Annotated in this window: 54 protein-coding genes and 1 pseudogene (1 of these 55 only partly in view); 44 read left to right on the top strand and 11 right to left on the bottom strand. The window is 58.9% G+C overall.

Features of this window, described 5'->3' with window-relative positions:
* The 3 genes from VGL01_RS07910 to VGL01_RS07900 all read left to right on the top strand — a co-directional run.
* Positions 1-154 carry the end of a LysR family transcriptional regulator gene (locus tag VGL01_RS07910; protein ID WP_331568376.1) on the top strand. The gene continues 761 nt to the left of window position 1, outside the view, so 154 of the gene's 915 nt are visible here — the last part of the coding sequence; its start codon lies off the left edge, out of view; it ends in the stop codon at positions 152-154.
* A 261-nt stretch (positions 155-415) separates the two neighbouring features.
* Entirely contained in the window at positions 416-2,068 is a 1,653-nt protein-coding gene (locus VGL01_RS07905; protein ID WP_331568302.1) for an FAD-dependent oxidoreductase, read from the top strand.
* A gap of 121 nt (positions 2,069-2,189) precedes the next feature.
* The gene (locus VGL01_RS07900) at positions 2,190-2,642 is read left to right on the top strand and encodes a MarR family winged helix-turn-helix transcriptional regulator (RefSeq protein WP_331568301.1); all 453 of its coding nucleotides are present in this window, start codon (positions 2,190-2,192) and stop codon (positions 2,640-2,642) included.
* Positions 2,643-2,734: 92 nt separating this feature from the next.
* Here the strand turns inward: VGL01_RS07900 and VGL01_RS07895 are convergent, their stop codons facing one another.
* From VGL01_RS07895 to VGL01_RS07880, 4 genes are all read right to left on the bottom strand, one after another.
* On the bottom strand, positions 2,735-3,820 hold the full coding sequence (locus tag VGL01_RS07895; protein WP_331568375.1) for a porin: 1,086 nt from the start codon (positions 3,818-3,820) through the stop codon (positions 2,735-2,737).
* A 188-nt stretch (positions 3,821-4,008) separates the two neighbouring features.
* A complete protein-coding gene (locus VGL01_RS07890; protein WP_331568300.1) occupies positions 4,009-5,370 on the bottom strand; it encodes an MFS transporter in 1,362 nt (453 codons plus the stop codon).
* A 165-nt stretch (positions 5,371-5,535) separates the two neighbouring features.
* Positions 5,536-6,534: a cupin domain-containing protein gene (locus tag VGL01_RS07885; protein WP_331568299.1), complete on the bottom strand. Its 999-nt coding sequence runs from the start codon at positions 6,532-6,534 to the stop codon at positions 5,536-5,538.
* Positions 6,527-7,390 carry a fumarylacetoacetate hydrolase family protein gene (locus VGL01_RS07880; RefSeq protein WP_331568298.1) on the bottom strand — a complete coding sequence of 288 codons (864 nt, stop codon included), beginning with the start codon at positions 7,388-7,390 and terminating at the stop codon, positions 6,527-6,529. The genes VGL01_RS07885 and VGL01_RS07880 overlap by 8 nt, the downstream gene beginning before the upstream one ends.
* Before the next feature lie 191 nt (positions 7,391-7,581).
* Between VGL01_RS07880 and VGL01_RS07875 the strand changes: the two genes are divergently transcribed.
* Positions 7,582-8,823 carry a citrate synthase gene (locus VGL01_RS07875; protein WP_331568297.1) on the top strand — a complete coding sequence of 414 codons (1,242 nt, stop codon included), beginning with the start codon at positions 7,582-7,584 and terminating at the stop codon, positions 8,821-8,823.
* 92 nt (positions 8,824-8,915) lie between these two features.
* On the opposite strand, the gene VGL01_RS07870 is transcribed toward VGL01_RS07875, so the two are convergent.
* Positions 8,916-9,878, bottom strand: coding sequence for a PDR/VanB family oxidoreductase (locus tag VGL01_RS07870; protein ID WP_331568296.1), 963 nt, complete (start codon positions 9,876-9,878; stop codon positions 8,916-8,918).
* A 245-nt stretch (positions 9,879-10,123) separates the two neighbouring features.
* Here VGL01_RS07870 and VGL01_RS07865 point away from each other — a divergent pair, with 245 nt between their 5' ends.
* From VGL01_RS07865 to nadC, 4 genes are all read left to right on the top strand, one after another.
* Positions 10,124-11,458 carry an MFS transporter gene (locus tag VGL01_RS07865; protein WP_331568295.1) on the top strand — a complete coding sequence of 445 codons (1,335 nt, stop codon included), beginning with the start codon at positions 10,124-10,126 and terminating at the stop codon, positions 11,456-11,458.
* Positions 11,459-11,511: 53 nt separating this feature from the next.
* Entirely contained in the window at positions 11,512-12,504 is a 993-nt protein-coding gene (locus VGL01_RS07860; protein WP_331568294.1) for an ABC transporter substrate-binding protein, read from the top strand.
* 100 nt (positions 12,505-12,604) lie between these two features.
* Entirely contained in the window at positions 12,605-13,195 is a 591-nt protein-coding gene (locus VGL01_RS07855) for a MarR family winged helix-turn-helix transcriptional regulator (protein WP_331568293.1), read from the top strand.
* A 155-nt stretch (positions 13,196-13,350) separates the two neighbouring features.
* Positions 13,351-14,220 carry a carboxylating nicotinate-nucleotide diphosphorylase gene (gene nadC / locus VGL01_RS07850; protein ID WP_331568292.1) on the top strand — a complete coding sequence of 290 codons (870 nt, stop codon included), beginning with the start codon at positions 13,351-13,353 and terminating at the stop codon, positions 14,218-14,220.
* Between the two features lie 58 nt (positions 14,221-14,278).
* On the opposite strand, the gene VGL01_RS07845 is transcribed toward nadC, so the two are convergent.
* The 3 genes from VGL01_RS07845 to VGL01_RS07835 all read right to left on the bottom strand — a co-directional run bounded on the left by VGL01_RS07845 (position 14,279) and on the right by VGL01_RS07835 (position 17,998).
* A complete protein-coding gene (locus VGL01_RS07845; RefSeq protein WP_331568374.1) occupies positions 14,279-15,451 on the bottom strand; it encodes a Gfo/Idh/MocA family oxidoreductase in 1,173 nt (390 codons plus the stop codon).
* 17 nt (positions 15,452-15,468) lie between these two features.
* A complete protein-coding gene (locus tag VGL01_RS07840) occupies positions 15,469-16,788 on the bottom strand; it encodes a Rieske 2Fe-2S domain-containing protein (RefSeq protein WP_331568291.1) in 1,320 nt (439 codons plus the stop codon).
* A gap of 229 nt (positions 16,789-17,017) precedes the next feature.
* Entirely contained in the window at positions 17,018-17,998 is a 981-nt protein-coding gene (locus tag VGL01_RS07835; RefSeq protein WP_331568290.1) for a LysR family transcriptional regulator, read from the bottom strand.
* Between the two features lie 142 nt (positions 17,999-18,140).
* On the opposite strand from VGL01_RS07835, the gene VGL01_RS07830 reads away from it, so the two are divergent.
* From VGL01_RS07830 to VGL01_RS07775, 12 genes are all read left to right on the top strand, one after another.
* On the top strand, positions 18,141-18,890 hold the full coding sequence (locus VGL01_RS07830; RefSeq protein WP_331568289.1) for an RraA family protein: 750 nt from the start codon (positions 18,141-18,143) through the stop codon (positions 18,888-18,890).
* Between the two features lie 5 nt (positions 18,891-18,895).
* Complete coding sequence (locus VGL01_RS07825) at positions 18,896-19,900, top strand: D-2-hydroxyacid dehydrogenase family protein (protein ID WP_331568288.1); 1,005 nt, start codon at positions 18,896-18,898, stop codon at positions 19,898-19,900.
* Positions 19,897-20,685 carry an SDR family NAD(P)-dependent oxidoreductase gene (locus tag VGL01_RS07820; protein ID WP_331568287.1) on the top strand — a complete coding sequence of 263 codons (789 nt, stop codon included), beginning with the start codon at positions 19,897-19,899 and terminating at the stop codon, positions 20,683-20,685. Before VGL01_RS07825 ends, VGL01_RS07820 begins: the two co-directional genes overlap by 4 nt.
* A 119-nt stretch (positions 20,686-20,804) precedes the next feature.
* Positions 20,805-22,031 (top strand): MFS transporter, encoded by a 1,227-nt coding sequence (locus VGL01_RS07815; RefSeq protein WP_331568286.1) that lies wholly within the window; start codon positions 20,805-20,807, stop codon positions 22,029-22,031.
* A gap of 69 nt (positions 22,032-22,100) precedes the next feature.
* On the top strand, positions 22,101-22,568 hold the full coding sequence (locus VGL01_RS07810; protein WP_331568285.1) for a RidA family protein: 468 nt from the start codon (positions 22,101-22,103) through the stop codon (positions 22,566-22,568).
* Positions 22,569-22,620: 52 nt separating this feature from the next.
* Positions 22,621-23,589: an MBL fold metallo-hydrolase gene (locus VGL01_RS07805; RefSeq protein ID WP_331568284.1), complete on the top strand. Its 969-nt coding sequence runs from the start codon at positions 22,621-22,623 to the stop codon at positions 23,587-23,589.
* Positions 23,590-23,729: 140 nt separating this feature from the next.
* Entirely contained in the window at positions 23,730-24,884 is a 1,155-nt protein-coding gene (locus VGL01_RS07800) for a Re/Si-specific NAD(P)(+) transhydrogenase subunit alpha (RefSeq protein ID WP_331568283.1), read from the top strand.
* A gap of 17 nt (positions 24,885-24,901) precedes the next feature.
* Positions 24,902-25,219, top strand: a complete 318-nt coding sequence (locus VGL01_RS07795) for a proton-translocating transhydrogenase family protein (protein WP_331568282.1) — start codon at positions 24,902-24,904, stop codon at positions 25,217-25,219.
* A complete protein-coding gene (locus VGL01_RS07790; RefSeq protein ID WP_331568281.1) occupies positions 25,220-26,671 on the top strand; it encodes an NAD(P)(+) transhydrogenase (Re/Si-specific) subunit beta in 1,452 nt (483 codons plus the stop codon).
* Between the two features lie 75 nt (positions 26,672-26,746).
* Entirely contained in the window at positions 26,747-27,250 is a 504-nt protein-coding gene (locus VGL01_RS07785) for a cupin domain-containing protein (RefSeq protein ID WP_331568280.1), read from the top strand.
* A 72-nt stretch (positions 27,251-27,322) separates the two neighbouring features.
* Complete coding sequence (locus VGL01_RS07780) at positions 27,323-27,754, top strand: DoxX family protein (RefSeq protein WP_331568279.1); 432 nt, start codon at positions 27,323-27,325, stop codon at positions 27,752-27,754.
* Positions 27,755-27,942: 188 nt separating this feature from the next.
* A complete protein-coding gene (locus VGL01_RS07775) occupies positions 27,943-29,112 on the top strand; it encodes a porin (protein ID WP_331568278.1) in 1,170 nt (389 codons plus the stop codon).
* Positions 29,113-29,658: 546 nt separating this feature from the next.
* On the opposite strand, the gene VGL01_RS07770 is transcribed toward VGL01_RS07775, so the two are convergent.
* Complete coding sequence (locus VGL01_RS07770) at positions 29,659-30,468, bottom strand: transporter substrate-binding domain-containing protein (protein WP_331568277.1); 810 nt, start codon at positions 30,466-30,468, stop codon at positions 29,659-29,661.
* A gap of 255 nt (positions 30,469-30,723) precedes the next feature.
* Between VGL01_RS07770 and VGL01_RS07765 the strand changes: the two genes are divergently transcribed.
* From VGL01_RS07765 to VGL01_RS07740, 6 genes are all read left to right on the top strand, one after another.
* Complete coding sequence (locus VGL01_RS07765; RefSeq protein WP_331568276.1) at positions 30,724-31,686, top strand: LysR family transcriptional regulator; 963 nt, start codon at positions 30,724-30,726, stop codon at positions 31,684-31,686.
* Entirely contained in the window at positions 31,676-33,082 is a 1,407-nt protein-coding gene (locus VGL01_RS07760; RefSeq protein WP_331568275.1) for an aspartate ammonia-lyase, read from the top strand. The genes VGL01_RS07765 and VGL01_RS07760 overlap by 11 nt, the downstream gene beginning before the upstream one ends.
* A gap of 94 nt (positions 33,083-33,176) precedes the next feature.
* Entirely contained in the window at positions 33,177-33,917 is a 741-nt protein-coding gene (locus VGL01_RS07755; protein ID WP_331568274.1) for an amino acid ABC transporter permease, read from the top strand.
* The gene (locus VGL01_RS07750; protein ID WP_331568273.1) at positions 33,914-34,693 is read left to right on the top strand and encodes an amino acid ABC transporter permease; all 780 of its coding nucleotides are present in this window, start codon (positions 33,914-33,916) and stop codon (positions 34,691-34,693) included. Before VGL01_RS07755 ends, VGL01_RS07750 begins: the two co-directional genes overlap by 4 nt.
* Positions 34,694-34,736: 43 nt before the next feature.
* Positions 34,737-35,537 (top strand): amino acid ABC transporter ATP-binding protein, encoded by an 801-nt coding sequence (locus VGL01_RS07745; protein ID WP_331568272.1) that lies wholly within the window; start codon positions 34,737-34,739, stop codon positions 35,535-35,537.
* A 31-nt stretch (positions 35,538-35,568) separates the two neighbouring features.
* Positions 35,569-36,048 carry a prolyl-tRNA synthetase associated domain-containing protein gene (locus VGL01_RS07740; protein WP_331568271.1) on the top strand — a complete coding sequence of 160 codons (480 nt, stop codon included), beginning with the start codon at positions 35,569-35,571 and terminating at the stop codon, positions 36,046-36,048.
* 325 nt (positions 36,049-36,373) lie between these two features.
* Here VGL01_RS07740 and VGL01_RS07735 read toward each other — a convergent pair whose 3' ends face one another.
* Positions 36,374-37,411, bottom strand: a complete 1,038-nt coding sequence (locus tag VGL01_RS07735; RefSeq protein ID WP_331568270.1) for a GlxA family transcriptional regulator — start codon at positions 37,409-37,411, stop codon at positions 36,374-36,376.
* 516 nt (positions 37,412-37,927) lie between these two features.
* On the opposite strand from VGL01_RS07735, the gene VGL01_RS07730 reads away from it, so the two are divergent.
* From VGL01_RS07730 to VGL01_RS07670, 13 genes and pseudogenes are all read left to right on the top strand, one after another.
* Positions 37,928-39,064, top strand: coding sequence for a mandelate racemase/muconate lactonizing enzyme family protein (locus VGL01_RS07730; RefSeq protein ID WP_331568269.1), 1,137 nt, complete (start codon positions 37,928-37,930; stop codon positions 39,062-39,064).
* A gap of 16 nt (positions 39,065-39,080) precedes the next feature.
* A complete protein-coding gene (locus tag VGL01_RS07725; protein WP_331568268.1) occupies positions 39,081-39,437 on the top strand; it encodes a hypothetical protein in 357 nt (118 codons plus the stop codon).
* A 168-nt stretch (positions 39,438-39,605) separates the two neighbouring features.
* The gene (locus VGL01_RS07720; RefSeq protein ID WP_331568267.1) at positions 39,606-40,862 is read left to right on the top strand and encodes a sarcosine oxidase subunit beta family protein; all 1,257 of its coding nucleotides are present in this window, start codon (positions 39,606-39,608) and stop codon (positions 40,860-40,862) included.
* Between the two features lie 11 nt (positions 40,863-40,873).
* Positions 40,874-41,164 (top strand): sarcosine oxidase subunit delta, encoded by a 291-nt coding sequence (locus VGL01_RS07715; protein ID WP_331568266.1) that lies wholly within the window; start codon positions 40,874-40,876, stop codon positions 41,162-41,164.
* Complete coding sequence (locus VGL01_RS07710) at positions 41,161-44,109, top strand: 2Fe-2S iron-sulfur cluster-binding protein (protein WP_331568265.1); 2,949 nt, start codon at positions 41,161-41,163, stop codon at positions 44,107-44,109. Before VGL01_RS07715 ends, VGL01_RS07710 begins: the two co-directional genes overlap by 4 nt.
* Positions 44,106-44,717, top strand: a complete 612-nt coding sequence (locus tag VGL01_RS07705; protein ID WP_331568264.1) for a sarcosine oxidase subunit gamma — start codon at positions 44,106-44,108, stop codon at positions 44,715-44,717. Before VGL01_RS07710 ends, VGL01_RS07705 begins: the two co-directional genes overlap by 4 nt.
* Before the next feature lie 174 nt (positions 44,718-44,891).
* Entirely contained in the window at positions 44,892-46,187 is a 1,296-nt protein-coding gene (gene glyA, locus VGL01_RS07700) for a serine hydroxymethyltransferase (RefSeq protein WP_331568263.1), read from the top strand.
* Positions 46,188-46,255: 68 nt separating this feature from the next.
* Positions 46,256-47,182: a formyltetrahydrofolate deformylase gene (gene purU, locus VGL01_RS07695; protein WP_331568262.1), complete on the top strand. Its 927-nt coding sequence runs from the start codon at positions 46,256-46,258 to the stop codon at positions 47,180-47,182.
* Positions 47,183-47,202: 20 nt separating this feature from the next.
* A complete protein-coding gene (locus tag VGL01_RS07690) occupies positions 47,203-47,640 on the top strand; it encodes a dihydroneopterin aldolase (protein ID WP_331568261.1) in 438 nt (145 codons plus the stop codon).
* Positions 47,641-47,715: 75 nt separating this feature from the next.
* A complete protein-coding gene (locus tag VGL01_RS07685) occupies positions 47,716-49,068 on the top strand; it encodes an L-serine ammonia-lyase (RefSeq protein WP_331568260.1) in 1,353 nt (450 codons plus the stop codon).
* A gap of 126 nt (positions 49,069-49,194) precedes the next feature.
* The gene (locus VGL01_RS07680) at positions 49,195-50,397 is read left to right on the top strand and encodes a glycine C-acetyltransferase (protein WP_331568259.1); all 1,203 of its coding nucleotides are present in this window, start codon (positions 49,195-49,197) and stop codon (positions 50,395-50,397) included.
* Between the two features lie 51 nt (positions 50,398-50,448).
* Complete coding sequence (gene tdh / locus VGL01_RS07675; RefSeq protein WP_331568258.1) at positions 50,449-51,480, top strand: L-threonine 3-dehydrogenase; 1,032 nt, start codon at positions 50,449-50,451, stop codon at positions 51,478-51,480.
* A 144-nt stretch (positions 51,481-51,624) separates the two neighbouring features.
* A pseudogene (locus VGL01_RS07670) lies at positions 51,625-51,894 on the top strand (DUF3363 domain-containing protein); the annotation flags it as partial.
* Between the two features lie 30 nt (positions 51,895-51,924).
* Here VGL01_RS07670 and VGL01_RS07665 read toward each other — a convergent pair.
* Complete coding sequence (locus tag VGL01_RS07665; protein ID WP_331568257.1) at positions 51,925-52,596, bottom strand: TetR family transcriptional regulator; 672 nt, start codon at positions 52,594-52,596, stop codon at positions 51,925-51,927.
* Positions 52,597-52,727: 131 nt separating this feature from the next.
* Here VGL01_RS07665 and VGL01_RS07660 point away from each other — a divergent pair, with 131 nt between their 5' ends.
* From VGL01_RS07660 to VGL01_RS07645, 5 genes are all read left to right on the top strand, one after another.
* Positions 52,728-53,681, top strand: a complete 954-nt coding sequence (locus VGL01_RS07660) for an SDR family NAD(P)-dependent oxidoreductase (protein ID WP_331568256.1) — start codon at positions 52,728-52,730, stop codon at positions 53,679-53,681.
* A gap of 69 nt (positions 53,682-53,750) precedes the next feature.
* Positions 53,751-54,173, top strand: coding sequence for a DUF2147 domain-containing protein (locus VGL01_RS07655; RefSeq protein WP_331568255.1), 423 nt, complete (start codon positions 53,751-53,753; stop codon positions 54,171-54,173).
* A gap of 381 nt (positions 54,174-54,554) precedes the next feature.
* Entirely contained in the window at positions 54,555-55,232 is a 678-nt protein-coding gene (locus VGL01_RS26135) for a YkgJ family cysteine cluster protein (protein ID WP_414720195.1), read from the top strand.
* A gap of 508 nt (positions 55,233-55,740) precedes the next feature.
* The gene (locus VGL01_RS07650) at positions 55,741-56,901 is read left to right on the top strand and encodes a branched-chain amino acid ABC transporter substrate-binding protein (protein WP_414720194.1); all 1,161 of its coding nucleotides are present in this window, start codon (positions 55,741-55,743) and stop codon (positions 56,899-56,901) included.
* Between the two features lie 344 nt (positions 56,902-57,245).
* Positions 57,246-57,432 (top strand): ABC transporter permease subunit (locus tag VGL01_RS07645; protein ID WP_414720193.1); only part of this gene is annotated, 187 nt, incomplete at its 3' end.

Raw genomic sequence — 57,432 nt, 5'->3', positions numbered from 1 at the left:
AGTGCCGGTCCTAGACGACTGGGACTTGCCGAGGCTCACGATCAACATTGCATATCTCAGTAGAAAGCACATGTCCATGAAGGTGCGTTCCTTCACGGACTTCCTGTTTGCGCATTTTCAAGAAATGGACTTCGAAAGGCGCTGGACTCAGTAAGCGCAAGCGGTCGGCTTCAAACGACCTCGTCAAAAAAGCCTTCTCAATAGAGTCCTAGACATCGCGCCGGCGGGCGTTTCGTGTGGCGCACTCGATCCGCGCGAAGGGGCGACAACCCGCGGCAAGCAGCCGGTGCGGGAGATGCGAACCGACGTTGATTGACATGCTCTAATAGTAAAGGTAGTTTACTAAATGATCGGTAAGCAAAGCTTGCTATGCGAGAGGCCGTTCGAAAACGGATGACGAAATTTGGAGGTACGTATGTTGCCGGTGAAGAGCTCTGTAGTACTGGTTGGCGGCGGGCCTTGCGGCCTCATGCTCGCGAACGAACTGGGACGGCGAGGAATCGAGACGGTATTAGTGGACGAAAAGCCCAGCACGGCATTCAATCCCCAGGCCAATGCGACGCAGGCGAGGACGATGGAGTATTTCAGGCGCCTCGGCGTCGCGGATGAAATAAGAAGGCTCGGGATGCCGGACGACTTTCCCACCGACATTGCCTACTACACGCGCTTCTGCAAGCATGAATTGGCGCGCTTCAAGCTGCCGTCGGCAAGGGAGGCGAAGTCGAAGGTGAGCGCACTGGGCGGCTCTTGGAGCGCGGCGGAGCTGCCTCACCGCGTCTCGCAGAAGTTTGTGGAAGGTGTTTTGCGCAAGCAGGCGGAGCGCTTGCCCAATGTCTCGGTGAACTATGGCTGGCGCATGCGGGCATTCCGTCAGTTCGATACGCATGTGGAGATCGATGTGGAGCGGCTCGACGATGGTTTCAGTCAGACGCTCCAAGCGGACTACATGGTGGGCGCGGACGGACCGCGCAGTCACACGCGCGAGGCACTTGGCTTCCAGTACACGGGGGAGACGGGGGTCATTCGCGATTTCATGGGTGGGCGCATGTATGCGATTTACGCTCGCTGTTCCGAGTTGTACAGCGCCAGCCCGAATCCGCCCGCGTGGATGAACGTTTGCGTCAATACGGAGCGAAGAGCGTTCATGGCTGCCGTGGACGGAAAAGGCGAATTCGCGTTCCACACGCAATTGAAGCCGAACGAAGTCGAGACAGAGGTGACCGAAGAGGATGCTCGTGGCATGTTTCGCGCGGCGGCCGGCTTGCCGGTCGAGGTGGAAGTCCTGTCAAAGGGTTCGTGGACGGCAGGCCATTCGTTGGTTAGCGACCATTTCCAATCCGGGCGCGTGTTTCTCGGCGGCGATGCCGTTCATCTATTCACGCCGACAGGCGGATTGGGATACAACACGGCGGTCGAGGACGCCGTCAACCTCGCCTGGAAGCTTTCCGCGGTAATCAAGGGGCAGGCTGCACCGACGCTGCTGGAAAGCTATGAGGCAGAGCGCCAGCCGATTGCTCGACGAAACACGAACTACGCAAAAATGTTCGCCGATTCACTCGGTCTTTTCCGTCCGGCTCCGGAATTGGAGGAGGACAGCAAGGCAGGCGCCATGGCCAGAGAAGAGGCCGGGGCCTATTTTAATGCGCATGGCCGTGCGGAATTCAATATTCCAGGCGTCACATTCGGCACGCGGTATGACGGTTCTCCTGCTATCGTTGCGGATGGGACTCAGCCGCCCCCCGACAGGCCGAACGAATACGTCGCCACGGCCTGCCCGGGGGGACGACCGCCGCACCTGTGGCTCGAGGATGGGACTTCACTGTACGACGCGTTCGGCTTCGAATGGGCATTGTTGTGCTTGCGCGCCGGGGCGGGAGACCATGCGCCCATGCTCGAGGAGGCTCTACGGCGCGGCATAGAACTCAAGGTAGTTACGTTGGACTTGCCCGTAGCGGGCGACCTCTACCAGGCTGATTTCGCGCTGATCCGGCCGGATCAGATCGTGGCATGGCGCGGAAACTCCTGTGCCGCTGCGACTGAAGTGTTTCGCCGAATATTGGGCTGCTAGCAGAGGGAGCACAGATTGCTTTGAGCGTTGCCGCTTGCCGACATTGCCGGTAAGCGGCAAACATCCATTCAACGCTGAACGGTTAATATGGGACCTCTATTTCAGAACAACGCCAGTGAAAATGAATGACAAGAGGAACGGGCAGCGATATGCGTGGCGCCAGGGTAACATCGGCCGCCTGTTAAACATCGCCGTTCAGCGATTCGAAAGGCGGGTTCTGCAACTGATGGGTGAAGCCGGGTATGACGGTCTGAGCCTGAGCCACATGGCCGTTACGCGCAACCTGGACGTGCGGGGCACTCGCGCTACCGAAATTGCCAAAAGAGCTGGCATCACGAAGCAGTTCGTGGGGGAGTTGATCGGCCAGCTCGAGGACGTTGGCTTATTGGAACGGATTCCGGATCCGGATGATGGCCGTGCGAGGATCACGCGGTTCACGCCGGCCGGCTTCGCGTGGCTCGAAGCCTTTGGCATTGCCGTCAAGCATGCGGAGCAGGAGATGAAGAAGGAGCTGGGAGCGGAGCTTTTCAACGCCATCAAGCAGGCGCTAGATCGTTATGGATCGAGCGAATAGCGGACCATCTCGTTGATTTGGATACCAGACCCGACGAAGCAGCGGCAATTTCACCGACGGCAGCGCCCGCATCGAGCGTGTTGGCCGGCGGCTCAAAAGCGTTGCTGGACTCCAGCCATGACTCCGACCTGGTTCTTGCCCATGGCGACCGTTCCGCCTGCGGCCACGGGCGCGTTGGCTAGCGGACTGTTCAACATAAACGCGACCGAGGAGTACACCGTGGTTCGTTTTGAAAGGAGGTAATCGAGCCTCGCGATCAGAAGTGTCGAGGAAGACTGTGATTTCTGGATGTATCGCAGGCCTTGTGCGTCAACGGAAAGCGCGGGCGATAGGGCGTAATTTCCGCCGACGAAGAAAATGTCGGATTGCATATGCTGGCTCGTGTCGAGGTTGCGGCGAATCCATCCTGCTCCCAACTTTCCCTTCCCATAGTTCACGTAACCGTCGGCGACGAAATGCGTATCAATGTCGGAAGGTGACGTGAGCGGTGCCATTGCCCCGATGCCGCCGCGCATAGCGTCGTATGACAGCGCAAATCCAAACTGCGGGCTGTCATATCCCGCGAGCAGCGTGTATTGCCGGCAAGCCAATCCGTTGCCGGCCACCTGACCGGGACAATTGGTGGCCGAAGGACCCGCGGGCCCTGCCGCATCGCGGCCGAAGCTATATGTGGCGCCCAGCTTGAATCCGTGAAACACACCCATATAGCCGATCGCATTGTCGCTGCGCGAGTTCGGTAAATAGCCATCGAACGATGCCATGCTGTGAATCGACGGACCGATAACGTCGGCGTTGGATAGCGCGAACATCGTCATATTCATCTGGCGCCCGAGGGTCAGTGAGCCATAGGGGCTGCTGATTCCCAGGTTGGCCTGACGGCCAAATAGGCGTCCACCGTAGTTCAAGGCGCCGTTGCTTACCGCAAATCCGCTTTCGAGAACGAAGAAGGCGTTATATCCCCCTCCCAGCTTTTCGGTCGCGCGTAATCCCCAGCGCGACGGCAGCTCGCCCGTCAGTGTCGGCATGCCGACGAATGCTCCATGGGACGCCGGGTTGTTGTAGTACTCGATACCCGTGTCGACTATCCCGTATAGCGTCACGGTGCTCTGGGCATGGGCTGCTCCCGTTGCCGCAATGGCAGTTGCGGCGAAAAGCGCCCGGAGAGTAAAGCGTTTCATTTTTGTCTCCAAATATAATAATTAGAACTACGAAGTTATTTTTTTAAATGCCTTTGACGTGCGATCGGTTGCGGATGTCGATGCCGACCGCGTAATCCATGATCACGTGATGGCGTGAGGCAGAACCATAGCTCCCGTTAGAACGAGCGGCGTTATCGAGATGCGTAAGAAGGAATTGACCTGCCGACTTATCGGGCGCAGTCCGCCGAGGACGCTTTCTCCGACGGTGGGTGCAATCGGCGTTCATCGCGCGGGCCAGGGTGCTCGCCTCGCAGGCAACGTGCGCATATCGCCGCGCAGAACAGGGTCGCCGCTGCCGCCGTGAAAAGGTTCGATAATGACCACCCGAGAGCGAGCAAGCTTGCGACGACCGTTGCACCTACAATCGAGCCCAACCTTCCGAACGCGAGCGCCCAGCCTACGCCTGTAGCGCGTGAGGCCGTGGGGTAGATGGCCGTGGCCATGATGTTCGTGCCGGTCATGGTTCCCCCGGTGCCCATGCCGATGACGAACAGCACCATAAACACCGCGGACGTCGTATGAAGGGCCCCGCCGAGCAGGAGCAATGACACGGCAGCGGCAAGCATGGTGAGGCAGATAACGGCTTGCGGCTTGTACCGATCCATCATGATGCCAAGGCCGATCGCTCCGATTGTGCTGCCTAGGAGGTAGTACGCCATCATCGTCGCTCCTGCCCCGGGGGCGGCCCCGGCTCGTTGCACGAGCAAGGGGAGCCAGTTTCCAAGGAAGTAGACAACGAGCAGCGTGCTGAATGACATCAGCCACAGCAGTAGCGTTTCTCGGGCGAGACCGCGGCGAAAAAGGTATTGGAAAGGAAGGCCGGATAGCGGTTTTTCGGAATAGGCGAACCGAATCCCATCGATCCGGGCGCTCGGAAACATGGCGCGGAGTGTCGTTCGAATGTCCTGCTCCGGCGCGCCTCGGACTATCTTGTAGCGCACGGACTCCGGCAGCCAGATGAGCAAGATCGGGACAAGCAACAATGGGATGACGCCACCGACCATGAACATGAGCTGCCAGTGTTCACCGCCCAGCACTTTGCCGGCTAGAAGGCCCCCCAATGCGCCGCCCGCAGCCATGCCGCAGCCTATCGGCGCGACCAAGCTTGCGCGGAGTCGGCTGGGACTGTATTCGGCGGCGAGCGTAAAGGCATTGGGCATTGCGCCACCGAGGCCGAGCCCCGTCAGAAAGCGCAGGATGAGCAGAACATTCAGCGTAGGGGCGAGGGCGGACATCAGTGACGTCACACCGAACAGCGAGACGGAGGTGATGAGCAGTGTCTTGCGCCCAATCCGGTCGGCGACCGGTCCGAGCGCGAGCGATCCAATGCTCAGTCCAACGAGACCTATGCCGAACAGCGGCGCCAAATCTTGCGGGCGCAGATGCCAGTCGAGGTGCAAAGCGGGAGCGATATAGCCGACGACAGTCGTATCGTAGCCTTCGATGAGCATGATGGCGACGCACAGGGCGATTAACCGAAATTGTCGTGAACCAATCTGGGACTGATCGATGAACGTCTGGACGTCCATTGCTTCGCCTGGTTTCATAAGGTGCGCTCTCTTATTTCATGAATCCATGATTCATGGATCGAAAGAAATTTTTCGTTTCCGCGTGTTGGGAGGCAGCCGGCCAAGAAAGAACGACGAACGTGGTCTGTCCACGAAAGCTGGCTTCGTGCCCTGCGCGTATCTCAACTACTCGTATTCGATGCGCAGGTATTCCATCGCGTCGAGCAATCCCCGATCGGTCATCAGGAACAGTTGCGCATCGTCGGTTTCTGCTCGATGGGTGACCCAATGCCAGTGTGGAATCGTAAAAATGTCGTTCTTTTTCCAATTGATCGTTTTGTCGCCGACACAAGATGTGCCGCAACCTTGAGCCACGACCGCGATCGCGCTGCTTGTGCTTCGGTATGCGCGGGTGGTGACCTGCGATTGCAGCCGCAACGCGTAGCAGTCGAGCGTGGGCAGCACCGGCCCGCCGTTGGCCCCGTTGGTATAGCGGACCTCACGGGATCCATCCGCCCGCCGCGAAAGTTCGTCGAGCGCGGCAGCGATGGATGCGCGGGGATAGTGAAATGGCGTCGACGCTGGAACGTCGACCGACGTCAGGGAGGTCGGCTGTCTCTGATCGCCGGTTCGTTCTTTTGTCGCCCGTTCGAGAGCCCCGCTGCGCTGCCGGAATTCGAGGAAGACCGAGCGCAGATGGTGCGCTAGGGGCAAGTCCAGGCCATCGAACCAAATCACCCGTCGATCTCCTTCATTGGCGTGTTCATGCCAAGACCAAGATGGAGTCAAAATCAGATCGCCTTCGGCCATTTCACATGGCTGGCCATCGACCCAAGTCGTTGCACCATCTCCCTCCATCACAAATCGCAGCGCGGCCACGGTATGCCGATGAGGCTCTGCATGCTCACCCGGTTGCAGTACCTGCAGTGCGCCAGTGAGATTCGATGTCGTGTATGGATGCGGTGAAAACGCGGGATGGGCCAGCAGCAACACGCGGCGCTCTGCATCGGCCATGCAGACTTCCTCGGTGGCGCGCGCGATGAGCGGCTGAAGTGCTTCCCATGACCAGTTGATGGGCCAGTCGCTGGGGTTGGGCTCCCGAGTCAGAAGTGTCATGTAGCGATCCCAAAGCGGCAGCAAATTGGACTGCGCCAGCGCATCGACCAAATCTGTGTACTCATTCATAGTGATCCGCCACTTCGATGGTGGCCGGTCCGATGCCGGCTACAAATGCAGTGATTCTGTCACCCGGCAGTACCGGGCCGACGCCTGCCGGCGTGCCGGTCATGATCACGTCACCCGGCACAAGCGTGTACATTGCGGAAGCCATTTCCACGAGCCCCGCCACATCCACGACGAGATCTCGCGTATTGGCGTCTTGCCGGATTTCGCCGTTCACGCGAAGCGTCAGCGCAAGATCGTTGGGGTTGTCGATTTCGTCGGCCGTAACCAACCATGGGCCGAGTACGCTGTAAGTGTCGACTGATTTCCGCCAACACTGGAACTCCGGCCCGCGGACGGTCATATCGAGCCCGATTGCGTAGCCGGCGATATAGTCGTGCGCGTCGTCGCGCGATACCTTGCTGCATCGTTTGCCGATGATGACCGCAAGCTCGCACTCGTGGTCGTTACGCCGATCGGGCCTGCGCAGGACGATCTTTTCGCCGAAGCCGACGAGCGAGGTTGACGCTTTGAGAAAGAGGCCCCAATCGTGGATCGTCGTGATCTTGCGGTCGAACGCGATTCCCTTATCTCGGACGCTTTCGTCGATATGCGACGCATAGTTGATCGGCGCACCCACGATCTTCGACGGATTGGCAACCGGCGAAAGCAGTCTGACGCTCTCGAGCGGCATTGATTCTGCCGTCGCGATGAGTGTTCGCGCCGCCTCACATACCGCCTGCAAATTGGCAACGAGGAGATCCTCGGCCGGAAGGGGATAGCGGGGCTGCGGAAGCACGTTCAGTGCGGCCGACACGTCGTAGACCAAATCGCCCTCGACAATGCCCAGGTGTCCTTCATTGAATCGACAAATCTTCATTGACGTTCTCATCTGGTTGGTACGAGCATCATTGCATCTCCAGATTGATTGATCAATGGTGTATACCATAGATTGATTGTCAACTATGCGGCGCAAATTCCTGCAGCTAATATCCCAGTAAGATGCTGAGTCTAGGACTGGCCGGCATGGCGTGAGCTATACTTTATCAACGTTGATTTATAGAGAGTGCGATGCAGGCCCACCTCACTAGCGCGGAAGTCATGCAATTGCTCGGGATAAAGAAGCAGACGCTCTACGCGTACGCGAGTCGGGGCGTGCTCCGCCGCGTTTCCTTGCCGGAGTCGCGACGGTCCATGTATGTGCGGGAAGACGTTGAGCGACTCCTGGCACGCAAGACGCGGCTGAGCGGGGAGGCGCAACGCGCTTCGGAGTCTGGTGCGAGTTCGGCCGCGGGAGCGGGCGCTCCCGTCATCGCGAGCGCCATTACTGAAATTACGTCGAAGGGCCCCAAGTATCGCGGTATCGATGTCTGTGAGTTAGCCGTGCACCCAGGGTACATCGAGAATGTCGCCGAGTTGCTTTGGACCGGCGTGCTCACCGATGAGCCGGTAGTGTGGGTCAATGACCCGCCGCCGGACAATTTGGAGGCCACTATTGCTGCGCTACAACAGGGAGAGAGGCGCGTACCGATTCTTCGCGTCATGGCAGCGGCATCGCTCGTCCTTGGCGAACCCGCCGCGGAGGAGCTTCGTTCTGGCAGCACGCCCCGTCTCGCACGTCGGATCATTTCGGTGTATGCAGGCTGCCTCGGATGGTTGCGCTCGAGGCCCCGTCTCATTCACAGAGACGACGGCGAGGCACTCGCACACCTTGCCCTCCGGGCACTTGGAGCCGAGACGAATGCGCGCGCGGTCGCTGCGCTCAACGCAGTGCTGATTTGCTGCGCGGACCATGAATTATCAACGGCCACGTATACCGCGCGAGTGGTGGCTTCGACGGGGGCTGGTCTGCAAGCTTGCCTCATCGCCGCTATCGGCGCGCACTCCGGCCATTTGCTCGGCGGCAGTTGCGACCGGCTCGAGTCGCTGATTGGCGCGGTTCCCAAGCTGGATAATCTGCGCTCGTCTCTGACGAGCGATAAGCTCCCGCAACGTAAAATTCCGGGTTTCGGGCATCCGATCTATCCGGCGGGCGACACACGCGGCGAGTTCCTGCTGGATCTCGCGATGCAACTGGGGAAAAAGGCATGGGCCGATGCGTTCCGGGCGAGCGTGGACGAGGTGCGCTCCCAGACTGGCCTTGGACCGTCGTTGGAGCTGGGAATCGTTGCAGTGGCGAAGGCGCTTGATTTGCCGCCGCGGAGTGCCTCGGCACTTTGGGCTGTTGGCAGAAGTGTGGGTTGGGTGGCTCACGTTATGGAGCAGCGGCTTTCCGGTACGGTTATTCGTCCTCGTGCGCGCGCGATCGGCTAGCGGTTGCCGCCGGCGGACTAGCAACGACAACTTTGCAGAAGGCGAGTGCCCCTAAGGGCTGTGCCTTCCGGCCCGATCGAATCATTGAGCACTTAGAGGTCCAGCACCAATTCGTGGGATTTCGCGCGGGAAACGCAGACCATAATTTGCGTTCCACGCTCACCTTCTTCCAGTACCAGGTCACGATGATCAGCCTCTCCCGAACACAGCCCTGTCTTGCACGATCCGCACGTTCCGCTTTCGCATGAGCTCGGGACGCGCACGTTCGCACTGCGCAACACGTCGAGGATGGATTTGTCAGCGGGCACATCAAGCGCGGTTCCGCTTCGCCGAAGCCGGACGGTAAAGGGCTTGTTCTCTTTCGCCGCGATGTTTCCCACCCCGAAGCTTTCGAAGTGCACCGTGCCGGACGGCCAGTGGCCAGTCATGTCCTTGACCGTATCCATCAGTGCATGGGGACCGCAACAGTACACATGCGCTTGCTTCGGACGTTCGAACAGCGACCAGAAATCGAACGACCGGCTCGGATCACCGAAATCATGGTGGATCTTGACGTACGGGTGCCACTCTTCGCTTCGAAGTTCATCGAAGAACGCCGTGCCTTCCGGGTCGCGTGCGAGGTAGTACAGCCGGAATTTTCGCGTGCCTTCGGCCCTAAGTTGTCGCGCCATCGACAGCATCGGTGTGATGCCGATACCGCCGGCCACAAGAATGAACTCCTTCGCGCGGGCGTCCAGCGGGAATTCGTTTTTTGGCAACGACACATCGAGCGTGCCGCCTTCGGCGGTTTCCTCGACAAGACTGACGGATCCTCCCCGGCCACCGGCGTCACGCTTGACGGCAATCACATAACGGTGATTCTCGTTCGGGTCGTTACAAAGGGAGTAGGCGCGACGCATGCCGTTCGGGATTCGAACCGTCAGATTCGAGCCCGCCTCGAAGGGAGGCAGCGGGGAGCCGTCCGCGGTGCTCAACTCGAAACGCCAAATGTCTCGTGCGATCTTGTCCTTCGTGGTGATTCGAAGGCTCAAAAAACTGTCTTGGTCCAGGTTCATGCCTGCCTCCCTTTGCGATCTGCCCGCGCGAATTGGCAGGCCATATAACTAGATATCTAATTATACATGGCTGGGCATGGCGTCCGGGACAGGATGCATCGGTACAAACCCGCGCTTGCCAGAGGTGATCAGATCGCCTACCTTAATAATTAGAAATCTAATTATCAGTTGACAGATGGTGCCTGAGGTTCGATGCGGGTGAGCAGATCGATGCGTCGACATGGACGATTAACGGAGACATTGACATGGCAGGTTCAACGATGAGCTACGACGCGGACGCGCTTCCTCAAGTGGCCGACGCGGCACTCGTTGAGGGCACGTATCGAAAGGTCACGCTCAAACTGATGACGTTTCTATTTTTCTGTTGGGTTCTGAACTATCTGGACCGGGTCAACGTAAGCTTCGCACAGCTGCAACTCAAGCATGATCTCGGGCTCAGCGACGCCGCCTACGGGTTGGGGGTGAGTCTGTTTTTCATCGGCTACATCCTGCTCGAAGTGCCTAGCACGTTGCTGCTCAAACGCATTGGCGCGCGCAGGACGGTGTGCCGGATCATGGTGCTGTGGGGTGGCATTTCGACGGCCATGGCGTTCATGACGACGCCTTGGCAATTCTATCTGGCGCGCACGTTGCTCGGTGCCGCCGAGGCGGGGTTCTGGCCGGGCATCATTCTTTATCTTTCGTTCTGGTATCCGGCCGCGCGTCGTGCGCGTATCACCTCCCGTTTTCTTCTGGCGATTGCCGCCGCCGGCATCATCGGCGGGCCGCTTTCAGGCTTCATTCTCCAAAACTTCACCGACGTGTGGGGCTATAAGAATTGGCAGTGGCTCTTCTTTTTGGAGGGCATACCCGCGGTCGTAGCCGGTGTTGTGGCGTTTTTCTATTTGACCGATAAACCGGAGCAGGCCACGTGGCTCAGCCTAGAGCAGCGTCAACTCATTCGGAATGCGCTGGAGGAGGAACGCGGGAGCAAGCCGGCTAATGCGCCCGGCCGCCTGATCACCGCGCTGCGCGATCCTCGCGTGTATGTGCTGGCGGCGGGTTGGGCCACGGTGCCCATCTGCGGAACGCTGCTGAACTACTGGACGCCGACGATCATCAAGCAGGCGGGGGTGGCGAATATTTTGCAGATCGGTTTTCTGTCGGCGTTGCCCTACATCGTGGGTGCTGTCGCCATGCTCGTTATTGCACGCAGTTCGGATGTCCGGCTCGAACGCCGCTGGCACTTCGCACTGTCCACGACCGCAGGAGCATTGGGCGCCGTGGCGTTGACGCTGCTGACGCACAACTGGGTTGCAGCCATCGTGTGCCTGAGCCTCATCTCCATCAGCTATTTCGCGGCGGCCGCCATCATCTGGTCGATCCCCCCCACTTATTTGAAGGGTGACGCGGCAGCGGGCGGGATCGGCGTTATCAGCAGTCTGGGGCAGGTCGGTGCCTTCTGTGCGCCGATCGTCTTGGGATGGGTCAAGAGCGTGACCGGGAGTTTCGCCGTCGGCATTTTGCTGGTCGCCGCGCTCGTGTTCATCGGCGGGATTGCCGTGTTGATCGGCGTGCCGCGCGAGCGCTCCTCGCGCTGAACCTGCGGCAGGCCCGCCGACTCATTTATTTGGACAATCGAAAAGGAATGTGGATGAGTAAGCTTCAGCTTTCAATCGCAGTGGGAAACTATGATCGGATGCGCCCGTTGATCGACGGTGACGTTCAGATCGACGGCGTCGATCCTGTGTTCATGCTTCAAGATCCGGAAGAGATCTTTTTCCGGGCCTTTCGACACGCCGATTACGATATCTGCGAACTCTCGTTGAGCAGCTACTCGGTGAAGACGGCCAACGGTACCTCGCCCTATATCGCGGTGCCTGTGTTCCCGTCGCGTGCATTCCGCCATAGCTCGGTCTACGTGCGGGCCGATCGCAGTATCGATCGACCTGAGCATCTGAAAGGCAAGTGCATCGGGGTGCCCGAGTATCAATTGACGGCCAATGTATGGGTGCGTTTGATGCTGGAGCAGGAATACGCCGTGAAAGCGTCGGATATCCGGTGGGTGCGCGGTGGCTACGAAGATCCGACGCGGGTCGAAAAAATCCCACTCGACTTGCCGGACGGTGTCGTCCTCGACAACGCACCGGCCGGGCAAACCATATCGAATCTCCTTGCCACGGGAGAAATCGACGGGGTGATCGGTCCGCGCGCACCGTCATGCTTCGAGCGGGGACATCCTCAAGTCAAATACCTGTTCGATGATCCCCAACGCAGTGCGGCAGAGTGGTACGCAAAAACGAAGCTGTTTCCGATCATGCATACCCTCGGGATCAGAAAGAGCCTGGCGGAGCGTCACCCCTGGCTGCCCGGCGCAATCGTGAAGGCATTCGAGCAGTCGAAGACGATTGCGCTCGCGAGGTTATCCGACACGTCCGCGACGAAGGTGACGCTGCCTTTCGTCGAGGATCAATTGCGCAATGCTCGGAGATTGATGGGAACTGACTTCTGGTCGTATGGGTTTGCCGACAACGAGGTAGTGATCGATCGCTTTCTGGCCCAGCATTACGCCGAAGGGTTATCGAGCCGGCGCCTTCAGCCGTCCGAACTCTTCCATCCGGCCAGCGTCGAGCGCTTCAAGATCTGAGCAGATCGCTCGATGGCGAGTGCTATCGGTGCGGTAGTGGCGAGGCGGCGGGGGGAAGCGATATCATTGGCGGTGATTCTCACCTGACAAAGATAACGGTATGGCTGCGAAGCGTTCAAAAGGCGAGGCAGAAGGGCCCACCTCCGATCCGATTCTCCGGCACTGGCGCGAAGCGGTGCCAGACGATCGTCTGGCTCACTTGGTCAAGGATGCGGCCCGTGCGATGGTGCGCGGACTGCAGATGCGGTTGGCTCAGCACGAAGTGTCGTTCGGGCACTGGGCGTTCCTTCGCGTGCTCTGGGAAAAAGACGGGCTGACGCAGAAGGAGTTGAGCGACGAGACGGGAACGACCACGCCGACCACCTTCACGGCCGTCTCCGCCATGGAAAAGCTCGGCTATGTGGAGCGTCGCTATGCGCCGGGAAATCGAAAAAATACCCATGTGTTTCTGACGCCGGCCGGTCGAGCATTGAAGCGCAAGCTCGTGCCGCTCGCGGAAGAAGTCAACGAAGTGAGCGTGCGCGGGTTGAAGGCGACGGAAATCAATACGGCTCGCAAGGTGCTACTCACGATCATCGAGAACATGGCGAAGGATGAGTCCGAGTCGGACGACCCTGCGCGGCGTATTCCGTCGACGAGAGAGGTGGGTAACCTCATCGCCATGCGCGGAGAGGAGTACGAAGGCGGCTGATCCGCGTGAAGACCGCGTGGCGATGTGGTCTTCTAACGCGGGTGTGGTAATTTTATTAAATCTCTAATAATATTGGCGAGTGACTCACTCGCCGCGGCATTCATCCGCGCAGGTGAGCACGACCTTCTTCCTGCTCACTCACTCGCGGTCTCCACATGGATGCAATGACACGCGCGGCCCTCGCGCGCAATGTTCGTGAAGCGCTCGCCGAAGATATCGGCGGCGGTGACTGGACATCCCAACTGGTCAATCCCGAAGTTGGCACCGGCGCGACACTTATCGTGCGTGAATCGGCCGTGCTGTGCGGTAGGCCTTGGTTCGACGAAACCCTGGTTCAAATCGATGAGCGCTTGCGCGTCGACTGGTTGGTGCAAGAAGGCGCGCACATGGACGCGGGTCAAACGGTCTGCCGAATCGTTGGCCCAGCACGCGGGATGCTGACTGCCGAGCGCACGGCGCTCAATTTTCTGCAGTTGCTGTCCGGTGTGGCGACGACCACGCGCGCGATGGCCGATATCGTCGAAGGCACGGCCTCGCGTATTCTAGACACCCGTAAGACGCTGCCGGGACTGAGGCTAGCGCAGAAATACGCCGTACGGATAGGCGGCGGTGAAAATCACCGGTGCGGGCTATACGACGGCATTCTGATCAAAGAAAACCACATAGCGGCGGGCGGGGGCATCGTGCCCACCCTTCGGGCGGCCGAAGCTTTGAACGCCGACGTGCCGATTCAAGTCGAAGTGGAGACGCTCGATGAACTGGCGCAGGCCCTTGCGGCGGGGGCGAATTCGATCCTGCTCGATAACTTTTCGCTGCAGCAAATGCGCGAAGCGGTGACACTCAACGATGGCCGCGCCGAGTTGGAAGTTTCAGGCGGTGTTTCGCCGGAGGCGTTGAGAGTCATTGCGGAAACGGGCGTGGACCGCATTTCTGTTGGTTCGCTCACGAAGCACGTGCGCGCCGTCGACTTTTCGCTGCGCGTGGACGCGCTCGTGGAAGAGGGCGCTAGCATTAACGTGGCATAGATCGCCGAGCGGATCAGAAACAAAGCGGGCGCTTGCCAACTTGCAAGCGCCCCCCTCGTTACAGCAAGACCTCTCGTCCTAACTGACTCGACTCGAGCATGGCCACACAAATTTCGAGGGTGCCTTTGGCCCAGTTTCCGTCATGAATCGGCGGCTTCTCGCAGCGCACGGCATCATAAAGTTCATCGATGACCTCCGCGCGCGGCACGATCGGTTGCTCCAATTCCACGATTTCGTATTGCCTGTCGCCATACACGACGATCGAGTCCGGTAAAGGGCGTAGGTCCGCGCCTTCGCAAGTTACAAGCACCGGACCGAAGTGCTGATGAAAAGGGGGCGGCGCGTCTGTCGCGGACGTTGCCTTGTACGCTGAGCCGCCATAAGTGCCGGCTGCTTTCAATTGGGCTTCTGCTTCCGGTGTTGGAAATGTGTCGAGCCGTTTGCGCGCGCGCCCATAGGAATCCATCGAGACGGGCTCACCCATTTCCCCGACTCCACCGGTCCATTCGTCGGTACTGAAGTGACCGTAGCCGTTGTACGAAAGGGACGCATAAGCCCCATTCTCGAACCAGAGCAAAGCGGAGTAGGCCCCCTCGGTATGCCGAGACGGATCCCAGCGGCCTACCGTCGCGCGCAGATTCACCGCGCGCGAGCCGGCCAGTAGCCGCACGATATCCACCTGATGGGCGGCCTGGCTGAATACCGCGCCGCCGCCCTCCGACGTCAGCAACTCCTCCGGACGACGCGGGCGGTAGAGGTAGTCGGTGTAGTTCACGGCATGAATCATCTTCACTGCGCCGAATCGTCCCGATCGGATCAGGTCTCGCGTGCGTAGGTACGGGGTATCGAAGCTATGGCAATGCCCAACGATCAGCCGCACATTCGCCGCGCGACAGGCCTCGATCATGCGATCGCATTCGGCGACCGACAGTGCCATCGGCTTTTCGACGAGCACATGCTTGCCGTGTGCCGCGGCAATCTCGGTGTGCAGCGCATGAAACTGGTGAGGGCTTGCTACGTAGAGGATCTCGACGTCCGGGCTCGCCGCCAGTTCAGGCACATCGGCATAAGCCGGCGCGTGAAAATCGTCTGCAAATTGCCGACGGGCTTCTTCTCGTGGATCGCAGGCGCCCACGAGCCGAACGCGCGGATCGCGAAGGAATGTCGCGAGCATCAAAGAAAACGCGCGCCCAAGCCCCACGATGCCGATACGCAACGGTTCTCGCTCCATGCCGGTCGGAGCGGCGGTCATTGCTGGACCTGATAGTTCGTTTCGAGCGCGGGCGTCTCCGCATCCTCGCCCCACACGTACCTCGCCTCGTAGGCACGCCAGTCGGTGTCTTTCGGAATCACCGCCTGGTAGGAGCAGACGCTGCGAGCGGGCGCGTGCTCACCGGTGCCGATCGCCGCTGCACCTTCGCTAAATGCCTCGACCGCTTCGAGCATGCGTTTGCGGAACTCGACGATGGCCAGATCGCTTGCCCCGAGCCGCTCGTCGGAGCGGTTGGCGATAGGCCCCATCGTGACCCACATGGCAATGTCCTGATTCGGAAAGCCTTTGATGCCGGTGAAATTGCCGGCTTTCATTGCTTCTCGGTCCTGCCAGAAGCGATTTTCATGGTTGCGCAGGGGCCGATAGCTCGTATCGAGATCCACACCCACTTGCTGGCAGAGGAACTTGCGCCAAGTTTCCGTTTCGGGCGTCGTTTTCGGATCACCCCACGCGATGAAATAGAACGCGGTATTCACATCGTCCATCGGGACATTGATGTTCGCGACGTTGTAAAGATTGTTAGGCGGAATCAAGACCGTTGAGGGCGCAACGAAAACGGTCGAGCGAATGTAATCATGCGTGTTGGCGTTGAAGATTGGGCGGCGAATCGCCGCATAGCGGAAGCCGTACGAAGTTCGTTCGACCTGGAGCCGAGGTGCTTTGTCGGTCGAGGGGCGCAGCCAGTTCTTCGACGTCGCTTCGGCTCCCCCGACACGAGCCGGAACGAAGTCGGACGAGTGCAGGCTCGAGCTATGGGCCGAGTCGATTGCGCCCTCGAGGACTTGCGCCCAGTTGCAGGGCAGCAATGCCTTCGCAATGCTCACGCGCGTGTCCGCTGTAGGAGCCCACGCCGGTGGCACGAATTCGGGCACCGTGTTCTGGGGACCCATGTAGGCCCACACCATGCCGCCCCATTCGTGGGTGGGATAGGCCTTGTGCTTGACCTTCTCGGTCATGCAACTCGATACGGGCTCGGACACCATTTCGATCACGGTGCCGTGAACATCGAACTTCCAACCGTGGTAAAGGCAGCGCAAGCCGCAATCCTCGTTGCGTCCATACACGAGTGAGGCGCGGCGATGAGGGCAGTACTCGTCCATTACGCCGACGCGTCCCTCTGTATCTCGGAACACGACGAGGTCCTCGCCGAATACGCGAGCGTGGACGGGCGGGCCGTCCGGTTCGCTGACTTCTTCGATCAGAGAAACGGGCGTCCAGTGATGCCGCATCAACTGGCCCATCGGGGCATCGCCCTCTACCCGGCACAGCAACTGGTTTTGTTCGTGGGTCAACATGTGTGTTCTCCAGGCGAAAGGTCGTAAGTCGTTCACTCATGAAGACACTATATTAGATATCTAATGAAAAGCGCAAGGGGTCCGAGTGAAAGGAAGGGTATGCCCGAGGCTGATCGCAGCGGATGATCCGGGATCGAGGTTTTCGGGCCGGCAATATATTTCACTTATCGATGTACTCGATTGAGGCTGGCTCAAAATGGACTTCTCTCACGTCGGATCCGGTATGGACTCACAGGTGAGGCGGCGTTCGTGAGTACCGTGCCTCATCTGGTCCCTGCAAGGCAGTATCAGCCATCGTTGTCCCTTCAGGTATGGCACAAGTACCAACGACAAGGGACCGAAACCACTGGTGCGCGGGATGGATGTGAAGCCGTTCGTGCCAGATGAGCTTGTAGATGAGCTTCTCCGTTTCAAAGGGGAGCTCCCGGATCACCAGTCCCTGTTTCTCGACCAGAGCGCGAGCGTCGCCGCTGCCTAGGAAACCGCTGGGCACGCAGGTCAGGAGGTCGCTTTCTGCGACGATCCGCAGCGCGTCGGCAAAATGATTCACGACGACCGTGATCGTTCTTGTACGGCCACGAAGACTTAGCCAACCATCAACGACTCCGAGATCCATTCCCGATGGCGTCACCAATACATGTGAGGCTGCGACGAACTGATCCAAGTCTATTTCCGCGGCTAAGGTGTGCCCCGATTGCATCACGCACACGTAGCGATCTGTTCGAAGTCCTTGGACATGGATATCCCGCGGAAGCGACGGGAACATGCCGACGGCGCAGTCGAGCGTGCCGCGTTCGATCGCCTCGAGGGAACTTGCATTGGTGTGGGGGGAAAACGCTACCCGTGCGTGGGGCGACATGTCACGCAGCTTCAAGGCGATGTCTCGGACAACTTCCGCCGCCAGACTGTCGGTCACCGCGATTCGGAAGCCGGTCGAATCCGTTCGCGGGTCGAAGCGTTCCGGCGCGATCGAGGCGCGGATGACTGCGAGCGAACGATGCAGGTCGGGCCAGATGGCCAGCATCCGCGACGTTGGCTGAACACCATCCGCTACCTTCAGGAAGAGTTGGTCTTGGGTGAGTCTTCGCGCGCGCCGAAGTGCATTGCTAACTGCCGGCTGGCTCATTGACAGACTGGCCGCGGCGCGCGTCACGTTCCGCTCCAGCATGATCGCCTCAATGACGACGAGCAAATTCAGGTCGAGTCGCATCTCATTCACCAGGGTGATAACGGTACCCCCAAAATCTGAATTGGACGATCCAGACTGTCTGGGTAATTATCGCAAACACGGCGGCGGGCAAGAGGAAAGCCGCTAGGCGGACAACTGCACAAATGTTACAGGGATTTATCTCATGAATGATGAAGTTCACGTTGAAGACGGACCGCCCAAGCTAACCGGCAAGATCAGTCCGGATCGCATCCGTCTGATGCGCACGCCGCGCCCGCCCGCGGGTCTGATCGAGCAGCTCAAACGTATCGCCGATGCGAGCAGCGTGATCGCCGACGTAATGGACGAACTCGGAATCACGGGTGTCGTTGGCGCGTCTGTTCTAAAGCCGACGCTGCCGACCGCAAGCATCGTCGGGCCCGCGCTGACGGTACGAAACGTCGTGCAGCGCGAACACGTCTATGAAACCGCCCGCGAGCGCGTCAACCGTATGGCCGAGTTCGAGGCTCACAATTTGGCTTTTCCCGGCGATGTCGTCGTCATCGAAGGCGTGTCGGGCGTGTCCAACATGGGGGGCATCTCGGCGCAGACCGGCAAGCGGCAAGGCGAAGCCGGCGCGATCGTTTCCGGCGGTATTCGCGATGTCGGTCATTCCAGGCGTGTGGACTACCCGCTCTGGGCTACCGAAATCACTCCCGTCACCGGTAAATGGCGCATTGAGACCGTGGAGATAAACGGCGACATTCAAATTGCCGGCGTTCGCGTGTCCCCCGGCGACATCGTCGTGGCTGACGAAACCGGTGTCTGCTTCATTCCCCTCGCGCGGGCGGGGGAAGTCCTGGAGCGGGCGCTGGTAAAAGCCAACTTCGAACATGCGAAGTGCGGTGCGATCGATGCCGGTACGGCAGTTGCCGACTTGCCGAACAGGGAGTGAGCATCATGATTCCCACTTCTCCCAGGCTCCGTATTGCCGTTCTCGACGATTATCAGGACGTTGTCCGTACGCTCGATTGCTTCAAAAGGTTGCACGGTCACGACATCGATGTTTGGAACGACTCCGTTGCGGATGTCGATGTATTAGCAAAACGGCTTGCCGATGCGGATGTGTTGGTCCTGCTACGCGAGCGGACCAAGGTGGACGAAGCCCTGGTAAGCCGGCTGCCCCGACTCAAGCTCATCAGCCAGAATGGGCACGTGCCGCACATCGACCTGGATGCATGCACACGGCACGGAGTGATCGTCTCGTCGGCTCTGACGCAGCGCCCGTCTTATCCCACCGTCGAGCTTACTTGGGGTTTGATCTTGGCGGCGATGCGCAACATTCCGTTCGAAAGCGAGGCGCTTCGCTCGGGTTCGTGGCAGACCACGATCGGGCTCGGCTTGCGGGGGCGGACGCTCGGAATCTATGGTTTCGGCCGACTCGGGGCGATGGTGGCGCGAATCGGCGCGGCCTTCGGCATGGAATTGCTCGTTTGGGGCCGACGAGGCTCGTTGGATCGCGCGCAAGCGGAAGGCTTTCCGATCGCGCCGAGTAAAGAGGCGCTTTTCGCAAAATCCGATGTGCTGAGCTTGCACTTGCGCCTGAATGCGGAGACAGCCGGGCTGATCGGCCCGGCCGATCTCACTTTAATGAAGCCGACGGCCGTGCTGGTCAACACCAGCAGGGCCGAGCTGATCGAGCCGGGCGCGCTGGTTGCCGCGCTGCGAGAAGGGCGGCCAGGAAAAGCGGCGATCGACGTCTTCGAGCACGAGCCGCTGACCAATCCCGACGATCCTTTGCTGCTGCAGCCCAACGCGTTATGCACCCCTCATCTCGGCTACGTCGAGCGCGATAACTATGAGTTCGCCTACGGCAATGCATTTGATCAGATCTTGGCTTTTGCGGATGGGAAGCCGATCAACGTACACAACACGGACGTGCTGAAACAGGAGCACCGCAAATGAATCTCGAACTCGACGGAAAGGTGGTGCTGATCACCGGCGGCAGCAAGGGAATCGGTCTAGCCTGCGCGCGAGCGTTCGGCAGGGAGGGCGCTCGCGTGGCAATCGTGTCGCGCAGTTCGGACAATCTATGCGCGGCGCGTGCGACGCTGGCAGCAGACGGCGTCGATGTCACGGCCATCGAGGCCGACCTCTCCGATGGGGCGCAAGCGGAGCGGGCAGTCATAGCGGCAGAAGAGCAGGTCGGCCCCGTTGCCGTGCTGATCAATTCTGCAGGCGGAGCCGTACGCGTGCCGCCAAGCGAATTAACGCCGGACAAATGGCGCGTTGCGATGGATGCGAAGTTCTTCACGTACATGAACGTCATGGACTTCATACTCCCCCGCATGGTCTCGCGGCGCGCAGGTTCGATCGTCAACATCATCGGCACCGGGGGCAAGATCGCGTCGCCGATCCATATACCGGGCGGCGCCGCGAATGCCGCGCTGATGCTTGCGTCGGCTGGTTTGGCGGCCGCCTGGGGACACGCCGGCATACGCGTCAATGTCATCAATCCGGGCGCCACCATGACCGATCGAGTGCAGATGTCGCTAGCGGCTGAATCGCGAGCGACCGGAGAGCCGCCGGAAGAGTTGCTGCGCAAGAACCAGCAGCGGATACCGCTGGGGCGCTACGCCGTGCCGGAGGAAATCGCGGATGCGGCGCTGTATCTCGCCAGCGCGCGGGCATCTTATGTGACCGGCGCATCGCTGACGATGGACGGAGGGTTGACACCACTCGTCGTCTGACTGGTTGAGCCGAAACGATAAATATTGGAGGAGACAACGTGTTCAGCTGGTATCGTGAGTTAACGAAAAGGGAACGAAATACGTTCTGGGGATGCTTCGCGGGTTGGGCGGTGGACGCGATGGATGCCCAACTCTTCAGCTTCGTACTTCCCGTCCTGATCGCCGCGTGGGGGATGACGACAGCGCAAGCGGGTTATCTCGCCACCGCCACCCTCCTATCGGCCGCCATCGGCGGCTGGGCGTGCGGGTACTTGGCCGACCGTTACGGCCGAGTTCGCGTCATGCGATTCACCATTTTATGGTTTGCGGTTTTCACGTTCATCGCTGGTTTTACTCAGGATTTTCAACAGCTCATCGTCGTGCGGGTTTTGCAAGGACTTGGGTTCGGAGGGGAATGGGCGTCCGGCGCCGTGTTGATGGGTGAAATTATCCGACCGGAGCATCGCGGCAAGGCAGTCGGCAGCGTCCAAAGCGGCTTTGGGATCGGCTGGTGCGCCGCGGCGATATTGGCGGGTGTCGTGCTGGCCCATGTGCCGGTGCAATACGCGTGGCGGACGTTGTTGATGATCGGTGTGTTGCCTGGTTTCCTCGTGCTGTATCTGCGTCGGACGCTCGAGGAGCCGGAACTGTATCGGCGGACCCGCGCCGAGATACAGGCAGGAGGCCCGGCGCCGCGAATCGTCGATATCTTCCGCCCCGGCATGATGAGGGTGACGATCCTCGCATCGTTGTTGGGGTTCGGCGTAATCGGCGTAGGCGGCGCGATCGTCAACTGGCTGCCGACCTTCATGAAGACGGTGCGTCACCTTTCACCGAGCGCTTCCGGCTATTACGTATTGATGGTCACCGCAGGGTCGTTCTTCGGCTTCCTGGTTAGCGCTTACCTGGCCGACACGCTCGGCCGGCGCCGCACATTTCAGTTGTTCCTGGTCTGCTCGTGGCTCGTGACCATCGCTTATATGTTCCTTCCTCTGTCTGGCTGGGCACTGATCGCGATGGGGGTGCCGTTCGGGTTCTTCACGATCGGCAACTACGCCGCACTCGGTCCTTTCTTCACTGAATTGTTTCCGACGGCATTGCGCGGCAGCGGCCAGAGCTTTGCTTACAACTTCGGCAAGGCGGCCGGCGCCGTCGCAGTGTCCTGCATCGGGATTCTTGCGCAGAAGATTTCCTTGGGCGAAGCGATCGGGGCGGTCGCGCTCTTTGGCTACACCGTAGCGATCATCGCGACGCTGCTGCTGCCCGAGACGAGGGGCATTGAGCTCGTGCCGGGTCTGGGGCCTGTTACGCGAGAAGGCGACCGGCCCGGCATCGCGACGGACCAAGCCGCGCCGAGCAGGCTTTGATTTCGTATTGCTGCGAACGATGCGCCTCCGAACGATCGGAGCCGCAAATGAAAAGGATAGGAGAAGCCAATGACACAATCGACCATGAGCGATCGAGACGATGTAATGCCGCGGGCGAGTGAAACGACGGTGTGCCGTCAGAGCATCGTTGTCGAGGGTATTGCTCACAAGTTTCCAGTGCCTAACGCTTGTCGGATCGGCAATCTGGTTGTCTCCAGCGCGATCCATGGGATCGATCCGGCAACCCGGACCCTTCCCGAAGACCTGGAGTCCCAGTGCGCTCACGTATTCGCAAACATGCAGGCGGTCGTGGAGGCGGCCGGAGGCAGCACGCGGGACATTGTCAAGATGACGATCTACCTGAAGGACCGCGATAACAGAGGGCCGGTGAACGAGGAATGGGTACGCATGTTTCCGGACCCTGAATCGCGCCCGGCCCGGCACGCTCAGCTTTTACTGGTCGACGGCCCCTCGTTGATTCAATGTGACTTCATGGCGGTAATCGAGAGCGCAAGTCGCCGAGCGGGTGAACGCTAAGGGCCCGTGCGAACGGCTTCCATGACGCAATGGAAACGATAAGGACGCCACAATGACCGACGATGGAGCGATCAACGCTGCTCGCCGCATGCTGCTTGCGGCTTCATGCCTCTGTGTAGGATGCGGCGTCGCCGCCCCGCTGTTTGCCGCCGTTCCCATGCCGAAAACCGAGGCCCCGGCGTTCTATCGCCTGATGGTCGGTCGATTCGAGGTTATCGCGCTTTCCGACGGCAAAAGCCCGCTTGCGGCGATGAAACTGCTGCAAGGGGATCCATCGGTTATCGAGCAAGCGCTTCATGAGAGCTTTCTTGGCGAGCAGGTGGCTACCTCCCACAATGCTTTCCTAGTGAATACGGGCGACAAGCTGGTGCTGGTGGATGCGGGAGCAGGCACACTGCTGAGCCCTCATACGGGGAGGTTGCTCGGCAACCTTGACGCTTGCGGTTACAAGGCCGAGCAGGTGGACGAGATCTATCTGACACATATGCATACGGATCATATCGGCGGTCTTCTGACGGGAGGGCGCCGGGCTTTTCCGAACGCGGTCGTTCGGGTGGACAGACGCGAGGCGAACTATTGGATGAGCGAGCAAACCATGCGTGCCGCGCCTTCCGCCGCGAAGCGGTTCTTCGAGGCGGCCAGGACCTGCTTGTCGCCTTACATGACGGCGGGCAAGCTCGAGACCTTCGAGAGCAGCGCAAAGCTCACCCACGGAGTACGCGCGCTGGCTGCCTATGGACATACGCCGGGTCATACGATGTACGCGGTTGAGAGCGAGGACGAGAAACTGCTCCTGTGGGGCGATATCGTTCATGTCGCTGCAGTGCAGTTTGCCGATCCGAGCGTCACGATCGGTTACGACGTCGATCGTGTCGAGGCCGAGCAAGAGCATTGGCGCACCTTCGCCGATGCGGCACGAAAACGATACATGGTGGGCGGTGCGCATCTGCCGTTTCCCGGGCTTGGCCATGTGCGCGACAACGGCGATGGGAGCTATGCCTTCGTGCCGCTAAGCGAGTAGTCGCAGGAAGGCGCGCGGCATATCGAGCAAGGGGGAACGGAGGGCGTCGACGCCCAGATGCGACGCCGGAAGGCATCGAAGAAAGCGTTGTTACCCCTATAAATTAGGATTACTAATTAAATCGACGATAGGAGACTTCGTTGTTTATTGGCATACCAAAGGAGGTGCGGCTGCATGAAGCCCGCGTCGCCGCGACCCCCGAGACGGTGAAGAAGTACGTTCAAGCGGGGCATCGCGTTACGATCGAACGCGGCGCCGGCGCGGCCGCGAGTTTCACGGACGATGCGTATGCCGCCGTCGGGGCCGAGCTTGCCGAAGCCGACGCGGCGTTTTCCGCCGATCTCGTCCTGAAGGTGCAATCGCCGAGCGAGGCCGAGCTCGCGCTGATCAAGCGCAGCGCCGTCCTCGTGGGCATGCTCGAGCCGTTCAACGCGCAGAACGCGGCGCGCCTCGCCGATGCGGGCGTCACCGCTTTCGCGCTCGAAGCCGCACCGCGCACGACGCGCGCGCAAAGCCTGGACGTGCTGTCCTCGCAGGCGAACATCGCCGGCTACAAAGCCGTGCTGATTGCCGCCGATCTCTATCCGCGCTTCCTGCCGATGCTGATGACGGCCGCCGGCACGGTGAAGGCGGCCCGCGTGCTGATCCTCGGCGCGGGCGTGGCCGGCTTGCAGGCCATTGCCACCGCCAAGCGCTTGGGTGCCGTGATCGAAGCCTCCGATGTGCGTCCGGCCGTGAAGGAGCAGATCGAATCGCTCGGCGCGAAGTTCGTCGACGTGCCGTACGAGACCCAGGAAGAGCGCGAGGCGGCCGAAGGTGTGGGCGGCTACGCACGGCCGATGCCGCCTTCATGGCTTGCCCGTCAATCGGCCGCCGTGCACGAGCGCGCTAAGGTGGCCGATATCGTCATCACGACGGCGCTGATCCCCGGGCGCGACGCGCCGATGCTGTTGTCGGCGGAAACGGTCCAGGCGATGCGCCCGGGCTCGGTCATCGTCGATCTGGCCGCGGGGCGTGGTGCAGAGCTCGCCGGGCTGCCCGGCGAGCGCGGGGGCAACTGTCCGCTCACGGAGCCGGACAAGGTCGTGACCAAGCACGGCGTGACGATCGTGGGGCATACGAACCTGCCGGCGATGGTGGCGGCCGACGCCTCCTCGCTCTACGCGCGCAATCTGTTCGACTTCCTGAAGCTGATCCTCACGAAGGAAGGCGCCTTGACCATCGACATGAACGACGACATCGTCGCGGCCACGCTGCTGGCCCGCGACGGAGCCGTTGCCCGCAAGGCGGCATAAGGAATAGGAACGAGGCGATGGAAATCATCAATCACACCGTCATCAATCTGATCATCTTCGTGCTGGCCGTCTACGTCGGCTACCACGTCGTGTGGAACGTCACGCCGGCGCTGCATACGCCGCTGATGGCCGTGACCAATGCCATTTCGGCCATCGTCATCGTCGGGGCGATGCTCGCCACTGGCCTGACGGTCGGCGGCCCGGGCAAGCTCTTCGGCACACTGGCCGTGCTGCTGGCCGCGGTCAACGTATTCGGCGGCTTTCTCGTGACGCGGCGCATGCTGGAGATGTTCAAGAAGAAAGAGCCGAAGAAGGCCGCGAAGGAGGGTGCGTAAATGAGCATGAACGTCGTTACGCTGCTTTATCTCGTCGCCTCGGTCTGCTTCATTCAGGCGCTCAAGGGGCTGTCCAATCCGAAGAGTGCGCGCGCGGGCAATGTGTTCGGCATGGTGGGCATGGCGACCGCGATCCTCACCACGGTCGCGCTGATCGTCAAGCAAGCGGCGCTGCTCGGGTCGAACCTGGCGCTGGGCTTGGGGCTGCTGTTCGGCGCCCTGGTCGTGGGCGGAGCGGTGGGGGCTTACGTCGCCGCGCGCGTCGAAATGACGAAGATGCCCGAGCTCGTCGCGGCCATGCACTCGCTGATCGGTCTCGCGGCCGTGGCGATCGCTTATGCGGTGGTCAGCGAGCCCCCGGCATTCGGCCTCGTGCCTTTGGACGCACCCGATGCAGGTTTCCTGCCCTACGGCAATCGCATCGAGCTCTTCATCGGCACGTTCGTTGGCGCCATCACGTTCAGCGGCTCGGTGATTGCTTTCGGCAAGCTGTCCGGCAAATACAAGTTCCGGCTGTTTCAGGGCGCACCGGTCGTTTATCCGGGGCAACACCTGATCAATCTGATGCTGGCGCTGGGCATGATTGGCTTCGGGATCATCTTTTTCCTGACGCAATCGTGGCTGCCGTTCATCATCATGACGGTCATCGCGTTCGCGCTCGGGGTGCTGATCATCATTCCGATCGGCGGGGCCGACATGCCCGTCGTCGTTTCGATGCTGAACTCGTATTCGGGCTGGGCGGCGGCCGGCATCGGCTTTTCGCTGAACAACGCGATGCTGATCATTGCCGGCTCGTTGGTTGGCTCTTCCGGTGCGATTCTGTCGTACATCATGTGCCACGCGATGAATCGCTCGTTCTTCAACGTGCTGTTGGGCGGGTTCGGTGCGGAACCAGGCGCGGCAGCGGCGGGCGGAGCCGCGGAGCGGCGGCCCGTGAAGTCGGGCTCGGCCGACGACGCTTCGTTCATGCTCGGCAATGCGGAATCGGTCGTGATCGTCCCCGGCTATGGCTTGGCCGTGGCGCGCGCGCAGCATGCATTGAAGGAACTGACCGATAAGCTCATCGAAAAAGGCGTGGACGTGCGCTATGCGATTCACCCCGTGGCGGGGCGGATGCCCGGGCACATGAACGTGCTGCTGGCCGAAGCCGAAGTGCCGTACGAAATCGTCCATGAGATGGAAGACATCAACGGCGAGTTCGGTCAGACCGACGTCGTGCTCGTGCTCGGGGCGAACGACGTGGTCAATCCGGCGGCGAAGAACGATCCGAAATCGCCGATTGCCGGCATGCCGATCATCGAGGCATACAAGGCGCGTACCGTCATCGTCAACAAGCGGTCGATGGCGGCGGGGTATGCGGGGCTCGACAACGAACTGTTCTACATGGACAAGACGATGATGGTCTTCGGCGATGCGAAGAAGGTCATCGAGGACATGATCAAAGCGGCTTAAAGGCCACGCCCCGCTTGTGCGACGGCAGCCTTTACGCACACGTCCAGACGCTTTCTCTCAACCTAGGAGTGATCGATGAAGTTGACTTTTTCGCATCTAATTTTTGCTGTGGCGATTTCGATTTACGGGACTATCGTTGCGGCCCAACCCGCGGGAACACCAATGCAAGTCATGGTGGCGACGCCCGAGCAACTAGCCGTCACACAGAGTGCGTCGAAAACTGTGGGCGTGTCCCAGGTGAAAGGTCAAAGCGCGGAAATGCTTTATGGCGATTCGAGCAGACCTGGGCTCTATACCGTTTTGCTGCGTCTGGCTCCGCATAAACGCATCATGCCGCTTTCTCATCCCGACTCGCGCTTTGTGACAGTTTTGTCCGGTACCTTCTATATAGGGTTTGGCGATACCTACGAAGAAAGCAAGCTCAAGGCACTTTCGGCTGGAGGCATCTATACCGAACCGGCTCACGTCAATCATTTCGGTGAAACGCGAGGTGAACCCGCCCTCGTTGCGATCACTGGATACGGTCCGAGCGGCACCCTGTACGCAAAACCTTCCGATTCGAAAAATGCCCACAAATAATTTGGGGATTGCCGTGGATGTGGCCCGCTCCAAGACGGCCGCATAACAGTTCGAGCTCCCGGGAGAGAGACATTGCGTAAGAAGCCAGCTTGTCGTTCGGATGTGCCTTCGCTGCCCGCGGCACGTGTCCTTTTATCCATTCCATTTATTTTCGGAGGTATTCATAACCTGTTCGCGTATAGCATCTTCGTCGACTACCTCGCTTCACGAGGCATACCGATCCCCAACATTCTTGCGGCGCCATCGATAGCGAGCGATCTCGTCGGCGGCCTATTGCTGGTCCTCGGGATTCGATTGCGGATACTGGTGCCCTTCTTGATGATCTACATCGTCTTCATGGCATTCGTAGGGCATCCTTTCTGGTTATTCGAGGACCCGAAACTGCGCGAGGATATGGTTTTTCATTTTTGGAAAAATATCGCAATTGCGGGTGGATTGCTCGCAGTTTCCGTTTCAAACACGGCGACGTGCAAAACATCGGATTGTGCGTTGTCGAAATCGTAGTCGCTCGGATCGCCTTTGTTCGGGCCATACCTACGGTTAGATCGGTGCACAACCTTCATGTATGGTCCTCACGTTGATGCTCTTGCGCATCTCCGGGTAGTCGCGCCACAGTCGCGCGTTCATCTCGGACGCATACCAAATACGAGCGTGACAACACGCATATTTCAACAAATGACAGGAGACAACATATGAAAAAGCTTCTTATGACTGTGAGTTGCAGCGCAATCGGAGTAGTGGCGCATGCACAGAGTTCGATTACGCTATACGGTTTGATCGACAATGGCGTTTCTTATGTTAGCAATAATCGCGTCGCAAGCGGCGCGGGCAAGAGCAACGTGTTCGCATCCTCGTCGAACATCGTCGGCGACCGGTGGGGGGTGACCGGCGCCGAAGATCTCGGCGGTGGGCTTCAGGCGATATTCAAGCTCGAAAACGGATTCTCCGGGACGAACGGCGGCCTTCAGCAAGGTGGGCGGCTGTTCGGGCGGCAGGCGTGGGTGGGCATGTCCAGTCCTTTGGGAACCCTGACGCTCGGGCGGCAGTACGACTCCGTGGTCGATTTTCTCGCGCCACGGAGTCTCGCGCAAAGCTTTCTCGGCGGGCTGGAGTTCATGCATCCGATGGATAACGATAGCTTCGGAAACGTATCCCGGCTCGACAACGCTGTGAAGTTCGCCAGCATCGATTACAGCGGCCTAAAGTTCGGGGGACTGTATGCGTTCTCCAACAAGGCAGGCGGCTTCTCGGACAATCGGGCATTTAGCGGCGGGGCTAGCTACAGTCACGGACCGTTCACGGTAAGTGCCGGGTACATGAGGATCGATCGCCCGGGAGACGGGTCTGCGGGCGCACTCGACGGCTCCTCGACCTCGGGCGATGCGACGTTTCGCGCGAGCACCCGCCAGGTCTGGGGCATGGGAGGGAGCTATGCGATCGGACCGGTCACACTGGGGCTCGTATGGAGTGCTTCACGGTATCGCGATACGACTGCCGCATATCGTGGGAGCACAGCCTCGCTTATGCCCGCCGGGATGCCGACCGATTTGACGTTCAACAACTATGAAGCGAACGTTCGGTATCTGGTTACGCCATCGTGGGTGGTAGCAGCATCCTATACGCTTACCGATGGAAGATATTCGAACACGTCGACCCACGCGAAGCCGCGATGGAATCAGTTCAATCTGATGACGGCATACTCGCTCTCAAAGCGCACCGACGTCTATCTGATGGCGGAATACCAGCACGTGAGCGGCGCCTCGGGAACGATTTTCGACGGTGCATTCATTGGTGGCAGCGGAGGTCCCTCGGCGACCAATGCTCAGTTTCTGGCGAGCGCTGGGTTGCGCGTGCGGTTCTGAGTGTCGGACCACATGCAATGCGCACGCGGCTGACAGCGATGCCAGTTCGGTAATCCCCCGGCTTTTAACATTCGATCTTCAATAGCACCGTCAACGCCGCGTACTCGTCCGCACGCTCCATCAATATCGCGCGCGGGCGGCAATTCCGCATTCGGCCCTGTCACGCTCGGTGGCTACTAAAGCTATTCGGAATGCAACCCCGACGCATCATCCTCCTTTACCCGATCGGAGAAATATCACAATGCACGCTGCGGGCGGCGGTCGATGTTATCGCATTCGAGGCGTCGGGAAAATGCTGGGCTACTGCGACTAATGGTGCGCGCAAGGTTCGCGAGGAACCCGGCGATGGTTAAGATCGCCCGACATTTTGGGAGCGGGGGAGCAGCGCCTGTTGATTTCCACCGAATTCTGACCCGCCAGCTACTGGCTCAGATGGGTCAATTCTGCATGGACATCAACAGAGCGACTGTGTTTCGACGAACAACGGAATGTAATTCAATCCGTCGCATCACATGACGAGCCGTGCGTGATCAATCGCGATATCCCTTACATCGCCTTCTTATGCTGGACCTGAAGCCACTCGGAAGCCGGCAGTCCCCACTTCTTCTCCAAGTTGATCAGCTCGCCGCTCTTGTGCCACGAGGCGACCGTGCCCGACAAGAACTTGGCGAGCGGCGTCTCCGCGTTGTCCTTCGCCACCGCCAGGCCCCACGGCTGCACGTCGTCCGGGGGCAGCGGCGCAGCGAAATCCTTCAGCTTGCCGTCGTTCAGCAACTGTCCAGTCACCGTGCTGTCTTCGACGAAACCGACGCATGAGTTGTTCATCAACGCATTGATTGCTTGGGTGAGGTCGGCGAACGCGGCGATATTCACGCCGTACTTTTCGCTGACGGCGCGGTTGTAGTAGGTGCCTTGCACGCCACACACCGTTTTCCCGCGAAGATCGGTCCAATTCTTGACGTCCGAGCCTTTACGCGCGATGAAGCCGGTACCGCCAGCGTAGTAGAAAGGCTGGATGAAGTCGACCACGTTCGCCCGCTCCTGGTTGTATGTCAGGCTCGCCAAAATGACGTCGATGCGTCCTTGCTGCAGAAACTGAATCCGGTTCGCCGGCTGCACCGGGACCATTTCGACTTTTACCCCCAGCCGCTTGCCGATATCACGCGCCAAATCAGGTTCGATCCCGACGATTTGGCCACTCTGATCGCGCATGCCGAACGGCTTGTAGTCCGTGTTCACGCCGATCTTGATGACGCCCGCGCTCTTGATCTGACTCAACGCATCTGTACCCGCATGCGCCTGCATGCCGAAAGCCGCCACGCAGAGCGACAGGGCAATTCCAAACAGCGATTTCACGATGGACTCCTCCAGGATTCAGGCTGATGCCGGTTATGTATGACCTCTCGCTCGGATCGCCAGATGCGTGTCCGAGCAATCCCAGCCTACGCAGCCAAATGTCGGTTTTCAAATAATCGGGGCACGCTATTAGCAAAACTCAGAGATAGTATTAGCGTTACTGATAGTGGACGTCTATCATTTGATCGTCTACTGAGCCACGCTTAAAGTTCACCCATGAGAGGGATCACCGTGCCCGCCTTCAAGAACTTGGATATGCAAACCCTTCAGATCTTCGTGACCACCGCTGAGGAACGAAACATGTCGAATGCCGCGAGGCGGCTCGGCCTGACTCAGTCTGCGGTGTCGCAAAGCATCCGACAACTCGAGGATCAGTTCGGGGTGGTGCTGTTCAATCGCGAGCGGCGCCCGCTGACCCTTACGGCTGCAGGCTTGACGCTGCGCAATCGCGGCATGGTGCTCCTGGAGGATTTGAATCGTTTGAAGGCGCATGTCATCGATGCGAGCAAAGGCATCAAACCCGACGTGCGCGTCGGGCTCGTCGATTCCTTTGCTGGGACATGCGGGCCTGCGTTCATCAAGGCGATGTTGAATGAGTCCACCACGCTTTCCGTCCGCACGGGTCTCTCGCCTTATCACAGTGAGGGGCTCGTCGGGCGCGACCTCGATCTCGTCATCTCGACGGATCCATTGGCGGACCTTGACGGCATCGAGCGTCGGCGGCTGCTCTCCGAACCATTCGTGGTGATCACACCCAAAGAGCAAACGGGCGCCGTACGTACACCTGCGGACTTGCGGGCGCTTGGGGAGGCATTGCCGATCGTCCGCTTCAATCGGCAGTCGCACATCGGGGCACAAATCGAGCGCTACCTGCGTCGTATCGATGTCCGGATTGCTCGCCGCCTTGAAGTCGATACGGCCGACACGCTGACGTCGATGGTCGCGGGCGACATCGGCTGGGCGATTACGACACCCATGTGCCTGTTGCAAGCCGGGGAGTACGCAAGAAAAGTGAAGTTGCATTTCCTGAGTGCATCGACCTCGGGCCGCTCGCTTTATCTCGTCGCACGCCGCGACGAATACAGCCATCTATTCGACGACGTCTATGCGATCGCTCATTCGATCGTGTCGACGTCGCTATTGCAACGGCTTGCACAAATCCATGCCGACCTTCCCAAACTCATCGACATCGAAACGGAGACTGAACATGAGCGGTAGCACAGAGGCTTTGACACGAACGGAAAGCGATTATTGGGGCGATGTCAGCATTCCAAACCATGAGCTGTATGGCGTGAATTCCGTGCGCGGCGTGGAGAATTTGCGCGTGTCGAAGCGGACGATCGCGGATGTGCCCGAGTTCGTCAAGGCGTTCGCACGATGCAAATGGGCCGCCGCGCTGGCGAATCGCGATCTGGGTGTCTTGACGGAGGAGCAGTGTCAAGCGATCGTCGGGGCATGCCGCGAGATCGTCGATGGCCAGCACTCCAGCTCGTTCGTGGTGGATCTGCTCGAAGGGTCGGGCGGCACGTCGACCAACATGAATTTCAATGAAGTGATTGCCAATCGCGCGCAGCAGTTGCTCGGCGGCGTGCCGGGTCGCTACGACTTCGTGCATCCGAACAATCACGTCAATCGCTCGCAATCGACGAACGACGTCTATCCGGCCGCGATGAAAATGGCGGTCTACGAACTGATCGTGCCGCTCGCTGCCGAGTTGTCGGAACTCGCTGAGGCGTTTGAATCCAAGTCCATCGAGTGCGGCGACGTACTGCATCTGGGCCGAACGTGTCTGCAGGATGCGCAGCCGATGCGATTGGGTCAAGTCTTCGGCGGCTATGCCTCGCTGACGAAGCGACTCGCCAATGAGTTGCTGGCTGCTCGCGAAAAGCTGCTCGCATTGCCGCTCGGCGGTACTGCGATCGGTACGGGGTTCGGCGCACCGGCCGGCTACCGGCGAGCGGTATTCGCGCACCTGGTTTCTCTGACAGGCATTGCCTACTGTGCGCCGGACGATGCCTTCGATGCAATGCAAAACCTCGATGTGTTCTCGCGCGTCTCTGCTGAACTGCGCGTGTGCGGCACGTCCCTCGGCAAGATCGCCTCCGACTTGATTCTGCTCTCGTCGGGTCCTGTCGGTGGACTCGCGGAGCTTACTTTGCCGGCGGTGCAGGCAGGTTCGTCGATCATGCCCGGCAAGGTCAATCCCGTGGTGCCGATGTCGATCGTGCAGTTGGGGTTCGCGGTCGTCGGTAACGATAACTGCGTCGCCCAAGCCGTCCAATGCGGCCAATTGGAGATCAATCACTTCGAGCCCGTCGTGGCCGATCGCGTATTCGAATCGTTGGGGTTGCTGACGAATGGTGTTCGTCTATTCCGAGAAAAGTGCGTGCAAGGCATTAAGGCAAACGTCGAAGTCAACGAGCGGCATGTGTTCGAATCGATGGCCGTGGCCACGGCGCTCGTGCCTACGCTCGGATACGCGAAGGTCAGCGAATTGGCACGGCAGTCCGTGCATGAAGGGCAGCCGCTGATCAAGATCCTCGAGGAGAGCGGCGTACTCAGCGCGGTCGAGGCTCGCCGTCATATCGAGGAATCGACGCGTCCTACGTTTTGACGTTTCGTAAAATAGGTAGAGTTGGAGACCAGAGGCAGCGCTGCGATGGAGATGGTGCAAGCCATCGGGCGATGCCTTTGAGAGGAGCAAATAGATGATCAATGCCGCTGGATTCTTTCAGTGGTTGAACGCGCACTACGGCGTCAACTTCTCGGTGTTCTACGACGCGTTCGAATGGCACACGTTCGTGCGCGGCATCGCGATGACGTTCGTGCTTTCGGCCGCATCGATCGCGGGGAGCGTCGTGTTGGGCGCGGTCGGTGCGTTTTTCCAGCGCTCGCATTCACGAGGGCTGCGCCTGTGCGCGGACGCCTACGTGTGGATATTCCGGAACACGCCGCCGCTCGTGCAGCTGTACTTCTTTTACTTCGCACTGAGTCCCTTTCTGACTCATCTGGCCGGCGCTCCCACGCCGCTGCTCGGGAATATCGGGTGGGCTGTTGTCTCGCTGATCCTGTTTGCCGGAGCATTCAACGTCGAAATCTTTCGCTCCGGAATCGAGGCGGTGCCGCATTCGATGTTGGAGGCCGCATCCTCACTCGGAATGAGCCATCTGCAAACGTTTCGAAAAGTCGTGATGCCGCTCGCGCTACGCATCAGTTTGCCGGCGCTGAGCAATAACTTGATCAACCTAATCAAGACGACGACCAACGCCTACGCGATCGCCGTACCGGAACTGCTGTATGTGTCCTCGCAGATCTGGGCTCAAGACCTGAACACACTCGAGATGATGATCGTCTTGCTGGTCTTCTACTTGGGCGTCATCGGCGTGTTCGTGATGCTGATGAATAGGTTGGAAAAGTCGATCGCTGTACCTGGCTGGGGGAAACAATGAGCAAGCGTCATTCAATTTCGCCGTCGTTGCTTGCCGCTGCCGGTTTGCTCGTTCTGGCTTACCCGGCCGTGGCTAGCGCACAGACTACCGCTGCCGGCGCTGACGGTGCCCACTGGACGACATTGATCCCATGGCTTCCCGTGCTTCTCAAAGGTTTCGCATTCGACGTGCTGATCAGCTTTGTCGCGATGGCGATCGGAACCGTCCTGGGCACGGCAGTGGGCATTGGGCAGATATCGCACCACAAAGGCGTGCGGGTGGCAAGCGGGTGGATTACGCAATTCTTCCGCAACGCGCCGTGGCTCGTCATCTTGTTCTTCTGCATTTATCTGATGCCATATCAGATCAACGTCCTGGGTTTGTCGGTGCCATTCCCCGCTTGGGTTAAGGGCATCGTCGGGCTTTCCTTCCCGGTAATGGGCAACGTGTCCGAAGTGGTTCGCGGTGGCATACAGTCTTTGCCTACCGCGCAGTGGGAGGCGGCGGCCGCACTCGGTCTCACGCGCAGGCAGACGCTCAAACTGTGCATCTTGCCGCAAGCCGTCAAGCGCATGGCGGCGCCTTGGATGAACACATACGCAATCTTGATGATGTCGACGCCACTGGTCTCAATCGTAGGCGTCGACGATAGCGTCAGCATCGCAAGTTCGGTGCTGTCCGCGCTCGCCAATCCCGCGCTGATGATGCCCGTCTACGGCCTCATTCTCGTACTTTTCTTTGCGTACTGCGCCCCGATCGCGATGCTCACGAAGCAGCTCGAACGTCGCTATCGATAAGCCGATGCGCGCTAACCAATACAGGAAGAATGTGGAGGGACATATGACGGCCACTCAGCGAGTTGAACTGGCGCCATCGAGCGCACGTCCGCCTTTACCACGAGCGGCGGAGGCGATCGTATCCGTGCGCGATGTAAAGAAGGCTTTTGGGGCGCACCAAGTATTGCGCGGTGTCTCCTTACAAGTGGAGAAAGGGACGGCGGCGGCATTGATCGGTCCGTCTGGATCTGGCAAATCGACGCTCTTGCGCTGTATCAATGGTCTCGTCGACATCGACGAGGGGGAGGTCTATGCGGCGGGTCATGCGGTGCATACGCTGCGCAGCGACAAGGATCGCATCGCATTGCGCAAGGATGTCTCAATGGTGTTTCAGCAATACAATCTTTTCCCCCATATGACGGTGCTGGAAAACGTGATGCTTGCGCCGATCAACGTTTTGCGTCAGCCCAAAGAGGAGGTCGAGGTGCGTGCAGTTGAACTGCTTGCCAAGGTTCGATTGTCGGGCAAGGAGAAATCTTTCCCGGGGCAATTGTCGGGAGGGCAGCAGCAGCGCGTGGCCATTGCGCGCTCTTTGGCGATGCGTCCCGGTGTCATGCTATTCGACGAAGTCACTGCGGCACTCGACCCGGAGACAGTGAAGGAGGTGTTGACTACCATCAGAGATCTCGTGTCGGAAGGCATGACCAGCATCTTGGTGACGCACGAGATGCGCTTTGCGCGTGAGGTTGCGCATCAGGTGTTTTTCACGGACAAAGGGCTGATCGTGGAGTCCGGATCACCGAAGGAATTTTTCGATACCCCGCGGGATCCGCGCACGCGGGAGTTTCTTAGCCATGTCCTATAGAAAGGAACGTTGGCTTGCAGGCAGGCAAGAAGTGCTGGCTCATCTGGATGAGCACGCGATTGCTTACGAGGAAACACATCATGCCGTCGTGACGTCGATGTTGGAATCCGCTCGACTTGGGCTCAGCGTCGAGGGTGTACGCTGCAAGAACCTCCTGATGCAGGACAAGAAGAAGCGGCGATTGCTGTTGGTCGTCGCGCAAGCGGATCGCCAGGTCGATGCCGCATCGTTGGGGCGCGGGCTGGGGTGTGGACGGCTTTCTCTGTGCTCAGCCGATCTACTGCTCGACCGTTTGGGCGTCGTGCCCCGTGCATTGTCGCCGCTCGCGCTAATCAACGACAAGGAAGGATCGGTGGAGCTCGTGATCGACGAGAGTCTGTGCGATGTGTCGCGGCTGCTCTTTCATCCGCTTGTGAACACGTCGACCATTGCCCTGGCACGCGATGGTTGGGGGCGTTTCTTAAGTTCGATTGGATGTGAGCCGACGTATGTTGTGGTCGGAGGGATCTGAGGCAAACACGCGATTCGCCATTGAGTCCAATCAGTCAGCGCTCCTCCGTGTGTGAAGTCGTAGACCGCGTGGTCGAATGAGTCGTATTCGGTCGCGCCTAAAGCAGACCGGGTAGCCAAGGCGCCGATCTATAAACTTATGGCGCAGCACGGCATCCGCGCTTGGCACAAGCGCCAGTACATTGCTACGACGAACGCGGCCCGAGTGCCGCGCAACAAGACAATCCACCGGCGATTCGGCAGTCGAATGTTTACGAGATTCTTTGACGCCTCGGTCATACAGACGCGGCACCTTTCAATGGCCTCTTTTCCGTCCGCCGTCGCAGCTAGGCGTTCATCATTATGCGTCTTCGGCGTCTGAACGCGTCGGGTGTTTCCTTATACGTGGCTTTGAACCAGCGGCTAAAGTGAGCTGCATCTGAAAAGCCGCATTCGCTTGCGATCTGAGCAATCCCTCGATCCGAATTCAGCAGAAGCCAGTGCCCTTGTGCAAGACGGATATTGCGCCAGGTTTCTGCGGGGCTTTCATTCCCGTATTTGGCAAATAACCGGCACAATTCACGCTCACTGCAACCTACCTTGTCGGCCAATACGCCGATTGGATAGGGCGTCGCTATGTGCCGCTCCATAATCTCTATTGCGGTTTCGACCTTTCTGCTTCCGCATACGGCGAGGTGTCCGTACGCGCGATGTGGGAAACGGGACGCCGAGCGCTGCCTCTCGATAAGGAGGGAGGTCAGGCCTTTCACTGCTCGCGCCTTGCCGCAATGCGAGTCAATGAGATGGAATGCGAGATCTAGTGCAGAGGTGCCACCGAGGCATGTCAGGACACCTCGGTCGCTGATATACATCTCATCCGAAACAACCTCGACCTTTGGAAACAATTTACGGAACGCTGCCTGGTGTTCATGGTGAACCGCGCATCTACGGCCATCAAGAAGTCCAAGGTCAGCGAGGATAAAGCTGCCCGTACAAAGTCCGACGACAGTGATTCCCGAGTCGTACGCGTGGCGGATGAAGCTTCGATGGGCCTCACTAAGGTTCAAGCACGCAGGCAGCAGGCCGCCCACGACGACGATGAAATTCAGGTCACCAAATTCCTTGAGCTCCTGTTCAGGGAGAATCAAAGAGCCGCAGCTTGCCCGGATCGGTTCGTCGAGGCGCTCAGCCAATATTTTCCAAGTGCAGTAAATCTGCCGACTGTAGTCGCTTTCATCTGCAGCATGCCGAAGGCTGTCGATGAATGCCGCGAACGGCAGCAGGGTGAATTGCGGTGAAAGAATAAACCCAACCCGGATTGTCGGCTCGATTCCGTGCAGTAGTGGGGGATGGGGCGCCAGTGCCTCAAAATCAGCGGCGTTCATGAGCTTTCATCAGTGTAATAAATGGCGACTCTCGGAGGGTTCACCGCGAGTTTCGGGAATCAGGTCGACAGTTTTCGACGGGAGACGCGCACTCGTCCATAGAAATAGTGTCATATCGCGGGTTGAATTGCCTAGGTGAAAACGCGGATCAGTCCAGAGCGTTCAAAGGTTGGTCCGATTCGTTCAATACTAGCCTAAATGCGGCTAGATAGGATACATACCAACGGATTCACCGTTCAAGCGACACCTGCGGCGTCGACAACAGTAGGTTTGTCCTAGGTTTTCGGCGCGCTCCTGCGCAGCCGCTGCGCGGCCAGTTAAATGTGCGCGGGAGCGAGCGGGGCCGGTTGGTGAAGCCGATGAACATCGGTAGTGGGGCGCGAGTCACAGCCACAGCGGATCTAGCGGCATTGACGATGAGATGGCTGGCGGGCAATACGCGGGCGACGTTGGTATTTGGCTTTGTCTGATGGACTACGCTGTGGGAATCACTCGCGCACTGATTTGGAGGCTGCTGTGAGAATTACTGACGTCAAGACGACACCGTTGCTCGTCCCGTACACCCGTCCCTACTATTGGGCCCAAGGGGTGATTCACGGTGCTGAAGTCGTGCTCGTCGAAGTTCACACGGACAATGGCCTCGTTGGTTATGGCGAGTCGATTGGCTCCCCTTCAGCTGCGTCAATCGCCGCATATCTCCAGGAAGCTGCAAGAAACTGTATCGGTCGTAGCCCCTTCGAGAACACACGATTGATGGCGGAAGGGTACCAACGGCTTTTCCAGGGGCTTGGTACCTGCAGCTCCCCGCGCTTTTCCGGGCAGGTGTTCAGTGGTCTTGAAATGGCCCTGTGGGACGTGATGGGGAAAGCCGTCGGTCAACCAGTGCATGCTCTGTTCGGTGGTGCTGTTCGAGATGAGATCCGCTACTTCGGGTTTGCCCAAGGAGAGACGGCTGCGGAAGTTGCTGCAGACGCTTCAAATTTAGCCGAAAAAGGTTTCGAAGTTATCTACTTCAAAGTCGGGCGCAGCGACAATCTGGATCTCGAGACCGCGCGAGCCGTTCGCGAGGCGATCGGGCCGGACCTGCGCATGCGTGTCGATCCGAACGAACATTGGACCCCGATCCAGTTCGGCAGGATGACCCGACAGCTACTCCCGCTGGACGTCGAGGTGATTGAGCAGCCGACTCATTGCGAAAGTGTGTCTGCTCTCGCGCAGATGCGCCGCACGAGCCCGATACCGATTTCGGCCGATCAGTCTGTTTTTACCCCGTTCGAGACTTTCGACGTCTGCCGACAACAGGCGGCCGATCTGATTGTGGTCGGTCTGCATGAGACGGGCGGCCTCACCCGGCTATCGAAGGTTGCTCACATCGCGGAGGCGGCCGGCGTGAATATCTGTATCCATGGCCTGTACGAGACTGGTATCACGACTGCTGCATCGAATCAGATTGCCGCAACCATACCGAACTTGGACGACGCGAACCAGCACATGACCCGATTTCTCGAGTGGGACATCGTGACCAAGCCGGATCTCACACCTCGGAACGGAGGGCTGCCTGTGCTAGATGGGCCCGGTCTCGGTTTCGAGCTCGACTGGGAGGCCGTCGAGCGTGCAAAGAAGAATTTCGAAACTAACCGAAGGGTTGTTTGATTTATCGGGAAACGTCGTGCTGGACGCCGTCATGAACGCGCAAATTCAAAGCTGTGGATTCAGCGTCGATTCAATCGAAGCCCTGTATCCCGGGTCGCGTATTGTTCATACGCTTTACATCGTGACCGAGGTCGACGTCGCAGTCCTGGCCGCTGTCGCCGCATCTTTGGATGGTAACGGTGACTCGCTGAGAAAATACCAGGTTTTGCGAGAAGGCGACTGCTTCCGGCACCGGCTCGTACTCGTCGGAATTGGTGAAGACAAAACCGTGCAGCTCAAGGCGAATTTGCTGAAGTGCCGCGGAGTATCGCGAGTTCAACTCGAGCATCGCATCGAACGAATTCAGTCTCATTCGGAGTGTAGTCAGACATAGCAGACATACCAAAGTGGAAGTACCGTCACCGCCTTAACAGTAGGGCGGCAGGGAGCTTGCGCCCTCGTTGAGGCGTTCAGGTGAGCGCAGTGCTTTCCCGTTGTTTAACTGATTTTCAGATCGCGTATTGTGCGCCAGGTGCGTCTCGGATCTGATGGGAAACTCCAAATGGGTTGGACCAACTACTCTCTATCGAGCCTCGTCGCCGGCGCCCTTTCGGGCAATAAGAAATGGCCGGCAGCCTGGCGCTCGCCCGCCCCGAAGCGGCACTATGACGTCGTGATCATTGGCGGCGGTGGCCATGGCCTCGCCACGGCCTATTACCTCGCCAAAGAGCATGGCATAACGAATGTAGCTGTTCTGGAAAAAGGTTGGATCGGCGGCGGAAACACCGGTCGCAATACGACGAACGTCCGCTCCGATTATATGTTTCCCGAGAGCGCGGCTATCTATGACCTCGCGCTCCGACTGTACGAGGGACTGTCGAAGGACTTCAACTTCAATATCATGCTCTCGCAGCGTGGATGGCTCACGTTGATCCACAACCACCATCAGATGGAATCTGCCCAGCATAAGGCTAACTGGTTACGCTGCAATGGCATCGATGGCGAGATCATCGATCGCGCGACCGTTAAGGAAATGATGCCTCACCTGAACGTTGACGGCAGCGCGCGGTATCCCGTTATGGGCGCGTTCATTCAGCGGCGTGGTGGGACGATTCGCCACGATGCCGTAGCTTGGGGTTATGCGCGCGGGGCGAGCAGGCTCGGCGTTGACATCATTCAGAACTGCGAGGTCAAGGAGTTCGTCAAGGCCGGCAACAAGGTCACTGAAATTGTCACCACCCAAGGACTTATCGCATGCGATCGCGTGGGTGTAGCAGTCGCAGGCCATTCGAGCGTGATTGCTTCGCTTGCCGGATTTCGACTGCCTGTTACTAGCCGCCCCCTGCAGGCGATGGTGTCCGAGCCGATCAAGCCGTTGCTCGACCACGTCGTGATCTCGCCCGGTACGGGTGTTTACATCAACCAGACGCAAAAAGGCGAACTGGTAATGGGTGGCGTGCTTGATCTATACCATTCGTACGCACAGCGTGGAAACTTTCCGACAATCGAGAAAGTAGTCACAGCGGCGGTGGAAATGTTCCCGATTTACGGGCAGTTACGCCTGATGAGACATTGGGCTGGCATCGTTGACATCGTCCCGGACAGCTCCCCGATCATCGGTGCAACGCCGATCGACAACATGTTTATCAATTGCGGCTGGGGCACTGGCGGCTTCAAGGCGATTCCGGCGGGTGGGACTCTCCTCGCACATTCGCTTAGTACTGGCCGAACGCATCCTCTTGCAGAAAAGTTTGGTCTGGATCGCTTCCGCAGCAACCGCCTCATCGACGAGGGCGCTGCTGCTGGTATCGCACACTGACGGTAGAAATCATGATCGTAATTCGATGTCCTCATTGCAATGAGCTTCGCTCAGAAGAAGAGCTTACATATGGTGGCGAGGCGGATGTTACTCGCCCTCTGGATCCGGAAGCGGTAACGAACGACCAATGGACGGACTATCTGTTCATGCGCGACAACCCTAAGGGCGAAATTGTTGAGCAATGGTGCTGCGCAGCGGGTTGTGGCCAGTGGTTCAAGGCAGAGCGTGACACGGTGACCCATCAGATTGGAAACGTGACTCGCTTTGAAAACGCTGCAGTCCCGGAAGAGGTTGCACGATGAGTACAGTATCGCAAAGCCACCGCCTGGCAGATGGCGGCCTCATTGATCGCACGAAGCGTATCAGCTTCACGTTCAATGGGGCGACCATGTATGGCCATCCGGGCGATACGCTGGCGTCTGCCCTGTTGGCAAATGGCGTCAACGTAATCGCGCGCAGTTTTAAATATCACCGTCCTCGCGGGTTCTATGGCGTTGGGCTGGAAGATCCGAACTCGATGCTCGCTGTTCGCGACGGCTACGCTTACTATCCAGCATTGCGCGCAGGTCAGATTCGTCTTGCCGAAGGGATGCAAGCCGAGACGGTGAGTGGTTGGCCGTCGCCGAACTTCGACATTGGTGCTGTCGCGCAGCTTGCTTCGAAGGTTCTCGCCGCCGGCTTCTACTACAAGACGTTCAAATGGCCGGACTGGAAGCACTTTGAACCATTTGTGCGCCGCGCGACCGGATTTGGTCGTCCTGACGAATCGGTTGACCGCCATGATGTCCAGTACAGACACGCGTCATGTGACGTCCTCGTCATCGGTGCTGGCCCTGTCGGGCTGACCGCGGCCAGCGCGCTCCTGGAAAGCGGTCTGGATGTATTTGTCGTCGATGACCAGGCAACCCTCGGCGGATCGGGCCTTTGGGAGATGGCGCAAATTGCCGGCAAATCAGCGCGCGCATGGACCGCGTCCGTAATAGAGGATATGCGGGCCCGTTCCGGATTTACCGTCCTCTCAGGGACGACGGTGACCGGTGCGTATGAGGGGAACTTCTTCACGCTGGTACAGGCCTTCGTTGACGGAAAGGGTGTCCGAGCCGAGCGTCACTGGAAGGTCCGGGCGAACAACGTGATCTTGGCGACGGGTATGATTGATCGCCCGATGCTTTTCGAAGGCAATGATCGGCCCGGAATCATGCTGGCTTCGGCCGTACGCCGACTGATTGGCGAGTTCGGGGTCTGTCCAGCGAAGAAGCTTGCTGTCTACACAAACAACGACGGCGCCTACCTGACTGCCATTGATGCTCATCGCGCAGGTGCCCGGGTGGCAGCGATCATCGACACCCGTAGCAGGCACAAAGCGGTGCATGCGAAGGAAGCTCAGGCGCTCAACATTCCTTGCTTCTTTGAGAGCGAAATCGAGAAGTCAGGTGGCTACCGTCGACTTGTGAGCGTTACGGTTCGCGGCCGCGATGGCAGCCGCAAGAAAATCCAGTGTGATGGACTCGCGGTGTCCGGAGGATGGACGCCCCTTATCCATCTAGCGGCGCATAGAGGCGCGAAGCCGACCTATGACGCGAACAGCAGCACGTTTATTTGCTCTAGCGCTCCGTTGGGGTGGAAGATAGTAGGCGGAGCGGCAGGAACGGCAGACCTGATCGAGTCCATGGCCGACGCGTGGAGCGCGGCCGTTGAGATTGCGAAGGGGCACGACCGGACCGTAAGTGTTGCGGGACCCTCGGCGGTCGCGCGGAGCTATGGATCGGTCGATCCGATCTGGAAGCCGTCCTGCGGCTCGCCAGGCAAGATGTGGGTGGATCTGCAAAACGATGTCAAGGTTTCCGATGTCGAACTCGCGGCGCGGGAAAATTATGTGTCCGTTGAGCATCTGAAGCGGTATACGACGCTTGGGATGGGTACCGATCAGGGCCGAACCTCCAACATCAACGGCCTCGCAGTCATGGCGAAGGCGACTGGTCGCGAGATGGAGGCCGTTGGGACCACCACGTTCCGACCGCCTTATACGGCAGTACGCATGGGTACTATCGCAAACGGTCGGTTGGGCGACCGCCATCAGCCACGGCGTTACCTGCCGGGAGACGATGTACATCGTGAGATCGGTGGCGTGATGGAGGATTTCGGATGGGAGCGTCCCGACTGGTATCAGTCGAACGGCAGCGATCGTGAAAACGCTGTCGCGGCGGAGATGTCAGCTGTACGCAATCACGTGGGCATGTTCGACGGCTCGTCGCTGGGCAAGATCGAGGTGACCGGTCCTGATGCAGCCGAGTTTCTCGCCAAATTCTACGTTTCGAATATGGCGACGCTCAAGCCGGGCCGCATCCGTTATTCGGTGATGCTGCGTGAAGATGGTGTCATCTTCGACGACGGTGTCGTGACATGTATCGGCGAAAATCACTTTCTGGCAGGACCATCGTCGGGCAACGCTGAAGCAGTGGCAGCATGGTTCGAACGTTGGCGCCAGACGGAATGGCCGCATATGCGGGTGGCGATCTCGGCCGTGACGTCCAACTGGGCATCCATTGCGATTGCTGGTCCGAAAGCGCGGGATCTGCTGGCGCGACTGGATCCGAGCTTTGACATCGCGCATGAGGCTTTTCCACACATGGATTTCCGGGAAGGTCAGATCTGTGGTGTTCCCGCACGCGTCGCGCGGATCAGTTACACGGGTGAACTGCAGTACGAGATTTCGGTGCAGTCTCGGTTTGCGTCCGCACTGATGCGAGCGATCATCGAGAAGGGCGATGCCTTAAAGGTCCGACCGGTCGGTATGGAAGCATGGCTTCGCTTGCGGTTGGAAAAGGGGTATATCCACCTCGGTTCCGAAACGAACGGACGTACCACGCCGCTCGATATTGGAATGGGTTCGCTGATCTCCAAGCGAAAGGGCGATTTCATCGGCCGGCGTTCCCTGAAACTCTCCTTCGCAGTGAGCGAGGAGAAGGAGCAACTGGTCGGCCTCACCGCGTTGACCGGCAGTCTGAGCGTGGGCGGACGGGTGCTGGGTGACGGGCACAGCATGGTTCCGTGCCCGACGATCGGCTATGTCACGTCCGCGTGCTACAGCCCATCAGTCGGGCGGTCGATCGGTTTGGCACTGATCGAAAAAGGCCATAGCCGCGATGGCGATACGGTCCAGGTGTACAGCGACGGCAAGGTCATTACCTGCAAGATCTGTAACCCGACCTTCTATGATCCCAGCAATGACAGGTTGCAAGCATGACGCTCAAATCCATCTCTGCACTCGGCGTTTCGTTCGGCACAGCTGCGCCTATCGCTAGCTTCGGCGCGCAATGCGCGACGCTGTCAGAGCGTTCGGACATCGGCTCCGTCATCATCAACTGCGCAGTCGACGTCGCGGGCGTTACGACCCGTCTGGCAGAGATTCTTGAGTTCAGTCTACCGGCAGGACCGGGGATGACGACGGCCAGCAATCGAGGCACCACTGGCCTGTGGCTGACGCCGCGGTCGTGGCTCGTTCTCTGCAGGCCCGATGATGAGTTCCAGTTGATCGAACGCGTGAATGGCTCATTTCCCGACAAGCGGGTGAACGCCGCCGTGTTTTCCGACTATCTCTCGTGGTTCGAACTGAATGGGCCGAAATCGCTGGACGTTCTGACGGCGGGCGGCTTCGTCTCTCTCGATACAAAAGGGCTACCCGAGGGGTGTTGCAAGCGAACGCTGCTTGCTGGTATCCCAGTCGTACTCTTGAGAAGCAACGACGACGGATGGTTGCTAGGCGTCGAGCGTAGCCGGGCTTCCTACTTTTCCGATTGGCTCCAACATGCCGCGACGCGGGAAAGCAGAATTTCGTCATACAAGGCGTCGTGAGTCTTATCGCTGATAGCTCGCGGACTAAGAAGATCTGACGGGCAGGGCGTGGGCTGGTGGAGAAGGACTGCGGGCCAGCGGTTTCGCCTCGGGTCGGTGTATTTGGGTCGTACCTGCTATGCGTCTCCACGCCAGTCTACAAACAACGATTGATACTAATTAGGACAACTTATCATGAAATCTATTGTCGAGTTTTCTCCGATTCAGTTCACGCCGGAAGACTTCGTTGATCGGGAGGTGTTCAGCGCAATCGGCGACGAACTCGATCGTCAGCAACATCAGATCGAACTTATCGCATCGGAGAACATTGTTTCCCAGGCGGTCCTGGCCGCTCAGGGTTCCGTGCTCACGAACAAATACGCCGAAGGCTATCCCGGACGTCGCTACTACGGTGGTTGCGAGCACGTCGATGTGGTCGAGCAACTTGCGATCGATCGCGCGAAGAAGCTGTTCGGCTGCGAGTTTGCGAACGTGCAAGCACATTCGGGCGCGCAAGCAAACAGCGCTGTTATGTTTGCCCTCCTTCAACCGGGCGATACGATTCTCGGCATGGCTTTGTCGGCGGGTGGGCATCTCACGCACGGGGCGCCGCCGACGCTGTCTGGTAAATGGCTGAACGCGATCGGTTACGGCGTTCGTCAGGACACGGCGCATATCGACTACGATGAAGTGGCGCGTCTGGCAAAGGAGCATCGCCCGAAGATGATTATCGCTGGCGGGTCAAGCTATCCGCGTCAGATCGACTTTGCCCGCTTCCGCGCTATTGCCGACGACGTGGGTGCCTACCTGCTCGTGGACGCGGCGCATTATGCAGGTCTTATCGTTGCAGGGGTGTATCCATCGCCGATGCAACACGCACACGTCGTTACGTCCACGACTCATAAGACCCTTCGCGGTCCGCGCGGGGGCCTCATTCTCACGAATGACGAAGCTTTGGCCAAGAGGATTAATTCCGCGGTCTTTCCCGGTCTTCAAGGCGGGCCGCTGATGCACGTGATTGCTGGAAAGGCTGTGGCCTTCGGCGAAGCACTCGAGCCGTCGTTCCGCAGCTATGCCGAGTCGGTTCTGGTCAATGCACGTGCGCTTGCCGCTCGACTGTCGCATCACGGCGCAACGATTGTCTCCGGTGGTACGGACAGCCACATCGTTCTAGTCGATCTGCGTCCGCTTGGAGTAACCGGCAAGGATGCAGAAATCGCGCTGGAGAAAGCTGGTCTGACCTGCAACAAAAACGGGATTCCCTTTGACCCGGCACGTCCGGCAATCACGTCCGGAATCCGTCTGGGCACTGCGGCAGGAACGACCCGTGGTTTTGGTGTTAAGGAGTTCGAGACTGTCGCAGATCTCATCGTTCAGGTACTTAGGTCCACGTCGGCCGGCGATATCGAAGCCGCAACCGTTGCGAACTCGGTTCGCGACCAAGTTCGCGATTTGTGTGCCCGTTTTCCGATTTACGAGGACAGGGACTGACTGAGAAGGTTGATTTATCGGGAATGCGCAAGTCCGTGCGTTCCTTGAATGCATATGTAGGAGCAGGAATGTCGCTCGCTGACGCAATAAGAGAAGTTGAAGGGGCCACGGTTGAACCTGACGTTCATCGCACGATTGACGCAGACTACTATGTGCTGACGGTAACCAGTCGGGGCGCACGTGGCATCGTGGGCGCAGTCGGAACCTTTCTTGCAGAACACAATTGTGACATCACCGAGCTCGCCCAGTACGACGACGAAGAGGCGAATCACTACTATTCGCGCGTCGTATTCAGAGCTTGTGAAAATGCCCCTGAAACGCTGGCAATCCTTCGCAAGGACTTCCCGCGGACGGCGGCGCGGTTTGGCATGCAGTGGCACATTCAAGCGCGAGCTTATAGACCCCGCGTACTGGTTATGGTCAGCAAGGCGGACCATTGTCTCGAAGACCTTCTTTATCGCGTGCGCACGGGCGATCTCGGTATGGATATCAGCGCCGTTGTATCGAACCATGAGACGCTTCGCGCTCAGGTGGAACATCATGGCATCCCGTATCACGTTCTACCGGTGACCCCTGAGAGAAAGCCGGCACAGGAAGCCGAATTGCTTGGGCTTGTCGAAGAAACAAGAAGCGAACTGGTTATCCTCGCACGATACATGCAAGTACTGTCCGACGATCTGTGCAGGAAATTGGCTGGAAGGGCGATCAATATCCACCATTCACTGCTGCCCAGCTTCAAGGGTGCCAAGCCGTATCGTCAGGCCTACGATCGTGGCGTCAAGTTCATCGGTGCAACTGCGCACTATGTGACCTCCGATCTCGACGAAGGTCCTATCATCGAGCAGGCGATCGAGCGCGTGGATCACCAGTTTCGCGCAGAGGACCTTGCGGCGGCCGGTCGTGATCTGGAATCTCTAGCTCTGGCGAAGGCGGTGCGGCTTCATATCGAGCGTCGCGTGTTCCTGAGCGGAACGCGGACCATCGTTTTCCGATAACAGTGGGCTCGAGGATGAACATGGATGATCTACCCGCGAACGTAACTCTTACGTCGAACGAGGCCCGTGGAGTTGCTTGCCAGATCATTGTGGAAGGATTGCGCATCTTTGTGCGAGTAGGACTGCATCCCCATGAAGAGAGCGCGCCGCAGCCGGTCGTTTTTGACGGGGTATTTACCTACTCATCAGGATTCCCTTCGAGCGATCGCTATATTGACTACGACGCATATTGCACGCGGCTCATCAACTATCTCGCAGGTCGCCCACACATTCGTCTACTTGAGTCGTTGGCCGCTGAGATTGCCGCGTGGTCGTTCGTCTCCTACGCAGAGATGGAAGCGGTCTCCATCACGTTGCACAAGCCGAAGATACGCAAAGATACGAACCGCCTTTGTGTTCGACTGACCAACTCGCGTGAAGCGTTTGAGCGGTCGCGCCAGCCAGGGGATGACCGGTAGCAGGAACGCTTCGGGCGTCGCCGGCAAAATTCGGCCGCAGTCTACAACCCACCCTAACCTGTCATTCACATCGACATGATTAGCACATTCGATCTGTTCAAGATTGGCATCGGCCCGTCATCGTCGCATACGGTTGGGCCGATGGTCGCAGCGAAGAGCTTCCGCGATGAACTCAGTCCGGACACTTCGCGGATATCCGTTGAGCTGTTCGGGTCACTCGCCTGGACCGGCTTCGGGCACGGAACGGATTCTGCCATCTGTCTGGGACTGCTCGGCGAAACACCGGTCGGCGTCGATCCAGACAAGGTTGTTGAACTCGTCAGGCAGCTTAAAGAGTTCAAAAGTTTCATCGTGCGCGGCGAGCGCCCCGTCGGCTTTGATCCTGTGCAGGATTTGAAATTTGATTACGAGACGCTGCTTAGCGGGCATACCAACGGGATGCGGTTCAGGGCATTCTCCGCGGCAGGGGATCTCCTGCTGGAAAGAATTGCGTATTCCATCGGAGGTGGATTCGTCACAATCGAGGGGGAAAGCGCGTCAGCGCCTCCGCAGGAGCCCGCGAAGCATGTCTTCAGAAATGGTGTTCAATTGCTCGAGCTGTGCAATCGCACCGGAATGCGCATTTCCGAAATTCAGCGTGTAAATGAAGAGGGTCTTCGAAGCCACGATGAGGTTAGGGCCGGTCTGGACATGGTCCGCAATGCAATGTTTGACTGTATTGATCGCGGCCTGCGTACTGAGGGCCGTTTGCCAGGTAATTTGAATGTGCAGCGTAGGGCCAAGGCACTTTACGAAAAGATCCAGATTAGCCATGTGGAGAAATACAAGTATCCGCACGAGATTATGGATTCGGTTTCTGCATACGCTATCGCAGTGAACGAGGAAAACGCCTCGGGCGGCCGCGTCGTCACTGCACCAACCAACGGCGCGGCCGGGATCGTGCCGGCTGTCCTTCGGTACTACCGCGATTTTTGCAATAACTATTCGGAGGAAGGTGCGCGTGACTTCCTGCTTACGTCTGCTGCCATCGGCGGGTTGGTCAAGATGAATGCGTCGATATCGGGTGCTGAGGTTGGATGCCAAGGTGAAGTCGGTTCGGCGGCAGCAATGGCAGCTGCTGGTCTAGCCGCAGTGCTTGGCGCTTCGCCCTATCAGATCGAAAACGCTGCGGAGATCGCTCTCGAACATCATCTGGGCATGACGTGCGATCCGGTCGGAGGGTTGGTGCAAATTCCATGTATAGAACGTAACGCGTTCGGCGCCAACAAGGCAATTGTCGCAGCGTCATTGGCGCTAAGAGGCGACGGCACGCACAGGGTGTCGCTGGACGAGGCAATCGAGACTATGCGGCAAACCGGTCTCGACATGCTGTCCAAATACAAGGAAACCTCTCAGGGGGGACTCGCGGTCAACGTCGCTAATTGCTGATTAAATTATTGGATATATCGAATGCTTTGGTATATCAACGTTTTTATAAGTAGCACCGAAGGGCTACAGGCAAAGAAGCCAGAGTTCGACAGTTACTTCCTAACCCCGGCATATCTGGGAGAATGCATGAAGAATCAGTTCCGTTCACATCTGCGCGCGACGCTTGAAGAGATGCGTGTTGCAGGTTTTTATAAGACTGAGCGCGTCATCTGGAGTCCTCAGGCGTCCGGCATCAAACTGGAAAGCGGTCAGGAAGTGCTAAACTTCTGCGCCAATAACTATCTGGGACTGGCCAACGACGCGCGACTGATCGAAGCAGCGAAGGCTGGCCTGGATGCAGATGGCTTCGGCATGGCATCCGTTCGTTTCATCTGCGGTACGCAAAGCGTTCACAAGGCGCTTGAGGAAAAGCTGGCCGAATTCCTGGGCACAGAAGATGCAATCCTGTACGGCAGTTGCTTCGATGCGAATGGCGGCCTTTTCGAGACGTTGCTCGGTGAGGAAGACGCGATCATCAGCGACGAACTCAACCACGCCAGCATCATCGACGGCGTACGTCTCTGCAAGGCCAAGCGGTTCCGCTACAAAAACAATGATCTTGCCGATCTCGAAACTCGTCTGAAAGAAGCGGACGCTGCCGGCGCTCGATTCAAGCTGATCGCGACGGATGGCGTGTTTTCGATGGACGGAATTATTGCTGACCTTCAGGGTATCTGTGACCTCGCCGATCGATATGGCGCGCTCGTTATGGTGGACGACTCGCACGCGGTCGGATTTGTCGGTACGAACGGCCGAGGAACCCACGAACACTGTGGCGTTCTCGGGCGCGTTGACATCATCACCGGGACCCTCGGCAAAGCACTGGGCGGCGCATCGGGCGGATACGTTGCTGCGAGCAAGGAGATCGTTGACATGCTCCGGCAACGAAGCCGTCCTTATCTTTTTTCGAACACGCTCACACCAAGCATTGCCTCGGCGTCCCTGAGGGTCCTCGAACTACTCGCCGGCAATGAAGGAGTCGCGCTGCGCCAATGCGTTCGAGAAAATGGTGCGCATTTCCGCAAGTCGATGAGCGCGCTGGGCTTTGACCTCGTTCCGGGCGAGCACCCGATCATCCCGGTCATGCTGGGTGACGCTCAATTGGCGTTGAATATGTCGGAGGCACTGCTGAAGGAAGGTGTCTACGTAATTGGCTTTTCCTACCCGGTCGTGCCGAAGGGCAGGGCGCGGATCCGGACACAGATGAGCGCCGCCCATACGTTCGAACAGATTGATCGCGCGGTCGATGCGTTCGCGCGTGTCGGCCGTTCGCTTGGAGTGATTCAGTAAAGCCGTTGGCTTCGTGCAACTGCGATACCTTGACCGACAGGAAACACAGCAATGAAAGCATTAGCTAAGCTTGAGCGCGGGCCAGGTCTCACTCTGACGGAGGTCGAGCGACCGCAGGTGGGGCCGAACGACGTGTTGATCCGCATTCGCAAGACTGCCATTTGCGGCACCGACATCCACATTTGGAAATGGGACGACTGGGCCCAGAAGACGATTCCTGTGCCGATGCATGTGGGGCATGAATATGTTGGTGAGATCGTTGAGATGGGCCGGGAAGTGAAAGGCTTTGCGCTCGGCGACCGAGTGTCGGGCGAAGGCCACATTACCTGCGGCTTTTGCCGCAACTGCAGGGCGGGGCGTCGCCATCTCTGCCGAAACACCACGGGAGTTGGCGTGAATCGCGAAGGTGCGTTCGCGGAATACCTGTGCATTCCCGCTTTCAATGCGTTCACGATTCCGGAAGACATTTCGGACGATCTGGCCGCCATCTTTGACCCATTCGGTAACGCTACCCATACTGCGCTCTCGTTCAACCTTGTTGGCGAGGACGTTCTCATTACCGGAGCGGGCCCAATCGGGGTGATGGCGGTGGCCATCGCGCGACATGTCGGGGCTCGAAACGTGGTCGTCACGGACGTCAACGACTATCGCCTTGACCTCGCGACGCAGATGGGGGCAACCCGCGCAGTCAACGTTTCGACGGAGGATCTTCACAGCGTCATGATCGATCAGGGGATGACCGAGGGATTCGATGTAGGTCTTGAAATGTCGGGCGTGCCCAGCGCGTTTACCGCAATGCTGGAAGCAATGAATCATGGTGGTAAGGTTGCGCTTCTCGGTATTCCTCCGGCAAAGACGGCGATTGATTGGAATCAGGTGATCTTCAAGGGCCTCGAACTGAAGGGCATTTACGGAAGGGAGATGTTCGAGACCTGGTACAAGATGGTGGCGATGCTTCAGAGCGGTCTCGATCTTTCCCCAATCCTCACGCATCACTTTCCTGTCGCCGACTATCAGAAAGCATTCGACACGATGTTGTCCGGAAATAGCGGGAAGGTGGTACTCGATTGGACCGCTGCGTGACGTTTGGTCCGTCCAGAATCAGTAGATAGGTATCGGGCGCTGTCCTCCGGGGCGGCGACCCTCTGCTCGGGGGGCGAGGGGCAAACCTTCCGAGCCGGTTGCCGCAGTTTGCGGCCCGTCGGGCTGTCATTAGGATTAGGGTATGAGCTGGCGAAGGTCGCACAGGACATTGCCGCCGAAACCGGGCTGGAGCCTCGTCCGGTGTCCGACGGGCGGCGCGTAGCCGGCATCTACCGGCGTAGCGTAGTGCTTGCCAGTGGGCGCTACGCGATGCTTGACGATGAAATGGGGTTCAGCCCGGTGCCGTGGAAGCCGGTGATTGAGCTGCGGATGGGGCAGCAGCTCGCCGCGACAGTACGCGACAATCGAGTGTCTTGGGAAATTGGGGTTCGGCGCAACGCGTCCTCTGGATGATGGTAGCGGCCAAGTTTTCTGCCGACGACGTCACCCGGCGTTGACTGGTGACTCCAAGCCCCGAAGCACCAGCAGCAGGCCCGCCGCGAGATCGGTTTCGAATTCATAGCGCAACGGTTGCAGTTCCGGCAGCTCCAGCACGCTGCTCAGGGCCAGGGTCGGGCTTGCGAGCGGCCACAATCCGATCATCAGCGCCATCGCTAGCCGCAGGAACGTCACATATGCGGTGAGCGGCAGCGCTGGCGCCAAACGATGAAGTTGCTCGGCCACATCCGATATTAATTTCAATGAGCTGCGCTTGAATGCCGTTAGCCTCTCGGTCGAGACGTTGCGCTCGATGATAGAAGGCAAGATGCTGAATAGGTGGCACATCAGCGGGTAGGCCGCGCTTGCGCTGGCGAAGTCGCGAGCGATCAGTTCCGGCGAGACCCGCGGGGCGGCGGCGAGTCGGGCGCCCAGATCGTCTCTCCAATGCGCCGACTCCTCCTCCAGTAAGGCCAGCAGCAGTGCCTCGCGGTTCTCAAAATATCGGTACACGTTCGATTTGGTCATCTGCGCCTGCCGCGCCAGTTCGTTCAAGCCCAGCTCTCTCACATCCATGCCCGCGTGCAGGGCCGCCTTGGCCGTGCCCAGCAGGTGCCGGCGGCGCTCCTCTTTTTGTTCTGGCCGACGCGCTCGTTGAAATGAATCTGGTGTTGTCATAAAGATCAATCGAAAAAAGTGATGAATGCCTCAACTGTTTCGGGTGGACTACCGCTTGACAGAAGACCACCGGTCTTTTATATTGAAGACCACTGGTTCCTTATTTACCATATCCTTCAGCGGAGCACAACATGTCTACCCCACTCATCGTTCGTTCAGAACTTCTCAGCCAGAATTTGACCGGCAAGACCTACGTCGTCACTGGCGCCAATTCCGGCATCGGCCTGGTCACCGCCCAGCAACTTGCGAAACAGGGCGCCACTGTCATCATGGGTGTGCGGCGCGTCAACGAGGGGACGCGCGTGGCCGCCGAGATCCGCCGCGAAACGGGGGCGGCCAAGCTGGTCGTGTACCAGCTCGAGCTGGGCGACTTAAAGTCGGTGCGCGCTTTCGCGGCCGAGGTGAACCGCAACCATCCCGAGCTGCAGGGTCTAGTCAACAATGCCGGCGTGATGAAGACGCCGTTCGGTCGCACCAAGGACGGTTTCGAAACCCAATTTGGCGTGAATCACCTCGGGCACTTCCTGCTTACCAACCTGTTGATGGAAGGGCTCAAAGCTGGGGCGCCGTCACGTGTAGTCAACCTGTCGAGCTTCTTCCACGAGTTCGCGATGGGCCGTAAAGGTGAGATCCACTTCGATGACCTGAACTATGAGCGCCGCCCGTTCGATACGTGGGAGGCGTACGCGCAATCCAAGCTGGCCAACCTGCTGCACGCGCGCGAGCTGGGCCGCCGCTTGGCCGGCACCGGTGTGACGACCGCCAGTGTCAACCCTGGCTTCGTGCGCACCAACCTTGTGAAGATCCCGCTGCCGATGTGGCTGCAGCGCCTGCTGCTGCAGCCAGTACTGCGTCTGGTCGGCATGATCGAACCATGGGAAGGCGCGCAGACTACGCTGCACGCATTGCTGGCGCCGGAGGTCGAGCAGCAATCGGGTGCCTACTTTAGCCAGATCGCCCGCTACCAGGACAAGGCTTCCCGCGCCGGCGGATGGCCCCTGCGTTCGCCCAACCCAGTGGCGCTCGACGACGCTGTCGCTGAGCGGCTGTGGAACGCCAGCGAGGCACTGGTGGAATCGAAGTGAGAACCTATACGAATCCCGCCGCCCTGCGGTAACTAGAACCAAGAGCAACCAATGAAGAAACGTAATCCGATGATCGCCTTGACGCTGGCCCTCACTCTGACGGGCGGCACCGCACTAGCGCAGAGTACCCCGGTGGGCGTATGGCAGATGTACGACGACGACACCAAGCAGCCGCTGTCGTTGGTGCGCATCAGCGAAACGGCCGGGGTTCAAAGCGGGAAGCTTGAAAAACTGCTCGACCCGGCGCGCCAGAACGACAAGTGCACGCTATGCGCCGACGAACGAAAGAACCAGCCGATGCTGGGCATGACGATCATGCGCAATGTGAAGGCATCCGGTGACGGCACTTGGGGAGGCGGCGACATCCTCGATCCGAACAACGGCAAGGTTTACGGCGTGCGGCTCAAGCCTATCGAGGGCGGCAAGGCGCTCGAAGTGCGTGGGTATATCGGGCCGTTCTTCCGCAGCCAGCGTTGGACCAGGGTCGAGTGAGCCACGGCCAATCCGCGTAGTGCCTTTATGTCGGCCGGTGTCGCGCTGATGCTGGTGTACCCAGCGCCTAAGGTCTCTTTGGCGTCCTGCTCAATAGCGCGGATAAGGGTGCGTGGCCCGCGCTGCAGGGCGCGACCTCCCCCGTGAAGCCTGGCGCCTATTACGGGCCAATCGGTTTTCGCGGTGTGAGAGGTGTTTCGGGCGAGGCGTCTAGATCCGCAGAGGCACAGGACCCCACGCTCGCACGACGCCTTTGGGATCAGTCGGTCGCTATGACGGCTATCGATCCAGGCTTGCTCGTAGCTGACTTATTCTTGAATAGAAATTAAAAAAGATGGTCTCCGTTGACCCGAGCCTGCCGATTTAGAAGAGTTAAGAATAATGGATATTGATTTTCGATGTACCGAATGCGGTGATTGCTGCCGTGGATTCAGGCTTCCACTTTCGATTGAAGAAGCTTTGTCCTGGTTGCATGATGGAAATCCCGTTGAGGTGCTTTGTGAGGCGATACCGTGGGTAGATGAACCACCCCTCACTAATTTTGTCGCGACGTTCAAGCGCGAACGGTCATTTTCTGGGATGTCCGGAGCCTTGCCGATCCGCGTCATTGTGACGTTGGCGGCCCCCCTGGGAAGTGGTTGCCCGAACCTTTCGACAGACAACCAGTGCAAGATTTATGAACGACGCCCCAGAACCTGTCGAACGTATCCCGCCGAGGCCAGCCGCTTGATCGAACTCGTTCCGCAGAGTCGCCGCTGCCCTCCGGAGGCGTGGCAGCCTGGAGGTCAGCCTTTGATGAGACAGGGTACTTACGTGGGGTCAAAACTTATCGCGCTCGTCCAAGACAAGTTAACGCAATCCGTCAACGATGCGCCGTTGCTTAGCTCTCTACGCCAAGCGCTTGGGGTCCATCGGACGGCTTTGTCAAATGAGGTGGCACTTGGCCAGTATGGGGCCAAGTGCGCGCGGCGGCTGGAATCGGGCCTAACTCATTGCCCCATATGGCCTTTTGCGCGGCTATCCGGCTGCACTAAGGGCTTGACAGCGGACACATTTTAAGCGCGTGTCCACACCATCTGGTCGACAAGGGAGGCGCTTTGTCGGGCTTCTCTGCCTAGGTGAATACCCGGCATGGCTGAAAGCTTCACAACGTCGTCTGTTTTGTTCTACGCCAACTGCATTTCGGCTCGATAGTATTCATTGCACTTAGCAGCCATCGAGTGTGTTGATTTGAGTGGAGGCAGAGCAACGCGACAGAAGCGATAGCGATTCGCAACGGACTCGGAAGCTAGCGGATGTTGTGGCGTCGTCAAGGATATCCGCCCGTCTGCATTCCGCGCGTTTCGCAGAGCCGATAGTGCGATTTTGAGCTCAGGAGGCGAGAGGAAAGTAACACGAAATCGTGGATTTGCTGGTTCCCGAAGTCTTACAAAATTGGACGCAATTGGACGGCAGACTCGTGATGGGATCAATTGGATTCTGTCGTCGACGGAGCAATTTGATTTTCAGATCGTCGGTCTTGCGAATTTTTTGAAAGTGAATTTTGGATGCGATCAGGAGTTTAACCATGTTGAATAAAAACAGATGTATGGGGCTGCTTTCCACGGCGCTGATGGCGGGCCTCTGCGCAAGTGTTCCCGCAACTGCCAGTGCTGACCAGGTAGTCAAGATTGGCGTTTCTGCGCCGCTGACCGGCGGCGGCGCCGCCCTGGGAAAGGACACCGAGAACGGCGTACGTATGGCGATTGACGAGGCCAACGCACAGCACCCGACGATCGGCGGAGCGGCCGTGCGATTCGAGCTGGACTCTATGGATGATCAGGGAGACCCCCGTGTCGGGATGCAGACTGCCCAGAAGTTGGTGGATGACGGGGTCGCTTTCGTGGTTGGGCCGCTGAATTCCGGCGTTGCACTGCCTAGCTCGCCCGTGTACGCGAACGCCGGAATTCCCATTCTGCTTGCGTCGGCTACCAACCCGGAAATCACGCTACACGGTCTGAAGACGGTTTTTCGCATGATACCGACCGATGCGCAGAATGCTGGAATTGCCGGGAAATATGCAGTTACTGTGCTAAATGCGAAGCGCATTGCCGTCATGGACGATCGGACGGCTTTCGGGCAAGGCGAGGCAGAAGAGTTCATCAAGGCAGTCAAAGCGGCCGGCGGCAACATCGTCGATCAGCAGTATACGAATGACAAGGCTGTCGACTTCCGGGCTCAATTGACTCATATCAAGTCGTCAAACGCTGACCTGCTGTACTTCGGTGGCCTCGACGAGCAGGCTGGCGCGGTCGTCAAACAGATGAAACAACTCGGTTTGCGGGCCCAGTTCCTCGGGGGGGGAGCGGTAGCGGACTCGGTCTTCACGAAGATTGCCGGATCCTCGGCCGACGGCTCGATGGCGTGGGAATATGGGCGTCCGCTCGCCTCACTTCCGCGCGGCAGGGAGTTCGCGGGCAAGTACAAAACGAAGTTCGGAACTGAGAACCTGACGTACTCTCCGTTTGCGTATGATGCGACGCTTCTCGCCATTGACGCCATGAAAAAGACCGGGTCGACCAAACCAGACGTGTTCGCTCCTGCGATCCGATCCATGGATTACACCGGCATCACTGGCAACGTATCGTTTGATAAGAATGGTGACCAGAAGAGCCCGGTGTCGACCCTGTATCAAGTCAAAGATGGGCAATGGCAACCGATCAAGACCGTGAGCGGCAGCGGCGGCTAGTAGTCTTCTGACTTTGCGCGGAGTGATGCTAGCTCTAGCAGCATCGAAGTCGGCGCCGGCGCGGGGCTTCAGTCCTGCCCCTCTATGGGGCGCGCGATTCCGCACATAGCAATCAAATCAGGCTCTAGGCAATATCGAGCCTGCTTTCTCATACCCCGCTGAGCAACCAGACATTGCATCAGTTCTGCGTTGCAAAGGTCTGGCGAGCGACCCATAAGCGAATTTCACCCGGCGGGTACATCGGCGCCTGTATCTACGCCATTGGGCCGCCTCTGGCGACTCGCGGGTGACAGGTTTCGATTCGCTTGCAGGACCAGAGCACATTTCATCTTCGGGCAAGCAAAATGGATATCCTGATCCAGCAGATCATCAATGGACTGGTGCTGGGCAGCGTCTATGCCATCATCGCACTGGGCTACACAATGGTGTACGGCATTCTGGGCATCATCAACTTCGCCCACGGCGACGTACTGATGGTCGGCGCGATGGTCGCGTTATCGACCATCTCGGTGCTGCACAACCACTTCCCCG

Origin of the sequence: Trinickia sp. (genome assembly GCF_036503415.1) — a bacterium.
Classification (GTDB): Bacteria; Pseudomonadota; Gammaproteobacteria; order Burkholderiales; family Burkholderiaceae; genus Trinickia.
This window is presented reverse-complemented; position numbering and strand designations above follow the sequence as displayed.

What these genes read in the sequence shown, in the direction of transcription:
- VGL01_RS07785 (WP_331568280.1), top strand. Translation starts at nt 26,747, where the DNA reads ATGAAGTTGACTTTTTCGCATCTAATTTTTGCTGTGGCGATTTCGATT.
- VGL01_RS07840 (WP_331568291.1), bottom strand. Translation starts at nt 16,788, where the DNA reads ATGTTGACCCACGAACAAAACCAGTTGCTGTGCCGGGTAGAGGGCGAT.
- VGL01_RS07680 (WP_331568259.1), top strand. Translation starts at nt 49,195, where the DNA reads ATGAAGAATCAGTTCCGTTCACATCTGCGCGCGACGCTTGAAGAGATG.
- VGL01_RS07880 (WP_331568298.1), bottom strand. Translation starts at nt 7,390, where the DNA reads ATGAAGATTTGTCGATTCAATGAAGGACACCTGGGCATTGTCGAGGGC.
- VGL01_RS07705 (WP_331568264.1), top strand. Translation starts at nt 44,106, where the DNA reads ATGACGCTCAAATCCATCTCTGCACTCGGCGTTTCGTTCGGCACAGCT.
- VGL01_RS26135 (WP_414720195.1), top strand. Translation starts at nt 54,555, where the DNA reads ATGGATATTGATTTTCGATGTACCGAATGCGGTGATTGCTGCCGTGGA.
- VGL01_RS07760 (WP_331568275.1), top strand. Translation starts at nt 31,676, where the DNA reads ATGAGCGGTAGCACAGAGGCTTTGACACGAACGGAAAGCGATTATTGG.
- tdh (WP_331568258.1), top strand. Translation starts at nt 50,449, where the DNA reads ATGAAAGCATTAGCTAAGCTTGAGCGCGGGCCAGGTCTCACTCTGACG.
- VGL01_RS07830 (WP_331568289.1), top strand. Translation starts at nt 18,141, where the DNA reads ATGAATGATGAAGTTCACGTTGAAGACGGACCGCCCAAGCTAACCGGC.
- VGL01_RS07755 (WP_331568274.1), top strand. Translation starts at nt 33,177, where the DNA reads ATGATCAATGCCGCTGGATTCTTTCAGTGGTTGAACGCGCACTACGGC.
- purU (WP_331568262.1), top strand. Translation starts at nt 46,256, where the DNA reads ATGTCGCTCGCTGACGCAATAAGAGAAGTTGAAGGGGCCACGGTTGAA.
- nadC (WP_331568292.1), top strand. Translation starts at nt 13,351, where the DNA reads ATGGATGCAATGACACGCGCGGCCCTCGCGCGCAATGTTCGTGAAGCG.
- VGL01_RS07890 (WP_331568300.1), bottom strand. Translation starts at nt 5,370, where the DNA reads ATGGACGTCCAGACGTTCATCGATCAGTCCCAGATTGGTTCACGACAA.
- VGL01_RS07810 (WP_331568285.1), top strand. Translation starts at nt 22,101, where the DNA reads ATGACACAATCGACCATGAGCGATCGAGACGATGTAATGCCGCGGGCG.
- VGL01_RS07900 (WP_331568301.1), top strand. Translation starts at nt 2,190, where the DNA reads ATGAATGACAAGAGGAACGGGCAGCGATATGCGTGGCGCCAGGGTAAC.
- VGL01_RS07720 (WP_331568267.1), top strand. Translation starts at nt 39,606, where the DNA reads ATGGGTTGGACCAACTACTCTCTATCGAGCCTCGTCGCCGGCGCCCTT.
- VGL01_RS07685 (WP_331568260.1), top strand. Translation starts at nt 47,716, where the DNA reads ATGATTAGCACATTCGATCTGTTCAAGATTGGCATCGGCCCGTCATCG.
- VGL01_RS07805 (WP_331568284.1), top strand. Translation starts at nt 22,621, where the DNA reads ATGACCGACGATGGAGCGATCAACGCTGCTCGCCGCATGCTGCTTGCG.
- VGL01_RS07745 (WP_331568272.1), top strand. Translation starts at nt 34,737, where the DNA reads ATGACGGCCACTCAGCGAGTTGAACTGGCGCCATCGAGCGCACGTCCG.
- VGL01_RS07825 (WP_331568288.1), top strand. Translation starts at nt 18,896, where the DNA reads ATGATTCCCACTTCTCCCAGGCTCCGTATTGCCGTTCTCGACGATTAT.
- VGL01_RS07655 (WP_331568255.1), top strand. Translation starts at nt 53,751, where the DNA reads ATGATCGCCTTGACGCTGGCCCTCACTCTGACGGGCGGCACCGCACTA.
- VGL01_RS07860 (WP_331568294.1), top strand. Translation starts at nt 11,512, where the DNA reads ATGAGTAAGCTTCAGCTTTCAATCGCAGTGGGAAACTATGATCGGATG.
- VGL01_RS07875 (WP_331568297.1), top strand. Translation starts at nt 7,582, where the DNA reads ATGCAGGCCCACCTCACTAGCGCGGAAGTCATGCAATTGCTCGGGATA.
- VGL01_RS07665 (WP_331568257.1), bottom strand. Translation starts at nt 52,596, where the DNA reads ATGACAACACCAGATTCATTTCAACGAGCGCGTCGGCCAGAACAAAAA.
- VGL01_RS07795 (WP_331568282.1), top strand. Translation starts at nt 24,902, where the DNA reads ATGGAAATCATCAATCACACCGTCATCAATCTGATCATCTTCGTGCTG.
- VGL01_RS07710 (WP_331568265.1), top strand. Translation starts at nt 41,161, where the DNA reads ATGAGTACAGTATCGCAAAGCCACCGCCTGGCAGATGGCGGCCTCATT.
- VGL01_RS07765 (WP_331568276.1), top strand. Translation starts at nt 30,724, where the DNA reads ATGCAAACCCTTCAGATCTTCGTGACCACCGCTGAGGAACGAAACATG.
- VGL01_RS07885 (WP_331568299.1), bottom strand. Translation starts at nt 6,534, where the DNA reads ATGAATGAGTACACAGATTTGGTCGATGCGCTGGCGCAGTCCAATTTG.
- VGL01_RS07865 (WP_331568295.1), top strand. Translation starts at nt 10,124, where the DNA reads ATGGCAGGTTCAACGATGAGCTACGACGCGGACGCGCTTCCTCAAGTG.
- VGL01_RS07855 (WP_331568293.1), top strand. Translation starts at nt 12,605, where the DNA reads ATGGCTGCGAAGCGTTCAAAAGGCGAGGCAGAAGGGCCCACCTCCGAT.
- VGL01_RS07870 (WP_331568296.1), bottom strand. Translation starts at nt 9,878, where the DNA reads ATGAACCTGGACCAAGACAGTTTTTTGAGCCTTCGAATCACCACGAAG.
- VGL01_RS07690 (WP_331568261.1), top strand. Translation starts at nt 47,203, where the DNA reads ATGGATGATCTACCCGCGAACGTAACTCTTACGTCGAACGAGGCCCGT.
- VGL01_RS07750 (WP_331568273.1), top strand. Translation starts at nt 33,914, where the DNA reads ATGAGCAAGCGTCATTCAATTTCGCCGTCGTTGCTTGCCGCTGCCGGT.
- VGL01_RS07820 (WP_331568287.1), top strand. Translation starts at nt 19,897, where the DNA reads ATGAATCTCGAACTCGACGGAAAGGTGGTGCTGATCACCGGCGGCAGC.
- VGL01_RS07775 (WP_331568278.1), top strand. Translation starts at nt 27,943, where the DNA reads ATGAAAAAGCTTCTTATGACTGTGAGTTGCAGCGCAATCGGAGTAGTG.
- VGL01_RS07835 (WP_331568290.1), bottom strand. Translation starts at nt 17,998, where the DNA reads ATGCGACTCGACCTGAATTTGCTCGTCGTCATTGAGGCGATCATGCTG.
- VGL01_RS07790 (WP_331568281.1), top strand. Translation starts at nt 25,220, where the DNA reads ATGAGCATGAACGTCGTTACGCTGCTTTATCTCGTCGCCTCGGTCTGC.
- VGL01_RS07815 (WP_331568286.1), top strand. Translation starts at nt 20,805, where the DNA reads ATGGATGCCCAACTCTTCAGCTTCGTACTTCCCGTCCTGATCGCCGCG.
- VGL01_RS07895 (WP_331568375.1), bottom strand. Translation starts at nt 3,820, where the DNA reads ATGAAACGCTTTACTCTCCGGGCGCTTTTCGCCGCAACTGCCATTGCG.
- VGL01_RS07650 (WP_414720194.1), top strand. Translation starts at nt 55,741, where the DNA reads ATGTTGAATAAAAACAGATGTATGGGGCTGCTTTCCACGGCGCTGATG.
- VGL01_RS07660 (WP_331568256.1), top strand. Translation starts at nt 52,728, where the DNA reads ATGTCTACCCCACTCATCGTTCGTTCAGAACTTCTCAGCCAGAATTTG.
- VGL01_RS07845 (WP_331568374.1), bottom strand. Translation starts at nt 15,451, where the DNA reads ATGGAGCGAGAACCGTTGCGTATCGGCATCGTGGGGCTTGGGCGCGCG.
- VGL01_RS07735 (WP_331568270.1), bottom strand. Translation starts at nt 37,411, where the DNA reads ATGAACGCCGCTGATTTTGAGGCACTGGCGCCCCATCCCCCACTACTG.
- VGL01_RS07715 (WP_331568266.1), top strand. Translation starts at nt 40,874, where the DNA reads ATGATCGTAATTCGATGTCCTCATTGCAATGAGCTTCGCTCAGAAGAA.
- glyA (WP_331568263.1), top strand. Translation starts at nt 44,892, where the DNA reads ATGAAATCTATTGTCGAGTTTTCTCCGATTCAGTTCACGCCGGAAGAC.
- VGL01_RS07905 (WP_331568302.1), top strand. Translation starts at nt 416, where the DNA reads ATGTTGCCGGTGAAGAGCTCTGTAGTACTGGTTGGCGGCGGGCCTTGC.